At 70.1% G+C, this 53,502-nt stretch carries 62 protein-coding genes (2 of these 62 cut by a window edge); 27 read left to right on the top strand and 35 right to left on the bottom strand.

Annotation, left to right across the window (positions count from 1 at the left end; translation table 11 throughout):
* Together Aco03nite_RS39620 and Aco03nite_RS39615 are read right to left on the bottom strand one after the other, a co-directional pair.
* Positions 1-215, bottom strand: the 5' portion of a protein-coding gene (locus tag Aco03nite_RS39620) for a peptidase inhibitor family I36 protein (protein WP_203805787.1). Its footprint begins 142 nt before the window's first position; the window shows 215 of its 357 coding nt (coding positions 1-215); its start codon is at positions 213-215; its stop codon lies beyond the left edge, outside the window.
* Positions 216-343: 128 nt separating this feature from the next.
* Positions 344-538, bottom strand: a complete 195-nt coding sequence (locus Aco03nite_RS39615) for a CbtB domain-containing protein (protein ID WP_203805785.1) — start codon at positions 536-538, stop codon at positions 344-346.
* Between the two features lie 236 nt (positions 539-774).
* On the opposite strand from Aco03nite_RS39615, the gene Aco03nite_RS39610 reads away from it, so the two are divergent.
* The 5 genes from Aco03nite_RS39610 to Aco03nite_RS39590 are packed head-to-tail and all read left to right on the top strand — an operon-like array spanning position 775 to position 3,870.
* Positions 775-1,956, top strand: a complete 1,182-nt coding sequence (locus Aco03nite_RS39610; RefSeq protein WP_373872669.1) for a S8 family serine peptidase — start codon at positions 775-777, stop codon at positions 1,954-1,956.
* A complete protein-coding gene (locus Aco03nite_RS39605) occupies positions 1,953-2,438 on the top strand; it encodes a suppressor of fused domain protein (protein WP_203805783.1) in 486 nt (161 codons plus the stop codon). The genes Aco03nite_RS39610 and Aco03nite_RS39605 overlap by 4 nt, the downstream gene beginning before the upstream one ends.
* A 50-nt stretch (positions 2,439-2,488) precedes the next feature.
* Complete coding sequence (locus Aco03nite_RS39600) at positions 2,489-2,905, top strand: TetR/AcrR family transcriptional regulator (RefSeq protein WP_203805781.1); 417 nt, start codon at positions 2,489-2,491, stop codon at positions 2,903-2,905.
* Positions 2,898-3,260, top strand: coding sequence for a hypothetical protein (locus Aco03nite_RS39595; protein ID WP_203805779.1), 363 nt, complete (start codon positions 2,898-2,900; stop codon positions 3,258-3,260). The genes Aco03nite_RS39600 and Aco03nite_RS39595 overlap by 8 nt, the downstream gene beginning before the upstream one ends.
* Positions 3,261-3,291: 31 nt before the next feature.
* A complete protein-coding gene (locus Aco03nite_RS39590) occupies positions 3,292-3,870 on the top strand; it encodes a TIGR03086 family metal-binding protein (RefSeq protein ID WP_203805777.1) in 579 nt (192 codons plus the stop codon).
* Here the strand turns inward: Aco03nite_RS39590 and Aco03nite_RS39585 are convergent.
* Positions 3,827-4,693, bottom strand: coding sequence for an AraC family transcriptional regulator (locus Aco03nite_RS39585; protein WP_239145811.1), 867 nt, complete (start codon positions 4,691-4,693; stop codon positions 3,827-3,829). The genes Aco03nite_RS39590 and Aco03nite_RS39585 overlap by 44 nt on opposite strands.
* A gap of 54 nt (positions 4,694-4,747) precedes the next feature.
* On the opposite strand from Aco03nite_RS39585, the gene Aco03nite_RS39580 reads away from it, so the two are divergent.
* Positions 4,748-5,311, top strand: a complete 564-nt coding sequence (locus tag Aco03nite_RS39580; RefSeq protein WP_203805773.1) for a class I SAM-dependent methyltransferase — start codon at positions 4,748-4,750, stop codon at positions 5,309-5,311.
* A gap of 14 nt (positions 5,312-5,325) precedes the next feature.
* On the opposite strand, the gene Aco03nite_RS39575 is transcribed toward Aco03nite_RS39580, so the two are convergent.
* From Aco03nite_RS39575 to Aco03nite_RS39565, 3 genes are read right to left on the bottom strand one after another with little or no spacing between them, the layout of a single operon-like run.
* The gene (locus Aco03nite_RS39575) at positions 5,326-6,618 is read right to left on the bottom strand and encodes an NtaA/DmoA family FMN-dependent monooxygenase (protein WP_203805771.1); all 1,293 of its coding nucleotides are present in this window, start codon (positions 6,616-6,618) and stop codon (positions 5,326-5,328) included.
* Positions 6,615-7,853: an LLM class flavin-dependent oxidoreductase gene (locus tag Aco03nite_RS39570; RefSeq protein WP_203805769.1), complete on the bottom strand. Its 1,239-nt coding sequence runs from the start codon at positions 7,851-7,853 to the stop codon at positions 6,615-6,617. Before Aco03nite_RS39570 ends, Aco03nite_RS39575 begins: the two co-directional genes overlap by 4 nt.
* 36 nt (positions 7,854-7,889) lie before the next feature.
* The gene (locus Aco03nite_RS39565) at positions 7,890-8,810 is read right to left on the bottom strand and encodes an LLM class flavin-dependent oxidoreductase (RefSeq protein ID WP_203805767.1); all 921 of its coding nucleotides are present in this window, start codon (positions 8,808-8,810) and stop codon (positions 7,890-7,892) included.
* 228 nt (positions 8,811-9,038) lie between these two features.
* On the opposite strand from Aco03nite_RS39565, the gene Aco03nite_RS39560 reads away from it, so the two are divergent.
* Entirely contained in the window at positions 9,039-10,322 is a 1,284-nt protein-coding gene (locus Aco03nite_RS39560; RefSeq protein ID WP_203805765.1) for a hypothetical protein, read from the top strand.
* A 496-nt stretch (positions 10,323-10,818) separates the two neighbouring features.
* Here Aco03nite_RS39560 and Aco03nite_RS54350 read toward each other — a convergent pair whose 3' ends face one another.
* The 5 genes from Aco03nite_RS54350 to Aco03nite_RS39540 form a co-directional block, all read right to left on the bottom strand.
* The gene (locus tag Aco03nite_RS54350) at positions 10,819-10,953 is read right to left on the bottom strand and encodes a hypothetical protein (protein WP_275415948.1); all 135 of its coding nucleotides are present in this window, start codon (positions 10,951-10,953) and stop codon (positions 10,819-10,821) included.
* 106 nt (positions 10,954-11,059) lie between these two features.
* Positions 11,060-11,275, bottom strand: a complete 216-nt coding sequence (locus tag Aco03nite_RS39555) for a hypothetical protein (RefSeq protein ID WP_203805763.1) — start codon at positions 11,273-11,275, stop codon at positions 11,060-11,062.
* Positions 11,276-11,417: 142 nt separating this feature from the next.
* Positions 11,418-11,843, bottom strand: a complete 426-nt coding sequence (locus Aco03nite_RS39550; protein ID WP_203805761.1) for a DoxX family protein — start codon at positions 11,841-11,843, stop codon at positions 11,418-11,420.
* A gap of 110 nt (positions 11,844-11,953) precedes the next feature.
* On the bottom strand, positions 11,954-12,583 hold the full coding sequence (locus Aco03nite_RS39545) for a maleylpyruvate isomerase family mycothiol-dependent enzyme (RefSeq protein ID WP_203805759.1): 630 nt from the start codon (positions 12,581-12,583) through the stop codon (positions 11,954-11,956).
* On the bottom strand, positions 12,580-13,074 hold the full coding sequence (locus Aco03nite_RS39540) for a DUF6624 domain-containing protein (RefSeq protein WP_203805757.1): 495 nt from the start codon (positions 13,072-13,074) through the stop codon (positions 12,580-12,582). Before Aco03nite_RS39540 ends, Aco03nite_RS39545 begins: the two co-directional genes overlap by 4 nt.
* 83 nt (positions 13,075-13,157) lie before the next feature.
* Between Aco03nite_RS39540 and Aco03nite_RS39535 the strand changes: the two genes are divergently transcribed.
* Positions 13,158-14,018: a Vgb family protein gene (locus Aco03nite_RS39535; RefSeq protein WP_203805755.1), complete on the top strand. Its 861-nt coding sequence runs from the start codon at positions 13,158-13,160 to the stop codon at positions 14,016-14,018.
* Positions 14,019-14,553: 535 nt separating this feature from the next.
* Here the strand turns inward: Aco03nite_RS39535 and Aco03nite_RS39530 are convergent.
* A complete protein-coding gene (locus tag Aco03nite_RS39530) occupies positions 14,554-14,841 on the bottom strand; it encodes a hypothetical protein (RefSeq protein ID WP_203805753.1) in 288 nt (95 codons plus the stop codon).
* Between the two features lie 201 nt (positions 14,842-15,042).
* Between Aco03nite_RS39530 and Aco03nite_RS39525 the strand changes: the two genes are divergently transcribed.
* The 7 genes from Aco03nite_RS39525 (at position 15,043) to Aco03nite_RS39495 (ending at position 21,540) form a co-directional block, all read left to right on the top strand.
* A complete protein-coding gene (locus tag Aco03nite_RS39525; protein ID WP_203805751.1) occupies positions 15,043-15,195 on the top strand; it encodes a hypothetical protein in 153 nt (50 codons plus the stop codon).
* A 385-nt stretch (positions 15,196-15,580) separates the two neighbouring features.
* Complete coding sequence (locus tag Aco03nite_RS39520; protein ID WP_203805749.1) at positions 15,581-17,362, top strand: HEAT repeat domain-containing protein; 1,782 nt, start codon at positions 15,581-15,583, stop codon at positions 17,360-17,362.
* A 32-nt stretch (positions 17,363-17,394) separates the two neighbouring features.
* Entirely contained in the window at positions 17,395-17,985 is a 591-nt protein-coding gene (locus Aco03nite_RS39515; RefSeq protein ID WP_203805747.1) for an ArsR/SmtB family transcription factor, read from the top strand.
* Between the two features lies 1 nt (position 17,986).
* A complete protein-coding gene (locus Aco03nite_RS39510; RefSeq protein ID WP_203805745.1) occupies positions 17,987-19,225 on the top strand; it encodes an MFS transporter in 1,239 nt (412 codons plus the stop codon).
* Between the two features lie 17 nt (positions 19,226-19,242).
* A complete protein-coding gene (locus tag Aco03nite_RS39505) occupies positions 19,243-20,202 on the top strand; it encodes a helix-turn-helix domain-containing protein (protein ID WP_203805743.1) in 960 nt (319 codons plus the stop codon).
* A 7-nt stretch (positions 20,203-20,209) separates the two neighbouring features.
* Positions 20,210-20,569 (top strand): PadR family transcriptional regulator, encoded by a 360-nt coding sequence (locus Aco03nite_RS39500; RefSeq protein ID WP_203805741.1) that lies wholly within the window; start codon positions 20,210-20,212, stop codon positions 20,567-20,569.
* Positions 20,566-21,540: a hypothetical protein gene (locus Aco03nite_RS39495; protein WP_203805739.1), complete on the top strand. Its 975-nt coding sequence runs from the start codon at positions 20,566-20,568 to the stop codon at positions 21,538-21,540. The genes Aco03nite_RS39500 and Aco03nite_RS39495 overlap by 4 nt, the downstream gene beginning before the upstream one ends.
* Before the next feature lie 12 nt (positions 21,541-21,552).
* Here Aco03nite_RS39495 and Aco03nite_RS39490 read toward each other — a convergent pair whose 3' ends face one another.
* The 3 genes from Aco03nite_RS39490 to Aco03nite_RS39475 are packed head-to-tail and all read right to left on the bottom strand — an operon-like array spanning position 21,553 to position 23,005.
* Entirely contained in the window at positions 21,553-21,951 is a 399-nt protein-coding gene (locus Aco03nite_RS39490; protein ID WP_203805737.1) for a hypothetical protein, read from the bottom strand.
* The gene (locus Aco03nite_RS53570; RefSeq protein ID WP_239145810.1) at positions 21,948-22,709 is read right to left on the bottom strand and encodes an SRPBCC domain-containing protein; all 762 of its coding nucleotides are present in this window, start codon (positions 22,707-22,709) and stop codon (positions 21,948-21,950) included. The genes Aco03nite_RS39490 and Aco03nite_RS53570 overlap by 4 nt, the downstream gene beginning before the upstream one ends.
* Positions 22,706-23,005: an ArsR/SmtB family transcription factor gene (locus Aco03nite_RS39475; protein ID WP_203805735.1), complete on the bottom strand. Its 300-nt coding sequence runs from the start codon at positions 23,003-23,005 to the stop codon at positions 22,706-22,708. Before Aco03nite_RS39475 ends, Aco03nite_RS53570 begins: the two co-directional genes overlap by 4 nt.
* 129 nt (positions 23,006-23,134) lie before the next feature.
* Here Aco03nite_RS39475 and Aco03nite_RS54345 point away from each other — a divergent pair, with 129 nt between their 5' ends.
* From Aco03nite_RS54345 to Aco03nite_RS39455, 5 genes are all read left to right on the top strand, one after another.
* Complete coding sequence (locus Aco03nite_RS54345; RefSeq protein WP_275415947.1) at positions 23,135-23,260, top strand: hypothetical protein; 126 nt, start codon at positions 23,135-23,137, stop codon at positions 23,258-23,260.
* Between the two features lie 462 nt (positions 23,261-23,722).
* Positions 23,723-26,038, top strand: a complete 2,316-nt coding sequence (locus tag Aco03nite_RS39470; protein ID WP_203805733.1) for a glycoside hydrolase family 84 protein — start codon at positions 23,723-23,725, stop codon at positions 26,036-26,038.
* Positions 26,039-26,073: 35 nt separating this feature from the next.
* A complete protein-coding gene (locus tag Aco03nite_RS39465; RefSeq protein WP_239145809.1) occupies positions 26,074-26,565 on the top strand; it encodes a 2'-5' RNA ligase family protein in 492 nt (163 codons plus the stop codon).
* Entirely contained in the window at positions 26,559-27,272 is a 714-nt protein-coding gene (locus Aco03nite_RS39460; RefSeq protein WP_203805729.1) for a carbon-nitrogen hydrolase family protein, read from the top strand. The genes Aco03nite_RS39465 and Aco03nite_RS39460 overlap by 7 nt, the downstream gene beginning before the upstream one ends.
* Positions 27,273-27,293: 21 nt before the next feature.
* Complete coding sequence (locus Aco03nite_RS39455; protein ID WP_203805727.1) at positions 27,294-28,100, top strand: alpha/beta fold hydrolase; 807 nt, start codon at positions 27,294-27,296, stop codon at positions 28,098-28,100.
* A gap of 66 nt (positions 28,101-28,166) precedes the next feature.
* Here Aco03nite_RS39455 and Aco03nite_RS55085 read toward each other — a convergent pair whose 3' ends face one another.
* From Aco03nite_RS55085 to Aco03nite_RS39420, 7 genes are all read right to left on the bottom strand, one after another.
* Complete coding sequence (locus Aco03nite_RS55085; RefSeq protein WP_310380934.1) at positions 28,167-28,526, bottom strand: MMPL family transporter; 360 nt, start codon at positions 28,524-28,526, stop codon at positions 28,167-28,169.
* A gap of 87 nt (positions 28,527-28,613) precedes the next feature.
* Positions 28,614-30,092 carry an MFS transporter gene (locus Aco03nite_RS39445; protein WP_203805725.1) on the bottom strand — a complete coding sequence of 493 codons (1,479 nt, stop codon included), beginning with the start codon at positions 30,090-30,092 and terminating at the stop codon, positions 28,614-28,616.
* A 164-nt stretch (positions 30,093-30,256) separates the two neighbouring features.
* Positions 30,257-31,279, bottom strand: coding sequence for an aldo/keto reductase (locus tag Aco03nite_RS39440; RefSeq protein WP_203805723.1), 1,023 nt, complete (start codon positions 31,277-31,279; stop codon positions 30,257-30,259).
* Positions 31,280-31,295: 16 nt separating this feature from the next.
* Entirely contained in the window at positions 31,296-31,670 is a 375-nt protein-coding gene (locus Aco03nite_RS39435) for a DUF2255 family protein (protein WP_203805722.1), read from the bottom strand.
* Between the two features lie 17 nt (positions 31,671-31,687).
* Positions 31,688-32,233 carry a flavodoxin gene (locus Aco03nite_RS39430; RefSeq protein ID WP_203805720.1) on the bottom strand — a complete coding sequence of 182 codons (546 nt, stop codon included), beginning with the start codon at positions 32,231-32,233 and terminating at the stop codon, positions 31,688-31,690.
* Positions 32,234-32,334: 101 nt separating this feature from the next.
* Positions 32,335-33,198 carry a helix-turn-helix transcriptional regulator gene (locus Aco03nite_RS39425; RefSeq protein ID WP_203805718.1) on the bottom strand — a complete coding sequence of 288 codons (864 nt, stop codon included), beginning with the start codon at positions 33,196-33,198 and terminating at the stop codon, positions 32,335-32,337.
* Between the two features lie 60 nt (positions 33,199-33,258).
* Positions 33,259-34,293 carry an alcohol dehydrogenase catalytic domain-containing protein gene (locus Aco03nite_RS39420; protein WP_203805716.1) on the bottom strand — a complete coding sequence of 345 codons (1,035 nt, stop codon included), beginning with the start codon at positions 34,291-34,293 and terminating at the stop codon, positions 33,259-33,261.
* A 134-nt stretch (positions 34,294-34,427) separates the two neighbouring features.
* Here Aco03nite_RS39420 and Aco03nite_RS39415 point away from each other — a divergent pair, with 134 nt between their 5' ends.
* Both Aco03nite_RS39415 and Aco03nite_RS39410 read left to right on the top strand, forming a co-directional pair.
* A complete protein-coding gene (locus Aco03nite_RS39415; RefSeq protein WP_203805714.1) occupies positions 34,428-35,297 on the top strand; it encodes a helix-turn-helix transcriptional regulator in 870 nt (289 codons plus the stop codon).
* Positions 35,298-36,138: 841 nt separating this feature from the next.
* The gene (locus Aco03nite_RS39410) at positions 36,139-36,843 is read left to right on the top strand and encodes an SDR family NAD(P)-dependent oxidoreductase (protein ID WP_203805712.1); all 705 of its coding nucleotides are present in this window, start codon (positions 36,139-36,141) and stop codon (positions 36,841-36,843) included.
* Between the two features lie 24 nt (positions 36,844-36,867).
* On the opposite strand, the gene Aco03nite_RS39405 is transcribed toward Aco03nite_RS39410, so the two are convergent.
* Positions 36,868-37,341, bottom strand: a complete 474-nt coding sequence (locus Aco03nite_RS39405; RefSeq protein ID WP_203805710.1) for a DUF1453 domain-containing protein — start codon at positions 37,339-37,341, stop codon at positions 36,868-36,870.
* A gap of 65 nt (positions 37,342-37,406) precedes the next feature.
* Between Aco03nite_RS39405 and Aco03nite_RS39400 the strand changes: the two genes are divergently transcribed.
* Positions 37,407-38,051, top strand: a complete 645-nt coding sequence (locus tag Aco03nite_RS39400; RefSeq protein ID WP_203805707.1) for a TetR/AcrR family transcriptional regulator — start codon at positions 37,407-37,409, stop codon at positions 38,049-38,051.
* A 127-nt stretch (positions 38,052-38,178) separates the two neighbouring features.
* On the opposite strand, the gene Aco03nite_RS39395 is transcribed toward Aco03nite_RS39400, so the two are convergent.
* From Aco03nite_RS39395 to Aco03nite_RS54340, 3 genes are read right to left on the bottom strand one after another with little or no spacing between them, the layout of a single operon-like run.
* Positions 38,179-39,300, bottom strand: a complete 1,122-nt coding sequence (locus Aco03nite_RS39395) for a tetratricopeptide repeat protein (RefSeq protein WP_203805705.1) — start codon at positions 39,298-39,300, stop codon at positions 38,179-38,181.
* 39 nt (positions 39,301-39,339) lie between these two features.
* Positions 39,340-40,257: a CHAT domain-containing protein gene (locus Aco03nite_RS39390; protein ID WP_203805703.1), complete on the bottom strand. Its 918-nt coding sequence runs from the start codon at positions 40,255-40,257 to the stop codon at positions 39,340-39,342.
* Positions 40,258-40,288: 31 nt separating this feature from the next.
* The gene (locus tag Aco03nite_RS54340; RefSeq protein ID WP_203805700.1) at positions 40,289-42,181 is read right to left on the bottom strand and encodes a hypothetical protein; all 1,893 of its coding nucleotides are present in this window, start codon (positions 42,179-42,181) and stop codon (positions 40,289-40,291) included.
* A gap of 160 nt (positions 42,182-42,341) precedes the next feature.
* Here Aco03nite_RS54340 and Aco03nite_RS39380 point away from each other — a divergent pair, with 160 nt between their 5' ends.
* A complete protein-coding gene (locus Aco03nite_RS39380; RefSeq protein WP_203805698.1) occupies positions 42,342-43,451 on the top strand; it encodes a chitinase in 1,110 nt (369 codons plus the stop codon).
* A complete protein-coding gene (locus Aco03nite_RS39375) occupies positions 43,451-44,266 on the top strand; it encodes a cysteine/serine endopeptidase inhibitor (protein WP_203805696.1) in 816 nt (271 codons plus the stop codon). The genes Aco03nite_RS39380 and Aco03nite_RS39375 overlap by 1 nt, the downstream gene beginning before the upstream one ends.
* 52 nt (positions 44,267-44,318) lie before the next feature.
* Here Aco03nite_RS39375 and Aco03nite_RS39370 read toward each other — a convergent pair whose 3' ends face one another.
* From Aco03nite_RS39370 to Aco03nite_RS39355, 4 genes are read right to left on the bottom strand one after another with little or no spacing between them, the layout of a single operon-like run.
* Complete coding sequence (locus Aco03nite_RS39370; protein WP_203805694.1) at positions 44,319-46,076, bottom strand: DUF262 domain-containing protein; 1,758 nt, start codon at positions 46,074-46,076, stop codon at positions 44,319-44,321.
* A gap of 47 nt (positions 46,077-46,123) precedes the next feature.
* A complete protein-coding gene (locus Aco03nite_RS39365; RefSeq protein WP_203805692.1) occupies positions 46,124-47,023 on the bottom strand; it encodes an SPFH domain-containing protein in 900 nt (299 codons plus the stop codon).
* A 45-nt stretch (positions 47,024-47,068) separates the two neighbouring features.
* Positions 47,069-47,563, bottom strand: coding sequence for a tetratricopeptide repeat protein (locus Aco03nite_RS39360; protein WP_203805690.1), 495 nt, complete (start codon positions 47,561-47,563; stop codon positions 47,069-47,071).
* Positions 47,560-48,054 carry a TetR/AcrR family transcriptional regulator gene (locus tag Aco03nite_RS39355; RefSeq protein WP_203805688.1) on the bottom strand — a complete coding sequence of 165 codons (495 nt, stop codon included), beginning with the start codon at positions 48,052-48,054 and terminating at the stop codon, positions 47,560-47,562. The genes Aco03nite_RS39360 and Aco03nite_RS39355 overlap by 4 nt, the downstream gene beginning before the upstream one ends.
* Before the next feature lie 112 nt (positions 48,055-48,166).
* On the opposite strand from Aco03nite_RS39355, the gene Aco03nite_RS39350 reads away from it, so the two are divergent.
* On the top strand, positions 48,167-48,982 hold the full coding sequence (locus Aco03nite_RS39350; protein WP_203805686.1) for an SDR family NAD(P)-dependent oxidoreductase: 816 nt from the start codon (positions 48,167-48,169) through the stop codon (positions 48,980-48,982).
* Here Aco03nite_RS39350 and Aco03nite_RS39345 read toward each other — a convergent pair.
* Positions 48,975-49,721, bottom strand: coding sequence for a sulfite exporter TauE/SafE family protein (locus tag Aco03nite_RS39345; protein WP_203805683.1), 747 nt, complete (start codon positions 49,719-49,721; stop codon positions 48,975-48,977). The two genes, Aco03nite_RS39350 and Aco03nite_RS39345, sit on opposite strands and share 8 nt — an antisense overlap.
* A gap of 104 nt (positions 49,722-49,825) precedes the next feature.
* Here Aco03nite_RS39345 and Aco03nite_RS39340 point away from each other — a divergent pair, with 104 nt between their 5' ends.
* Complete coding sequence (locus Aco03nite_RS39340; protein ID WP_203805681.1) at positions 49,826-50,941, top strand: DUF808 domain-containing protein; 1,116 nt, start codon at positions 49,826-49,828, stop codon at positions 50,939-50,941.
* 80 nt (positions 50,942-51,021) lie between these two features.
* On the opposite strand, the gene Aco03nite_RS39335 is transcribed toward Aco03nite_RS39340, so the two are convergent.
* The 4 genes from Aco03nite_RS39335 to Aco03nite_RS39320 all read right to left on the bottom strand — a co-directional run.
* Positions 51,022-51,696 (bottom strand): dienelactone hydrolase family protein, encoded by a 675-nt coding sequence (locus tag Aco03nite_RS39335; RefSeq protein WP_203805679.1) that lies wholly within the window; start codon positions 51,694-51,696, stop codon positions 51,022-51,024.
* A 200-nt stretch (positions 51,697-51,896) separates the two neighbouring features.
* Positions 51,897-52,274, bottom strand: coding sequence for a hypothetical protein (locus Aco03nite_RS39330; RefSeq protein WP_239145808.1), 378 nt, complete (start codon positions 52,272-52,274; stop codon positions 51,897-51,899).
* 41 nt (positions 52,275-52,315) lie between these two features.
* On the bottom strand, positions 52,316-52,495 hold the full coding sequence (locus Aco03nite_RS39325) for a hypothetical protein (protein WP_203805675.1): 180 nt from the start codon (positions 52,493-52,495) through the stop codon (positions 52,316-52,318).
* 96 nt (positions 52,496-52,591) lie between these two features.
* Positions 52,592-53,502: the 3' portion of a hypothetical protein gene (locus Aco03nite_RS39320; protein ID WP_203805673.1), read on the bottom strand. It continues 64 nt past the right edge of the window; 911 of the gene's 975 nt are visible here — the last part of the coding sequence; the start codon falls outside the window, past its right edge; it ends in the stop codon at positions 52,592-52,594.

Here is a 53,502-nt window from a genome sequence, read left to right as displayed (position 1 = left end):
GAGTAGATGTTGTCTTTGAACGGCTCGTTCAGGTAGTGGGTTCCGCAGGTGGGGGCGACCCAGCGCTGGCCGGTGCCGTTGAGGCCGGTCCAGTAGCAGGAGTAGCCGGACGGGCAGTCACAGGCGGCGAGTGCTGCTTGCGCGGGTGTGGCGGCGAGGGCGGTGGGCAGGAGTGCGGCGGCAGCGAGGGCTGCGGCGGCTTTGATGCGTGTCATGGCTTGAGCGAACAGGGTTGTGGGGTTGTTCAGTAGCCGTCATCTGTGGTGAACAACGGAGGGCCGGCCACGAGGGCCGGCGAGGAGGCCGCGGAGCAGGAGCTGGATGTAGCCGGGTGTGGGGTTGGTCAGTGGCACGGGACGCCGAGCAGGTGGCGGCCGTCGTGCATGAGTTCGTGCAGGTACATGCCGCTTTGGGAGATGGTGCCCTGGTCGAAGGCGACGAGGTAGGCCAGGAGCAGCATGATGGTGGTGAAGCCGGCGGCGGTGGCCAGTAGGCGGGGGGAGGCCGCGGGGATGGCGAGTGGTTGTGCCTTGGGCATGGCGGGGTGTTCCTCCTTCGGGATGACGCGTCCCGATCGATGGGGTCTGCGGCGCGTGAGCGTTCTGGCTTGCCGGCGGGGCTGGCTCACAGTGGCGCGACCGCACCGGAGTTTCACCGGTTTTCCTCATTCGCCGCAGATTGGCCGGCTTCAACTTATCGGCCGGGGTGGTGGTGGGGCAACCGGTGGCCGGTAGCATCCACGCCGGTCGTTGGGGGTTTGCGGGGGTGGGTTTGTTGCGTTTTGTGGCGGCGGTGGTGGTGGGTCTGGTCGCGGGTGTGGTGGTGCCTGTGTCGGGTCCGGCGGTGGCGGCGACGTGTACGGGGGCGGGTGTGACGTCGCCGGGGGTGCCGGCGGAGTTGAAGGCGTATGCGCCGTCGCGGTTGGCGGGGTTGGCGACCGGTGCGGGGGTGCGGGTGGCGGTGATCGATTCGGGGGTGGATCCGCGTAATCCGCAGTTGGCCGGGAAGGTCCTGAAGGGCCGGGATTTTCTGCACAAGGCGGCGAACGCGTTGTCGGACTGTCCGGGGCACGGTACCGCGGTGGCGGGGATCATCGCTGGTCAGCCGGATGCGAACACCGGGGTGCAGGGTTTGGCGCCGGGGGCGACGATCGTGCCGGTGCGGGTGAGCGAGGACGAGGACGTGGAGGGTTCCGGGTCGGGGGCGTCGAGTGCGGCGTCGTTCGCGCAGGCGATCCGGTGGTCGGTGAATCAGGCGAAGGCGTCGGTGTTGAACATTTCGCTGGTGATGCCGGCGCAGGATCCGGCGGTGCGGGCGGCGATCGCGGAGGCGGTGGCGGCTGATGTGGTGGTGGTCGCGGCGTCGGGTAACGACGGTGCGGATGGTGGGGTGGCGTTCCCGGCGGGTTATCCGGGGGTGATCGGTGTGGGTGCGGTGGCGCCGGATGGTTCGCTGGCGTCGTTCTCGCAGACCGGGGAGCACGTGGACATCGTGGCGTTCGGTCAGGCGGTGACGGCGTTGGCGCCGATCAGTGGTCATCGGGGGGTGCAGGGGACGAGTTTTGCGGCGCCGTTCGTGGCGGCGACGGCGGCGTTGTTGCGGGAGCGTTTTCCGGCGGAGAGTGCGGAGCAGATCGGGCGGCGGTTGTTGCGGTCGGCGGATCCGGCTCCGGGTGGTGCGCGGAGTGACGGGTTCGGGGTGGGGTTGCTGAATCCGTATCGGGCGTTGACGGAGCAGGCGGGGCCGAAGTTGGCGGCGGTGGAGCCGGCGTCGCCGGTGCCGGTGGCGCGGCGGGGTGGTCCGGAGTGGGATCGGGCGGGTCTTTTCGCTGCTGGTGGTGCTGGTTTGGTGGTGTTGGCGGGGTTGGTGGTGGCGGTGGTGGTGCGAGGTCGTCGGCGTGGGTGGCACCCCGCTACTGCCGGGGAGTCCACCGATCATGATCGAATGCCGGGATGATGTGGGAGTTCGTCACCGAGTCGTTGAACCGGTTGTATCCGCGGGCGGCGCCGTGGCATGTGTCGTATGTGCCTGGGGAGCATGATCTGCAGGCGGGTTCGGTGTATCCGGCGGATGGTCATTGGCATTATGTGACGTACGGGCTGGGTCAACGGTGGGGTCTGGAGTTGACGTTCCGGTTGCGCGGTGCGGGGGAGCAGGAGCCGCCGCAGTGGCCGTTCGTGTTGTTGAACCGGGTGGCGGCGTATGCGAACAGTCTGCCGGAGCCGCTTGAGGACGGTTTGTGGTTGGACATGCGGGGGCCGATCACGGGGTTTCCGCATTCGGGTGGGCCGGACAGTCGGTTGACGATGCTGATCCTGGCGGAGGATCCGGAGTTGGGTGGGCGTTTTCTGCAGTTGGTGGGGGTGACGGCTGCGGAGATCAACGGTGAGGTGGAGATAGTGGATGAGCCGTTGATGATGACGGACCCCCTGAGATAAGGAACGCTCGTTCTTGACTGGTCGTTCCTGAACACTTTAGGGTGATCGTCATGGGACGACCCCGAGCGTTCGACGAGACCGACGTGGTGCGCGCCGCCGCCGACCTGTTCACCCGCCGGGCGTACGACGGCATCTCCGTCGACGACCTGGTCACCGGCCTCGGCGTGCACCGCAACAGCCTCTACCAGGTGTTCGGCAGCAAACGCGGCCTCTACCTGCGGGCGCTGCGCTGGGCGGTGGCCGAACGGATCCGCCCGGCCCTGCCCGCCGTGGAGTCGGAGCCGGCGCTGGACCTGCTGATCCTCGCCGCCGCCGACCGGGCCGGCGAGGACCCGGAGGTCGCCGCCGAGGTGGCCGCCGCCCTGGCCGAGATCGACGCCGCTACCGGGTCGTCCGCGACCACCGACGCGCTGCTGGGCCGACGCCTGCGCGCGCGTGCCACCACCGAAGGAGACCAGCATGGCTGATGTTCGTATCGACGGTTCCACCCTGGTCGTGGAGGTCCGCGGGCTGGACAAACTGTGGGCGCTCAAGAGCCGTCTGGAGATTCCCCTGGTCAACGTGTCCGGGGCGACCGCCGATCCGGGCATCGACCGGGAACCCAAGGGGCTGCGTGCGCCCGGCGCCCACATTCCCGGGGTGATCACGGCGGGCACGTTCCACCGCGACGGGGAGAAGGTGTTCTGGGACGTGAAGAATCCGCAGAACGCGGTGGTGATCGCGTTGCGGGACGAGACGTACGCCCGGCTGGTGGTGGAGGTCGCCGATCCGCGGGCGACGGTGGCCCTGATCGAAGGCGCCATCACCCGGCCGGGTGCCTGATTCGGCCCGCCGCTTTTTCTATGCTGGGCCGATGTCTACTGAGATCAGTGATCTGCTGGGCAGGGCGGTCCCGGCGACGGCGGCCCTGGTCGCCGGGGTGCGTGACGAGCAGCTGGGGCAGGCGACGCCGTGTGCCGAGTTCACCGTCCGGGACCTGCTGAACCACCTGTTCCAGGTGGCCCGTAACTTCCAGCTCCTGGCCGCCCGTCAGGACGTCGACTGGACGGACACCCCGGACAGCCTGACCGGGGACTGGCGGGCCGATTTCCGGTCGCACGCCCACGACATGATCATCGCGTGGGCGGATCCGGCGGCCCTGGACGGGGTGTCGCCGGGGATGGGGCTGCCGCAGCGCACGCTCGGGCTGATGATGGTCGTCGACCTGGTGGTGCACGGCTGGGACCTGGCCCGCGCGACCGGTCAGCCCTACACCGTCGATGCGGGCCTGCTGGCGCCGACGGCGGAGTTCCTGGACATCATGGGGGACATGGGCCGCAAGATGGGCGCGTTCGGTCCCGCCGTGCCCGCCCCGGACGGCACCGACCGTCTCGGTGAGCTGCTCGCGGTCACCGGCCGGGATCCGCGGTGGCACGCCACTGTGCCGGAGTGATGGTGAATTCGGCGCGGAACCGTTTGATGAAGTACGAGACGTCCGGGTAGCCCACCCGGCGGGCGACTGCCGCGACCGGCAGTGTCGTGCCGGTGAGCAGGCGGCGGGCCTCCTGCAACCGCCGATGGGTGATCCACTGCTGGACGGTACGGCCGGTCTTGCGGCGTACGACAGTGGTGAGATGCCCCGGGGTGAGCGCGACCGCGGCGGCGACGTCGGCCAGGGACAACGTCGTCGCGAACCGGGTCTCGACGACGTCGAACACGGCGGCCAGCAGTGGTTCGTGCGCCGACCGCAGCTGCCCGGCCAGATCCGGTGTCAGCCGGGCGGCGGCGACCAGCAGCAGGCTCAGCAGGGCGTGCGCGGCCTCCGGATAGCCGTCGCGGCGTTCGCGCAGTTCGGTGTCCAGGTCGGTGAACCGGCCGGTCCACGTGTCGCGGTCGGGGGCGGGCACGTGCAGGCGCTGGGCCCGGTCGGCGCCGCGGGCGAACGGGAACAGCAGCGGATGCGACCGCCACGACGGGTGTGTTTCGTCGCGGACGGCGTCGGCGGGGAACCACACCACCCAGCCGTCCACCGGCGGCCGGTCGAACGCGACGACCTGCCCCGGCGCCAGGACGAACAGGTCGCCGTCGTGCAGCTCCCACGCCTGGTCGTCGATCAGCACGGTTCCGCTCGCGTGGCGGGCGTAGAAGAGGATCAGGAAGTCGTGGGAGTGGGCGGTGGCGTGCAGGCTCCGGCCGGGCAGCCGGGCCGTCACGGTCGGCGGGACACCCGGCCGGTGCGGGAAACCGACCACCGGTGGATCGCAAGAACGTCGCATCGTCGCCGATGATCGGCCATTGGCGCTGTCTGCCATGACGCTGATGCTAGAGACATGCCCAAACTTCGTCATACCCCTGACGGTGACTACCTGCCCGGGCTCGGCCGGGCGTGGCTGATGCCGCTCTACGACCCGCTGTCGCGGCTGCTCGGCGCCGGGCGCCTGCACCGCCGCCTGCTCGACGCCGCCGGCGTGGAGCCGGGAGCGCGGGTGCTGGAGATCGGCTGCGGCACCGGGAACCTGAGCGCCGCCCTGGTCCGGCGTACGCCCGCGGTGAAGGTTGTCGGTATCGACCCGGACCGGGCCGCTCTCGCCCGGGCCCGCCGCAAAGTGCCGGACGGCGAGTTCCGGCACGCCTGGGCCGCGGATCTGCCGCTGCCGGACGGTGCCGTGGACGTGGTGCTGTCGTCGCTGATGCTGCATCACCTCGACGACCCGGTGGCCGGGCTGCGGGAGGTGGCGCGGGTGCTGGCGCCCGGCGGCCGGTTGCACATCGTCGACTTCCACCTCGACCCCGCCCTGCTCACCGCCGCCGGCCTGACCGCGGTGACCGAAACCGGACAGGGCCGGCTGTACGGGCGGCTGCCCTACCGTCTGCTGTCGGCCACCCGGCCCTAGAGCGCCACCCGGCCCTAGAGCGCCACCCGGCCCTGGAGTCGCGGCAGGCCCAGGTTCTCCCGCAGCGTGCGCCCCGGGTACGGCTCGTGCAGCAGACCCCGGCGCCGTAGTTCGGGCAGCAGCCCGTTGACGGCGAAGTCGTGTTCCCGGTCGTCGGCCAGGTTGTTGAGGGAGATCACGTCCAGGACTCCGGCCCGGAACCGTTGCTCCACCGCGTCGGCGATCTGCGACGGGGTGCCGGCCACCGCCCAGTGGCCGGTGTCCTGCGCGGCCAGGATCAGCTCCCGCAGCGTGTGACCCCGGCGGATCAGGCGGGAGAAGATCTCGGCCCGGCCGCGGCGGCGGTTCAGGGCGGCCAGGTCCGGCAGCAGCGACTCCGGCAGCGGCTCGTCGAGTTTCTCCGCCGACAGGTCCACCCCACCGCCGAGCATGTCGGCCAGCAGCAGCCGCCCGGCGTCGAAGTCGACGGCCTCCTGCCGCTGCCGCACCAAAGCGTGGGCCTCGGCCTCGGTGGCGCCGTAGGTCGCGTGCAACGACGAGAAGATCAACGGCAGGGCGGGGTCGCGGCCGTACGCGGCGGCCCGCGCCCGGATGTCCGCGGTGAACCGGGTCGCGTCCGGCAACGTCGCCAGGGCGGTGAACACGACCTCGGCGTACTTCGCGCCCACTGCGATCCCGGCCGGTGACTGCCCCGCCTGGATGATCACCGGCCGGTGTTGCGGCAACGGCGGCAGGTTCAGCGGCCCGGCCACCGTGAAGAACTCCCCGGCATGATCGATCGCGGTCACCCGGGACGGGTCCAGAACCGCCCGGCCGTCCGCACCGGGCCGCAGCGCGCCCGGCTGCCAGGAATCCCACAGGGCGAACGCCACGTCCAGGGACTCCGCCGCCCGCGCATACCGCGACGCCGGGGACGGCAGCGCGCCCGGCCCGAAGTTCTGCTCCCCGATCGAGGACGTGACCACGTTCCACCCGGCCCGGCCGTTGCTGACATGGTCCAGGGTGCCGAACTGGCGGGCCAGGTTGAACGGGTGATGGAACGTCGTCGACACCGTCGCGATCAACCCGATCCGGCTGGTGACCGCCGCCAGCGCGGCCACGAACACCAGCGGCTCCTGCGCGCCGATCGTGCCCTGCGCCCCGAACACCAGCAGGTCCGGCACGAACAGGGCGTCGATCCCGGCGGCCTCGGCCCGTACCGCGACCCGCTGCGCGGTCTGCAGGGTCGACACCGCGGGATCCAGGGCCAGCTCGTACGGGCCGGGGAAACCACCCGCCGCGGTGACCGTGCCCAGGGTGCGGGTCACGACGGCAGTTCCAGGTGTTCGCGCAGTGTGCTGCCGGTGTACGCGGTCCGGTACAGGCCCCGGTCCTGCAATGCCGGGACCAGTTTGTCGACGACGTCCTCGACGGTGCCGGGCAGCAGCTGCGGCACGATGTTGAACCCGTCGACCGCCCCCGACCGCAGATAACGGGCCCATTCGTCGGCGATCTGCCCCGGCGTGCCGACGAACACGTTGTGGCGTGGCTGCACGTCGACCACCAGTTCCCGGATCGACAGGCCCCGGGCGCGCCACGCGGCGATGCGTTCGAGTTTGCCGGTGCGGTGCTCGATGGACAGGGTGCCGCGGGACGGGTCGAGTTCCCCGTCGGCGGGTTCGATGTCGGGCAGCGGGCCGTCCGGGTCGTACCCGGACGGGTCCTTGCCCCAGTATTGTTCCAGGAACGCGATCGCCCGCGGCCCGGTGATCTGTTCCCGCAGAATCCAGTCGGCCTTCTCCCGCGCGGCGGCCGGGGTGTCGCCGAGGACGACCTGCGCGCCGGGCAGGATCCGCAGCTCATCGCGGGTGCGGCCGTGCCGGGCGAGGCGTTCGGTGAGGTCGGCGGCGTAGGCGACGGCCTTGTCGAAGGCGGTGTTGGCGGAGAACACCACGTCGGCGTGCCGGGCGGCCAGTTCCCGGCCGCCGTCGGAGTCCCCGGCCTGGAACAGCACCGGCCGGGCCGTGACGTCCAGGCGGGCGGTGACGTCGATCAGGTCGTCGTGGCGGTCCACCGTCTCGCCCGCCCACAGCGCCTTCGCGGTCTCGACGAACGCGGCCGCCCGCTGGTAGCGGCGCTCGTGGGCAAGCCAGCCGCCGTGCCGGAAGTTCTCGCCGGTCCACGCGTTGTCGGTGGTCACGATGTTCCAGCCGGCCCGCCCACCCGACAAGACGTCGAGGGAGGCCAGGCGGTGGGCGAGGTCGGCGGGATAGTTGTAGGTGGTGTTCTGCGTCGCCACCAGGCCGATCTTCGAGGTGACGGCGGCCAGCGCGGCGAGCTGGGTGATCGCATCCGGACGCCCGGCAACATCAAGATCAAAAACTCGGCCGCGGTTTTCCCGTACGCGTAATCCCTCGCCCAGGAAGAACGCGTCGAACAGGCCCCGTTCCAGGGTGCGGGCGGTCGCGACGAACGTGTCGATGTGGGTGTGGTCGGCGAAATCCGGAGCGGTCCAGATCAACTGGGGCCCGACACCGGTGAAGAACACGCCCAGATGCAACATGGCTCCCCTTCTCACGAGTCTGCTCACGAGCCTTCTCTACAAGCCGGCAGTGGCGTGACGGTTGGCCGGCCGGGCCAGGCCGAGGACCTCGCGCAGCGTGCCGCGAACCGGGTTCCCTTCCTGGCCGCCACGGTCCGGCGTTTCCCGCGGGGTGGCCCGGGCCGGTGTCCCGCGCGGGATGGTGCGGGCCGGCGGGAGTGGTCCGATCGCGGCCACCGCAGCGGGCAGGTCCGCGCCGGTGACGGCATGCAGCAGCACCCCGTCGACCACCCCCGCCAGCCGGTCCAGCAGATCGGGCGGCGGCCCGGTCACCTCGGCGAACACCAGCGCCGCCCCGTTCCGCCGGGCGCGCACCGCCCGGCCGGTGATCTCGTCCACGGTCGTCGCGTCGATCAGTGCCACGTCCAGGCGGGCGGTGACGCCGAGGGTGTCCGCGCCGACCACCGGCAGCTGCCCCTGCGGCGGCCGTGGTGTGATCAAAGGTCCGGCGATCGTGAACCGGGCACCGGTGAAGTTCACGTGATGCACCCGGTCGGCGTCCAGGAACCGGCCGGTGGTGGTGTCCCGGACGATCGCGTCGTCCTCCCACGAGTCCCACAACAGCCGCGCCACGTCGATCACGTCCCCGACCTCGGCGGACAGATCGTTTCCGGTCAGCGCCGGTTGGCCGACGGCGGCGAACCGGCCCGGATCGTCGTCGGCGCCGACCAGCCAGCCGCCGCGCCCACCGGACGCGTGATCCAGCGAGGCGAGCTGGGTGGCCAGGTGAAACGGTTCGGTCACCGCCGCCTGCAATTGGGGGACAAGGCCGATTCCTGCGGTACGCCGGGACAGGAACGCCGCCCGCACCCCCGCATCGATGCCGCTCTGCCCGCTGATCGTGACGAATGCGACCCCGGCCTGCTCGGCGGCCTCGACCAGTCCCGGATCCCCGTCCGTCCCCAACGCCACATGCATACCGCAAAACCTACAAGCCAAATATGAATTGGGGCGGTCGCATGTGTCACGCCCCGGTCCACGGCCGCCGGGCCTCGGGGTGCGGCGCGGCGGAACCCCGCTCCGGTCCCGCCGCCCCCGGCGACTGCCCGGGCCCGCCTGTCCTGCGGTTCGGCGCCGGTGATGTCGAGGTTGAAGATCTGAGCACGCACGGTTGTGCCAATATCACAGCCTTGATAAATATCTGCCATGACCAATGTCAAAAGTTGGCGTTTGACCTCGTCGGTCCTGGCCGGCGTCCTTGTTGCCACGATGACCGCGGCCCCGTCCGCGGCGGCCGCCCCGGTGCGCGGTCACCTCCTGCCGATCCCGGCGGCCGGACCGGGCGGGCAGCTGACCGTCACCGGTGTGGACGTCTCCCCGCTCGGTGTGGTCGGCGGCACCGCCCGCGTCACCACCACCGGCCCGGACGGCAACACCTCCATCGTCGAGACCCCGTACCGGTGGGCGGCCGTGCCCCGCCTCGGTTGGCAGAAGCAGCGCCTGACCCTGCCGGCCGGCGCCACCTCCGGCGCGGTCACCGCCGTCACCGACCTCGGCGAGGCAGCCGGCGAGGTCACCGTCGGCGGCGTCACCAGGGCCACCCGCTGGTCGGTCAGCGGCCGCACCGCGACACTGATCGGCCCCGACCGCAGCCGGGCCGCCGCGGTGAACCCGGCCGGTGACACCTGGGGTGTGCAGACCAACGGCACCGACGCGATCTCCGGCACCTCCGAACTGGTCCGCCGCGACGGCACCCGCACACCGCTGAGCGGAACCCCCGAACTCGACGCCGGTTACCGCCGCAACGTGATCTCGGTCGGCGCCGACGGCAGCGCCCTGGTCGCCGTGATCAACGGCGCCGGTCAGGGCACCACGGCCCGCCCGGTGCTGTGGAAGAACGGCGCGTCGGTGCTGCTCCCGGTGTTCGGCACCCCCTACCTGGGCGTCGCCTGCGTCTCCCGGATCCAGACCGACGGCAGTGTGATCGCCAGCGGGTACGTGGTCACCAACGGCCTGCCCCGCTACCTGCTGCTGCGCCACACCGGCGGTGTCCCCGGGACCACGACGATCCTGTCCGAGGCGACCGTCCCCGCCGGGCCGGTCAGCGGCCTGGTCTGCCCGTCGGGCCAGACCGTCAACAACCTGGCCGCCGACGGCGGCATAGCCGGCTGGGTCAGCGACTCCTCCGGCGTCCGGACGGCGGCCTACTGGGACGCGGCCGGCACCCGCACCGTGGTCCCCCTGGCCGCTGGCGAACGCAGCGCCCAGGGCGTGGTGGCAGCAACCGGCGCCCGCATGGTGATCCTCGCCGACGGCGCCGACGGCACCCCGCAGATGTCGCTGTGGCACAACGGCGCCCGCACCCCACTGCCGTCCCCGCCCGGCTGGACCATCCGCTCGGTGGTCGAACTGACCGACACCGGCCTGATCATCGCCAACGTCCAGAACCCCGACGGCACCATCCGCCCCGCCGCGTGGAAACTGCGCTGACCAGCCCCATCCGATTTCCCGGCCCCGCTGTCGTCGTTGTCGAGTAGCCCTCCGATCCGTAGCCCCGCCGTCTGGCTGAGCGCGCCACACAAGTCGCTGCCGGTGATGCCGCCGGCCGGGCTGTTGCCGCTCAGCGCAGACGGCGGTGGCGTCCTGCGCATCGTGGGCGGAGCCGTCACCCGATGCCGGTGACAGATTCGGCCGGCTTCTCCAGCAACACGTTGCGGGGCACCGGCTTCGCGGCTCGAGGCCAAGAGTGCCGAGGCCAAGAGTGCCGAAGCCGACGTGCGCCGCACGATCGAAGAAGCCGCCGAGCGCGGGAAGCGCCGGATCCGGGACAAGGGCGCAGCACGAGATCGACCGGATGTCCTCGACCGCTGCCCACGCCGTCACCCGACGATCAACCAGGCGGACGATTGTCGTCGGGCCGGCTCCGGAACCGGTCCCTCTCCTCGTCGTGGTCGAGCAGGCCGGCACTCACCAGAGCCAGCAGGGCCTAACGGAGCCCGTCACCGAACGGATTGGCCGCCCAGAAGACCCACTTGTGTTCGGCAAAGGCATCCGGTGGGAGTACACCCAGTGCCACCGCCAACTCGTAGGCCGCCCCGTCGCCGTCGTGCCACGCAGACATCCTTGCGAGAAGGCCCTCTGTGCCGTCGTCGTTCACCATGCCGCCCTCAGGGTGCTCTGGTCGGTGTGGACGACCCCGGGCCGTCCGGGCGCGAGAAGTGGGGTGATCAGTGGATCACCTCCTGGCACCATCGGGAGCGGGGCTCGGTGTACGGGGCCGCGCGCAGAGCGGGCTGGTCGGTGCAGTCGGCGGTGATCACGCCGGGGCCGGGGGTGCGGGCGATCAGGGCGACGGGGAGACCCTCGCGACCGAAGCGGGCGCGGCGGGCGGCGACGGAGCGCCCGATGCCGGGGCCCGCGCCGATGAGTACCAGTCCTGCCATGTCGTCGACGTTAGGGGTTGTCACCGTGTGAAGGTCAAGGCCCGGCCTTCGGGGACAACCGTGTGAGGGTCAAGGCCCGGATCCGCGAGAAGGGCCGGGCCCCGGCCCTCGTGACGGTGGGCCGGGGCGGTGATGGTCCTGGTCAGACGGTGACCGGGGCGGCAGGCTCGCGGCGCCGGTCGATCACGGCGTCCAGGGAGTAGTGGCCGGCGCCGAACGCGGCGATGACCAGGAACGTCCAGGCGTACAGGGCGGCGTTGACACCGCCGTTCTCGATCGGGAGCAGGCCGTCGGGCTGGTGGACCATGAAGTAGGCGTACGCCATCGAGCCGGAGGCCAGGATCGCCGCCGGGCGGGTCAGCAGGCCGAGCAGGACGAGGATGCCGCAGACGAGCTGGATGACGGCCGCGTACCAGCCGGGCCAGGTGCCGGTGGGGATCGGTTCGCCGGTGCCCCGGCTGCCGCCGAAGAGGCCGAACAGGCTGGCCAGGCCGTGGCAGGCGAACAGCAGCCCGACGACGACGCGGAACAGTGGCCAGGTGATCTGGGCGATACGCGGGGAGGACAATAGAGGCTCCTAGGTCGAGAAACGGTCCACCTGCCCATCGAAGCTAGTCACTGAATGTTTCGACGTTCATAGATGAACATAAATTTTTTCTAAGAGCGTGCGTACAACCTTCAGCAGCGGGTACGCAACACCTCCACCCCGTCACCGGCCAGCTCGCCGAGGACCACGGCCCGCCCGCACAGCGCCATCATCAGGGCTTCGCTCGCCCCCCGTACCAACAAGCCGTCGCCTTTGACCCAATCCTGGTCCGTGGCCTCCAGGCGCAACTCGGCCGGCCGCGAGCGCGGGGTGAAACCCACCGCCCGGCCGCCGGTCAGGAAGTCCAGGGAGATCCGCAGGCCGTCCGGGATCAGGTCGTGCGGCAGGCCCAGCGGCCGCCGGATGTCCTGAAGGTGCACCTGCAGGTCGGTCAGCGCACCCGGATGGCCGACGATCGGCGGCCGGAACGGGTTGCCGGCGTGCTTGCGCAGCAGTGCGGACAGTTCCCCGGTGGGGCGCCGCGCGACGTCGACGGCGAGCCGGGCATTGGCCCGGTGCAGCCGGAACCCACTGGTGACCATCAGCTTCAGCAGGGCGCTCGCGGGCGCGTCGACGGCGGCGACCAGGTGGGCGGCCACCTGTTTCACCGTCCATCCGGCGCACAGGCTCGGGGTGGCCAGCTGCTGCCCGGTCAGGGTGTCGAGCAGGTCGGCGAGGCGGTGGCGTTCGCCGGCGATCAGCTCACGGACGTCCACGGTCACGGTTGCGCCGGCGCGTGTCTGGCGACGTGGACATCGAACGGGTCCAGCCCGACCGTGGCGCGCCGCTGGTCCATGGTGTCCGGGTCCTCGCACGGCCACGGCACGGGACGGCCGTCGGCGACCCCGGCGATCTGGGTGCCGTAGGTCTGCGGGCGTCCCTCGTTGACCCGAACCCGGTCGTGCAGCATCGCGACCTGGGTGGAGTCGGCGCCGGCTGCGGTCATCAGGGTCAGGGCGCGGCGCTGGACGTCGAGCTGCCGGTCGGCGTGCTGGGCGATCAACCACGCCCGGCGGGCGCCCTCGTCGCCGACCAGGGCGGGGGTGGGCCAGCCGTGTTCGTCGAGGATCGCGGTGAGCCGGTCGGCGTTGCGGACGGTGACCCGCCGGTGGGCCAGCTGGGCGGCGGGGTCGTCGCCGAGGGCGCCGGGCTGCAGCCGGAGGTCCTCGGCGGTCAGGTCGATGAGTTCACGGGCGAGCGCTTCGTTGAGCATGACGTCACGGTAGGCACCGGGTCGAACGCAGCATGTAACCCCCGCCGGCTTATCGAGCATCATCGATCGACAATAATTGGACTATGCCGATGCGCAAGTACCCGGTGGGCGACGGTGGGCCGTACGCGATCACGACCGGCCCGGACGGGGCCCTGTGGTTCACGCTCGTGCACGGCGGGCGGGTCGGGCGGCTCGTTCCCGGCGGTGAGCCGGTGTTCCATCCGGTCGGCGACGGCCCCACGGTCATCACGGCGGGGCCGGACGGGGCACTGTGGTTCACCGAGTTCAAAGGCCACCGGATCGGCCGGATCACCACGTCCGGGCAGGTCACCGGGTTCGAGGTGCCGGGCGCCGCACCGTTCGGGATCACCGCGGGCCCGGACGGGGCGCTGTGGTTCACCGCCACCGCCACCGACCGGATCGGGCGGATCACCACAGCCGGCGAGATCACCGAGATCCCCCTGCCCGCTGCCGGGATGTTCCCGTCGGCGATCGCAGCCGGACCGGACGGAGCCCTGTGGTTCACCCTCAACCAGGCCAACGCGATCGGCCGGGTCGGCACCGACCACACGATCACCGTTTTCGAACTGCCGACTGAGCAGGCCGGACCGGTCGGGATCACCGCCGGACCGGACGGGGCGATGTGGTTCGTGGAGATCCTCGCCGGTCAGGCCGGGCGGATCACCACATCCGGCGAGATCACCGAATTCCCGCTACCGGACCGGGCCGGCCGCCCGCACGCCATCACCACCGGCCCCGACGGCCGCCTGTGGATCACCGAGTGGGCCGGCAACCGCATCTCCTCCATCACCACCGACGGCACCGTGACCAGCGAAGACCTCCCCACCCCGGCCAGCGAGCCACACGGCATCACCACCGGCCCGGACGGCGCGTTGTGGACCGCCCTGGAGATCGGGGCGCTCGCCCGCATCAGCCCGGCATGACAAACCTCTAAAACGATTCGCTGGTACGGCCGGGGCCGCGCCCGTCCGCAACGACAACCCCACGATCGTTTGCCGGTACGGCCGGGAGCCGCCCGCCCGCCTTGCGCCCGATCCCGGGTGTGCCGAAGTCCCTGACATGCAGTGGAGATCGCCTTCGGCGCTGACCGATCCGGCCCGCCCTTCGGCTCGGTGTCTTACTGGCGCCGGGCTGGCTGCTCAGCCTCCCGGCCGCTACGACTGTCCTGCCGCTGGCGTGCGGCCGTCGGCGGCTTCTCGATCTCCCGCGCAGACTTCGCCACGTTCAGGTCGGCCCGGCGGGCGTTGAGTCCCATGGTGGTGAGTAGGACCGGTTGGATGATCGTGCTGCCTTGTCACCGCAGAATGGCCACGAGGTCCCCGGTGCATGGTCGTAGTAGCACCCACCGGAGACCTCGTCTGCTGTCGAGCACCCCCACGCGGCAACCTTCGCCCCCGGCGGGACTGACAAAACATCAGGTACAGCAGCGCGGATGATTGATGAACAGTGCTGGTGCGCTCAGTCTTCGAGGTCGTAGGTGCGCAGCATACGGCGCACCTGATGGCGATCGCGGCGGTTGGCCTCCTGCCGCCAGACCTGACGTTCGCGGCTGCAGCTGCCGCCGTCGCATTTGACAACGTGATAACCGGCGCGGCCCCAGTAGCAGTTCCCCGAGGGCATGTCGGCGGTGATGCGCTCGGGCAGAGTGCAGGGCCCGAAGCGGTGATCGTGCACCGGGATGCACGTGACACCCGGTTTCTCGGCCATGCGGACCCAGAGAGGGCGGGTCTGGTCGGTCCTGCTCATTACGGTCACCTTTCGGCTCCGTGCAGCCCCGGGATGGGGCCGTCACTAGACCGGGTGCACCGCGATCACCTCCGAGAACGGGTAGGACATCTGCCTGCCATCATAGATTGACCAGTCCACGGCCGATTGACAGCTCCGGTCCCCTCTGGCCTGCCGGCCCAGGACCGGTAGTGGCGAGGATGCTATTGCGACGGCGGCGCGGTGCAGGCCACCGACGAGATCGACTTCGCCGTCCAGGCCGACGGCACGTCGACGTGGGTCAGTCAGGGCTACACCCGGCCGAAGGCCGACGGCAGCTACACACGACGGCAGGCCCAGAACCGTTCCAGCACGTGGAAGGCCGTGCAGTGGTAAGGCGAAACACTCCGGGCGCATCCCTCACCGACCGGGTGACCGTCGACCGTGGCAACAACAACTGGCTCGACCTGTTCGACTGATTCACGCACCGTGCGGATGGTGTGCCGCGGACCACCGGTCGTGCTGCCCGGGTTCCTCTCCGGTGCCGCGTCATCCGTAGATCATCCGATCCGGGCCAGCGATAGCCGGGTGCCCCGGGCGACGGTGGCGTCGCGGTTGTCCGGCGAGTCGGGCGGTTGCCGGCGGCCGGACCGAAGGAGGTTGCCTGCCTGTGAGACTCCGTCTGGGGCCGCATCCGCCCGGCGGTCGCGGGTCGGTCCGGGGTGGGTAGCGCCTTGCGGTGTGGCCACGGGGCTTTGCCCTGGCGTACAAAATGGATCTTGTGTGGGAATCTTTGGACGGGATCGCCTGGAGCGGGCTGCGGCATCATCGTGGGAAGGCCTCGGATGTTCCCGGGCTGTTCCCGGGCTGTGCCGGTGACGACGAGCCGCGGCAGGCGCTGACCGACCTTGATCTTGTGCTGTTCTACAGCGGGGGCTGGATCAGCCCGGCGGCGGTCGCGGCGCTGCCGTTCCTGATCGACCTCGCTGTCGGTGAGCAGCCGTGCCGGTGCCGCGCCGACGTCGTGGACCTGGTCGAGACGCTGATCGTGGAAGGTGCCGATCTCGACACGAACGTGGATCCGGGCTGGCGGCCCGCCCTGCTGCGGGAGACCCCGCGGCTGCTGGGGCTGCTCGACGACCCGGACCCGGTGATCCGGCGGCACGCGATCGAGATCCTCGCCGCCGGGCTGCTGCCCGCTGATCAGACACGGACACACCTGACACGCCGCTGGGAGACCGAAACCGACCCGGCCAACCGTCTCGGCCTCGTCGCCCATCTCGGCCCGGCCGTGCAACACGCCCTCCTGGACGGCGACGACCTCCAGGCCGGACTCGCCGCCCTGCACGCCCTGTCCGAAACTGATCCCGGTCTGCCGCTGACCCGGGTGCCGCAGATGATCGCCGCCGTGCACGACGAGCACATCGGCGCGTGGCGGGACACCGCCCGGTTCGCCGGAACACCGTCGGGCATCACCGCCGCCACCGGCCGGCTGCTGGCCGCCGACCCGGACGCCCGCACCCGGTTCGCCCTGGCCGTCGGCGCCACCGCCGGGCGCCACGAACGCTTCGCCGCCCTCGGCCACGCCGGTGACCTGATCACCCGGAACCGGGCGGTCGACCCGGCCCTGCACGACCTGCTCGCCGACCGGCTCGGCGACGACGACCCCGACGTCCGGCACCGGGCCGCCTGGCTGCTCGGCGGCGTCCCCACCCGGCAGGCCGCCGACCGGCTCGCCGCGCTGACCGAAACCGACGATGCCGCCGTGTGGGCTCTGGCCCGGCTGCACGACCCGCGCTGTGTGCCGGCGTTGCAACGGCCGCGTGCCGGGTTCACCACCAGCCCGGTCATGGCTTCCCGGGATCTGCTGACGTTCGCGCTGCCCAGCATCGGTGAGGTCCTGACCCCGCTGCGGGAGTTCGCGCCGGGCCTGGTCGACGGGGTGGCTCTGCTGCCGGGCCGGGTACGGTGCGAGGTTCTCGGCGCATGGCAGACCGGCATCGAGCACCTGATCCCGCTGCTGACCGACAATGATCTGGCCGGGAACGCGGCGCACGCGCTCGGGGAGATCGGGCCGGCCGCGTCCGGTGCCGCCGGGCTGCTGACCGGGTTCCCGTGGGCGTACTGGCGGGTCACCGGGGATCCGGCGCGGCTGCTGCACACCGTGGCGCAGGGCTGGGACCGGCAGACGATGCGGTACCTCGGCGACCTCGGCCCGCTCGCGGCCGGTTTCACCGACCGCCTGGCCGAGGCCACGACATCCGACGACGAGTGGGTACGCCTGGACGCCGCCCGGGCGCACCATCGGATCACCGGCGACCCGGCCGTGGCCGCCCCCGTGCTGACCGCTCTGGCCCGGCCGCTGCGGTTCGGTGAGTGCCCGCCGGTCGCGGTGCCGGCCCTGGAGCACCTGGCCGACATCGGTCACGCCGGGGCGGCGCCGATCGCGCAGGCGGTGGCTGACAGCCCGGTACGGCTGTCGTACTTCGGGGACTGGCACGTCTTCGCCACCGACGAACGGCTCCTGGCCGCCGCCCACCGGATAATCCAAGCGAACGCTTGACATCGACAGCGGTCGTATCGAAAACTCCAAACATGTCTTTGGAATCCGGTCGCCGGAAGATCGGCGACCCCACCGCCCTGCGCGCCCTCACCCACCCGCTGCGGATCAAACTGCACGCCCTCGTCGGCCGCGAGGGCACCGTCACCGCCGCCGAAGCCGCCCGCCAGCTCGGCGTCAGCCAGGCCCTGGCCTCGCACCACCTGCGGCAACTCGCCAAGTACGGATTCGTCGAACCCGCCGACGCCGGCGACAACCGCGAACGCCCCTGGCGGGTCACCGCCACCTCCTACCAGTGGGATCCCGGCGACTCCGGCGAAGCCTGGGAACAGGTCGACCTGCTCGAACGGTTCATGGTCGAACGCGCCGCCGCCCAACTCGCCGACTGGCAACAACGCCGCGCCGAAGGCGGTTCCCCCTGGGCCCAGCACACCGGCATCTCCCAGAACCTGGTCTACCTCACCCCCGACGAGATGGCCGACCTCGCCCGGGCCTGGGACGAGCTGATCACCCCGCTCGTGCGGCGCCGGCCACTCGGTGACGCCGCAGCCCGCCCGGCCGGGGCGCTGCCGGTCGACGTCACCCTGATCGCCGTGCCCGTCGAACCCACCGCCACCGGAGGCTGACATGCGGCTGCCCGCCCGCGACGTCCGGTACCTGGCCGGGGCCAACCTGGTGTCGTCCACCGGCGACTGGCTCCTGCGCACCGGCCTGGCCTACCAGGTGTACGCCCTCACCGGCTCCACCGCCGCGTCCGCGACCGCCGTGCTGGCCGCGCTGATCCCGCGCACCCTGCTCGGCCCGATCGCCGGGGTGTACGCCGACCGCTGGGACCGCCGCCGCACCGTCATCGTCACCAACCTGCTGCTCGGCGCGTGCCTGCTGCCCCTGGCCGCGGTCCACGGGCCCGGCCAGGTGTGGATCCTCTACCTGGTCCTGGCCGCACAGAGCGGGCTGGCGCTGCTGTTCAGCACCGCCGAAGCCGCGCTGGTTCCGGCCCTGGTCGGCGACGGCGACCTGGTCACCGCGAACTCGCTCAACGGCCAGGCCCGCGACGTGGCCCGGCTGGCCGGCGCCGCCCTGGGCGGGCTGGTCGCCGGATTCGGTGGGGTCGGGCTGCTCGCCGCGGTGTCCGCCGGGGCGTATGCGGTGGCGGCCGCGCTGCTGAGCCTGATCCGGGTCACCCGGACCGGCACGCCGGCCGCCGAACGGCGGCACCTGATCCGGGAAGGCCTCGACGGGCTGCGGATCGCGATGTCCACCCGCACCCTGCGCACGATCATGGTGTTCACCGTCGTCACCGGGATCGGCGAAGCGGTGATGAGCACGCTGATGGCACCGTTCGTACACGACGTGCTGCACGGCAGCGCCCGCACGTACGGCACGATCATGGCCGCGCAGGCCGTCGGCGGGATCACCGGCGGGCTGATCACCACGATGTTCGGGCACCGTTTCCCGCCCCGGTTGCTGCTCGGTGGCGGCACCGTCGCGTTCGGGCTGGTGGACCTGGCGCTGTTCCTGTACCCGCTGGTCAGCCCGTCGCCGTGGCCGGCGGTGGTGCTGATGGTGGTGGCCGGACTGCCCGGAGCGCTCATGATCGCCGGGCTGATGACGGTGTTCCAGACCGCCACCGACGACAGCCACCGCGGCCGGGTCTTCGGCACCCTGCTCACCCTCGACTCCCTGGCGATGCTGGCCGGAACCGCCGTGGCCGGCACTCTCGGCGACCGTCTCGGCATCGTCCCCGTCATCACGATCCAGGGCATCGGTCTGTGTACGGCCGGGCTGATGGTCCTGCTGCTCCTGCCCCGAACCACAGCCCCGTCGACACGGCCGGGAATCCGGGTTGACTCTCCACCTGCTTGAGGGTCGATGCTGTGGCCATGAGCGGCGGTAGGACTGAGACGGGTGCGGGCCGGGAGCTGCGCAGCATCGGGCAACTCGCGCGGCGGGTCGGGCTTCCGGTGGGGACCGTGCGGTTCTGGTCGGATACCGGGATCCTGCCGCCCACGCAACGCTCGAGCGGCGGCTTCCGGCTGTATGACGACGCGGCGGTGCTGCGGTGCGAGCTGGTGCTGACCCTGCGGGAGCTGGGGCTCGGGCTGGAGAGCATTCAGGAGATCCTGGCCGGGCAGACGACCCTGGCACGGGTGGCCGAGGTGCACGTCGCAGCCCTGGACGCCGAGATGCGCACGTTGCGGCTGCGGCGCGCGGTGCTCAGCACCGTCGCCCGGCGAGGCAGCACCCCTGAGGAGGCCCTGCACCTGCGAAAGCTCGTCCACCTGTCGGTCGTGGAACGACAGCGGATCCTGGAGGATTCTGTCGACCGGACATTCGCCGGGACCGAATCGGACGGCGACGGTTCGACCGTGCGGGACTGGATGCGCGAGATCTGCGGCACGCTTCCCAGCGAACCCACCGTGGAGCAGGTCGACGCCTGGGTCGAGCTGGCCGACCTGGTGACCGATCCGGAGTTCGAGCAGCGACTGCGGCAGATGCTCACCGACGACACCGATGCCGACCTGGGGTACGACCTGCGCCCGGCCGTGATGCAGCGGGCCGGCCACGCCCTGGCCGAGGGCATCACACCCGGATCGGCGCAGGGCCGCGAGATCGTCGACCGCATCGTCGGACCGGCCCCGCCGAGCGTGCGCCACGCCCTGGGACTGCGGCTCGAGCTGCTGGCCGACGAGTCCCTGGAACGGTTCTGGGCACTGGCCGGCGTGCTGCAGGGCCACCGGCCGGGCCCCAGCGCGATCCCTGCCTTCCAGTGGCTCATCGCCGGACTGCACACCGAAACAGCATCACCTCGGACCCGTCATATCTTCGCAGCCGATATATAGTGCCGCTGTGGAGACACCGTTACGCGAACCCACGTTCCTGATCCTCACCGCGCTGGCCGGGGATCCCCTGCACGGCTACGGGCTGATCACCGAAGTGACCCGGCTCTCCGGCGGCCGGGTGTCGCTGCGGCCCGGCACGCTCTACGGGGCACTCGACCGGCTGGCCGACGCCGGACTGGTCGCCGTCGTGCGCGAGGAGGTGGTGGACGGGCGGTTGCGCCGCTACTACCAGCTCACCGACCACGGCGGCGAGCTGCTCGCCGGTGAGACCGAGCGGATGCGCCGCAACGTCGAGGCCGCGACCGCACGACTGCACGCCCGACCCGGCCGACCGGCCACGCCCCGCCTCAGTGGAGGACCCGCATGAGTGACCTGGAACGCCGCTACCAGCGACTGGTCCGGGCCTTCTACCCGCCCGGCTACCGCGACGAGCGCGGCACCGAGATCGTCGGCACCTATCTGGCCCTGTCCGCGCCCGGCCGGCAGTGGCCGTCGATCGCCGACGCAGCCGACCTGGCCGGCGGCGGGCTGCGCCAGCGCCTACGGGCGGTCGGCGCCGGCGGGATCGGGCCAGGCCTGCAGCTGGCCGCGATCCTGGCGCTGACCGCCGCCACCACCCTCGCCGGAGGCTTCCTGCTGCTGGAGCTCAACCCGTGGGCGGCGGCGTGGTTCGGCCCGTCGCCCGTCGCCACACCGTCGGTGTCGCACGGGGTCTGGGTGTGGGCGGCCTGGCTGCTCGCGGCCGGGGTCCACGTGGCGGCGCCCGGCCGGTGGACCCGCCGGGTGATCGGCCTGACTCTGGTCCTGACCGTGGCATTGCCGCTCGCGGATGTTCTGTACCCGTACCGGCCACCGCTGTTCGTCCTGGTCGCCCAGGCCTGTCTCGGGCTGGTGGCGCTCGGCGTCCCTGCCGGGCTGTCGCTGCGGGTGCGGCTGTTGCCGCTGGCAGGCGCCGTTGCGGCGCTGCCCGTCGCGGTGGCCCTGGCCCGGGGCGGGAACACGATGACGCCGGACGCCTACCACGGCTACTACGGCTGGCCGGCCGGGCAGGTCCTGCCCGCCGCCGGAGTGCTGCTCCTACTGGCGGCCCTGGTCGTGACCATGGTTCTGGCGGCCCGCGACGACCTGCGCGGGGTCTGGGCGCTGCTGGTGCTGCTCGGCCCGATCGGCATGATGTGGCTGCACCCGCTGGCCGAGGAGTTGGCCGTGGTCATGTACGGCGGCGGCCCCAACGTGGACATCAGGACACTGGTCACCGCCGCCAGCATCGTGACGGCCACGGCGGTGACCGTCACGATGCTCGCCCTGACGATCCAGCGCCGGGTCAGGCCAACCTGACCACGCGGCGGGTCAGGCCAGCGTGACCTGCCATCGGGCGTCGATCTGCCAGGCCTCGGGGTCGGGTGGGAAGCCGAACTGCTGGGCGGCCCAGCCGGCGATCGCCGGGGCCAGGCCGCCCGGGGAGTAGTCGACCTCGACGGTCAGCAGTTCCCGGACGACGACGGTGACGTCAGTGTCGCCCGAGGCGTGCCGGATGCCGGCGGCCACCCGGGTCAGGCCCGCGTGCAGGAAACCGGTCTCCTCCGGGGACAGCTGCAGCGGGCCGCCCCGGAAACCGTCGACCAGCGGTGACGTGTCCAGCCACAGGCGGTCGGTGACCTGCTCGCCGCGGGCCGTGTGTTCGGGTTCGGCGACGATCCCGACGAACAGGCCCCAACCGGCGGTCTGCCGTTTCAGCAGGTACTTCACGGGAGCGGGACGACGTACGAGTCGACCCGGGCGATCAGGCCGTCGCGGAACGTGAACAGGTCGTTGAACGCGAACCGGAACGGCCCGTGTTCCACCGTCGCGCCCCGGCCGGTGCCGGTGAACACCACGACCGGGCCGTCCTCGACGATGCGTTCCACGTCCAGGACCGGGCTGCCGGTGAACGCCGGGTTCTCGATCTCGCTGTCGAACTCGGCCTTGCCCTTGGTGGTGCGGTGCCCGTAGATGATCCATTCGACGTCGTCGGTGAGGGTGGCCAGGATCTTCGGGTGGTCACTGGTGCGGAAGCCGTCGAAGTAGTCCTCGACGATGGCGCGCTGGGCCGACACGGGGTCCTCTTTCTGCACTGGATCGACATGTAGGTGGTTGACAAGGGCGTCCAGGATCGCGGCGAGACCCCGGGCGGCTTGGGCGGTGCGCAGCTCGCGGGGGAGCCGCCGCTGGTGGACGGTCAGGTGTGAGCCGTTCGCCTCGGCGCGGATCGTGACGGTGGTCCGGATCCCGGTCTTCGGCTCGTCGAAGACCAGTTCGTGCGGGGCGCTCAGGCTGACGTACCGGAAAACCAGGGTGTTGACCGTGAATTGCCCGCCCGGGCGCAGATCGAGGCTGACCTGGTCCGCGGTGACGATCGTGTGGGAGCCGCCCCAGAACGCCGCGACCCCGGCCGGGGTGGTGAACGCGGTCCACACCCGCTGCGGCGCGGCGGCCAGCCGGCGCTCGGCGATCAACTCGCCGGTCAACGCAGGTGCTCGTCGAGGGCGTCGAGACGGTCGTCCCAGATGCGGCGCTGTTCGCCGATCCAGGACTGCAGCTCGGCGAGCTGGTCGGCGCGCAACCGGCACGGGCGGCGGGTGCCCTCACGGCGCTGCTCGACCAGCCCGCAGCGGCGCAACACCGCGACGTGGTGGGAGACGGCCTGCTGGGTCAGGTCGAACGGCTCGGCCAGCTCCCCGACGGTGGCGTCGGACCGGGCGAGACGGCTCACGATCGCCCGGCGCACCGGATCCCCGAGAGCCGCGAAAGCAGCATCAAGCATGCGCCCACTCTAATACAAACAATCTTTTGTGGACGCCCGGAGAGGTCAGGTCGGATCAGGGACACGGCAACACCGATCTTCCGGTACGCGCCATAGAGTCCCGTGCACGTCCGACACCATGGGGGAGACATGAAAGCACTAGCCGTCCTGGTCGCACTGGCACTCGTGGCAGCCGGCGCCGTCGCGGCCACCTCAGCGAACGCCAAACCGCTGCGCGCCGAGAAGGTCCTGGCCAAGCCGTTGCGTGCGGAGTAGCCGCCGCCTCTACTGTGCACGGCACGCTCGCCGCCCGCACCGGGATCCGCCGCATCGACGACCTGCTCACCGCCTACCCGCACACCGCTGACCTACCCGTCCTGATCGGCGCACCCCTGGCCGTGGCCCCGCACACCCGACTGCCACGCCACGTCCACCATCGCCGGCGACACGGTTGGAAGATGTGGCCGTGCGCACCGCCCTCGGCGACCGGGTGCTGCTGACCGCCCCGGAGAGCAGCCTCGGCCAACTCCTGGGCGCCGCCGGGCCGTGGAGGACGTCATCACCGTGCTGTCCCTGGTCAATAGAGTCGTCCCACCCACCCGCAACCTGACCGGCAAGGACCCCGCGGTCACCCTCGACGTGGTCACCGGATGACCGCGGCCCTGAGCAACTCCTTCGGCTTCGGCGGCCAGAACATCGCCCTGCTCTTCACCCACGACCAAACAAAGACCAATTTCGATGTACGTTGATCGTATGGTCCCGTTCCTCGCCGTAGCCGTCGTCCTCGGCGCCCTCGCGGCAGCACCCGCCTCGGCCGCGCCGGCCTCGCCTGTTGTTTCGCCGCCGCCTGTTGTTTCGCCGACGCCTCAGCAGAGTGCCCGCGTCGGGCCGGATGTTGCCCTACACGGGCGGGTTCGGCTCGTCACCGCGGACGACACTGATCCGGAAGCTGCGAAACTGCTGGTCAGCGTTCTGCAGAAACACGGTGTCCGTGTCGAAGACAGTGCGTCGGTGGCCATCCTTCTCGGGCCCGCTGACCGGCCCGACATCGCCCGGCTGTTGACCGGCACCACGGTTCCGGAGCAGGCCGAAGGTTATGCGCTTCGTGTTGCGGGGCGGCAGGTTGTGCTCGGGGGCACCGATGCCGCGGGGCAGTACTACGCCGTACAGACGCTGCGGCAGTTGATCCTTCCCGGGGCCCGCATCGCGGGGCTGTCCGTCAGTGATCACCCCGCCATGCCGGTCCGGGGCGCCATCGAAGGGTTCTACGGCTCGCCGTGGACCCACGCCGAACGCCTCGACCAGCTCGCCTTCTACGGCCGGATCAAGAGCAACACCTATGTGTACGCCCCCAAGGACGACCCGTACCACCGCGACCGCTGGCGTGAGGCGTACCCGGCCGCGAAACTGTCCGAGCTGCGGGAACTCGTCGACGTCGCCACCGCGAACCACGTCCGGTTCACGTTCGCGCTCTCACCGGGCACCACGATCTGCTACTCCAGCAGCACCGACCGGCAGGCCCTGACCACGAAACTGCAGGCCATGTACGACGCCGGGGTCCGGGACTTCTCCATCCCGCTCGACGACATCAGCTACGGACGATGGAACTGCGCCGGCGACCAGACCCTCTACGGCACACCGGGACCGGCGGCCGCCGCCCGCGCCCAGGTCGACCTGCTCAACGACGTCCAGCGTGGCTTCGTCGCCACCCATCCCGGCACCCGGGCGCTGCAGATGGTGCCGACCGAGTACGGCGACCTCACCGACACCGCCTACAAACAGACCATCCGCGCCACCCTGGACGGGTCCGTGCTGGTCATGTGGACCGGCACCGACGTCGTGCCGACCAGCATCACCGTCGACCAGGCGACCCGGGCGTCGGCATTGTTCGGCCGGGACGTGCTCGTCTGGGACAACTACCCGGTCAACGACTACGCCCAGGCCGCCGGACGGCTGCTGCTCGGACCGTACGCGCACCGCGAACCGGGACTGTCGGAACATCTGGCGGGGATCGTCGCGAACCCGATGAACCAGGCCGCCGCCAGCAAGGTCGCCCTGTTCACGATCGCCGACTTCGCCTGGAACGACCGGGCGTACGACAGCGCCACCAGCCTGCGGCAGGCGGCCACCCTGCTCACCGGCGGCGACCGGTCCGGCGTACCGGCGCTGCTGTCCTTTTTTGATCTGAACCATCTCGCGCCGACCTTCGGCTCCGACCCGTGGCAACCGCAGGCCCCGGTCCTCGCCGCGAAGATCGCCGACGGCGACCTGACTTCCCTGCGATCGTACGTCCGGGAGATCGTGGCCGCCCCGGCGGTCATCCGGGCCACCGTCACCGACACCGGTTTCCTCGACGACGCCGCGAACTGGCTGGACGCCACCGCACTGTGGGCCTCGGCGATGGACAGCGGACTGGACGTGCTCGCCGCGATCCGGGCCGACGACGCGCCCGCGGCCGCCGCCGCCCGAACCCGGATGAACGATCTGGAGCAGCGGGCCCGGCAGATCCGGTCGGTGCCGGGGGAGAACCGCATCGAAGGCCCCGTGCAGATCGGCGACGGCGTCATCGACGTGTTCCTCACCCGGGTCCGCACCGACCACGACCGGTACCTCGGCCTCGAACCCCTGGAGAACATCGCTCTGGGCAGGACGGCCACCCAGATCTCCGACTACTCGGCCGACTACCCAGCGGGTAACGCGGTCGACGGTGACCTGTTCGACTTCTCCACCACGTCGGGCGCCGAGCCGCAGCCGTGGTGGCAGGTCGACCTCGGCACCGTCAGCGACGTCGAGACGATCGCCGTGCACAACCGGGTCGACTGCTGCGCCGAGCGGGTGGCCGACTATCACGTGCTGGTGTCGGAGCAGCCGTTCCCGGCGACTCTGGCCGAAGCGTTGACCGCACCCGGGGTGACCAGCGTCCACGAGGTGGAGCAGGCGGCCCGCCCGACGGTGATCACCCTCCCCGCTCGTGGGCGGTATGTCCGCATCTGGTTGGCCACGACGGCCTCGCAGGAACTCAACATCGCCGAGATCCAAGTTTTCGGGCGCTGATGGAGTCCCAGGAGAATCGTTCTGACAGAACCGCGTTGCTCGTTGCGGTGCCCGCGGCCGAGCCTGTGGTGGGCGGGTTGCGGGCGCGGTTCGACCGGAGCGCCTCCCGGGGCATGCCGGCGCACATCACCGTGGTCTTCCCGTTCCTGCCGGCCACCGCCGCGGTGGTCACCGAGCTGCGGTCGATCATCGCGGCGGTGCCCCGGTTCACGGTGACGTTGGCGTCGGTCGGCTGGTTCGGGCAGCGGGTGGTGTGGCTGGCGCCCGAACCGGCCGGGCCGTTGCGGGAACTGACCCGGCTGGTGGTCGACCGTTTCCCGGGGGTGCGGCCGTACGACGGAAGGTTCACCGAAGTTGTTCCGCATCTGACCGTCGGGCATGATCAGCCGCATCGGGTGCTGCTGGACGCGGCCGCCGAAGTGGAACCACAGCTGCCGATCGACGTGCCGGTCTCGTCGGTGCATCTGATGGCCTCGGTGGCGGGCGGGAACTGGAACACCGTGGCCACTTTCGAGCTCGGATGCTGATCGGGGTCGGTCAGACGCCGGAGATCCTCGGTGACGTGGACGCGGCCGTCGACATGATCCTCGGATTCGTACATCAGGCGGATGTCGACCTGCTCGTACTGCCGGAATGTTTTCTGCAGGGTTATCTCGTCACCGCGGACCATGTCCGGGAGCAGGCGCTCGAGATCGGGTCGCCGGAGTTCGGCGCGGTGCTGCGGCGGCTGTCCCAGGTCCGGCCGATGCTGGTCGTCGGCATGATCGAACGCTCGGGCGGCGCCTTCCACAACACGGCGGTGGTGATCGCGGGCGGGGAGGTGCTGGGCCGGTACCGCAAGAACCGGCTGACAGCGGGGGAGTCGCCGGTGTTCGCCCCGGGCGACGACTACCCGGTGTTCGACTGCAAGGGTGTCCGCTTCGGGATCAACATCTGCTACGACGCCCAGTTCCCCGAACCCGCAGCCCGCATCGCGGCCGCCGGCGCCACCCTGCTGGTCCACCCGTCACAGAACATGATGCCCGCCGACCGGGCCGTCCACTGGCAACACCAACACAACAAAATCAGGGCCCGCCGCGTACGCGAAACCGGCCTGTGGCTGGCCGCAGCCGACATCACCGGCACCCGCGACGGGCGTCTCGCCCTCGGCCCCACCTGCGTGCTGAACCCCGACGGCGAGGTCGTCGCCCAGGTACCCACCGGCACCACCGGCATGGCCACCTTCCGGCTCTGATCACGGCGTATCGTTTCGTCGATGGATGTACTGAGGAGACATCGCGTCCGGCTCGGCGGGAACGCAGACGCGCCGCCCATGGTCTTCGTCCACGGCTACGGCGAGTACCAGCACATGTGGCGGTTCATCACCCCGGAGTTCGAGAAAGACCACCGGACCGTGCTGTTCGACATCATCGGCGAGGACCAGGGCACCGTCGACGGCTACCCGTCCGAGCGCTACGGCACGCTGCACGGCCACGCCGACGATCTGCTGCGCATCCTGCGGGCCCTGGACCTGCACCAGGTGATGCTGGTCGGTCACTCGGTCGGCGGCATGATCGGCGCCCTCGCCGCGATCGAGGAACCGGAACGCTTCGCCGGCCTGGTCATGATCACCGCATCGGCGCGTTACGTCGACGACGACGGTTATACCGGCGGTTTCTCCCGCGCCGACATCGAGGGCCTGCTGGACGCCATCGACAGCAACTACCTGGGCTGGTCACGGGCCACCGCACCGACCGTGATGGCCGACGGCACCAGGCCCGAACTGACCGAAGAACTGGTACAGAGCTTCGCCCGTACGAACCCGCGGATCGCCCTGCAGTTCGCCCGCGCCACCTTCCTGTCCGACCACCGCGACGACCTGCCCCGGATCACCCTGCCGACGCTGGTCCTGCAGTGCACCGCCGACGCGATGGTGCCGGCCTCGGTCGGCGATCACCTGCACGAACACATCCCCGGCAGCCGCCTGGAGATCCTCAGCGCCACCGGCCACTTCCCGCACCTGAGCGCTCCGGGCCCCACCGTCCAGGCAGTCCGGGCCTTCGTCGACACCGTCGAGGTATGACCCGGCCGCCCAGTTCACCGGCGATCGCCAGTCGCGTACGGGCCGTTCGGCGAGTCGTACTACTACTCACAGACCGAACCCGCTGCCTCCGGAACCCTGGTCGACAACGGCGGCACCCGTCAAAGTCGTCGGCACCGCTGACGCGGTCCCACAGGGCTCGATGTCGTCCTGGAGGGTGATGTCGCCGACCACCGGTATCACCGTGGTGTTCGGCAGGCTCGCGGTCAGCTGTCGCAGGCCCTTGCGCTCGCGGCTGGGCATGATCCGTTCGCCGGCGACACGGATGACCGCGGGTAGCAGGGTCAGGGACATGAGCACGGCGACCGCGACGGTGGAGGCGGCGGCCAGGCCCATCTCGGTGAGGAAGCCGATGCCGACGATCGACAGGCCGGCCAGCGCGATGATGACGGTGACGCCGGCGAACACGACCGCGGTTTCGTCGGTGGCTGCGCCGGCGCTGGTCCACCGGTGTGCGGTGTCGTGTCGGGTAGTAGGAACAGTTGGGTGGTGCAGTCAGCGGTTGGCGAGAGCCTGCTGGGGGGCTGCAGCGGATTCGGCATTGCCCGGTCCACGCTGGGCGCGAGAGGTGCGGGCGATGAGGGCGACGACCAGCACGAGGGCGAGGGTCAGCATGGCGGTGCTGCCGGTGAGGGCGGCGCCGACGCGGTCGGCCAGGGCGGTTCGTTCGCTGCTGCTGACAGGGACGGCTGCGACGGCGACGGTGGTCAGGATGCCGAGGCCGAGCGCGCTGCCGATCTGGTGAAAGGTGTTGATCAGGCCGGACGCGGCTCCCGCGTCGTTGCCGTTGACGCCGTTGAGGCCGGCGGAGGTCATGGGAGCGAAGGCCAGGCCTTGGCCGACCCCGATGACGACCATCGGCAGGGCGACGGCGAGCAGGTAGCTGCTGTCGAGGCCGGCACGGCTGAGCCAGGCCATTCCGGCCAGCGTGAGGGCTACGCCGGTGATCAGGGTCGGGGTGGCGCCGAAGCGGGTCACGAGGCGGGTGACGATCAGGGCGACGACGAAGTTGACCGCTGACATGGGCAGGAACGCGATGCCGGCCTGCAGTGCGGTGAAGCCCAGGACGCCTTGCAGGTATTGGGTGGTGAAGAAGAAGAACCCGATCATCGCGCCCATGTACAGCATGCGGACCAGGTAGGAGCCGGTACGCTGCCGGTTGGCGAACAGGCGCAGCGGCATGATCGGCTGCTCGGCGCGGGCTTCGTTGAGCACCAACGCGGTCAGCAACAGGACGCCCAGGACGAAGGCGCCGATGGTGGTCGGGGCTGCCCAGCCGGCTTCGGCGGCGTCGACGATCCCGAACACCAGCGCGGTCATACCCAGGGTCGCGCAGAGCGCCCCGATGAGATCGAAACGGCCGCGGCGACGCTCGGTCTCACCGATGACCCGCACCGCGAGGACGATCATGGCGGCGGCGATCGGCACGTTGAGGAAGAACCCGGCCCGCCAGGACACCAGGTCGGCCAGGACACCGCCGACGACGAGGCCGGCGCTGGCGCCGATGCCGGCGACAGCGCTGTAGGCGGCGACGGCCTTGGCACGCTGAGGGCCTTCGGAGAAGCTGGCGGTCAGCAGCGACAGCGACGACGGGGCGAGGATCGCGGCGCCGATGCCCTGCAGGGCGCGGGCGGCGATCATCCACCAGGCGGCCGGGGCGACGCCGACCAGGAACGAGGCGAGGCCGAACAGGATCAGGCCGATGATGAACATGCGGCGGCGCCCGACGATGTCGCCGGAGCGGGCGCCGAGAAGGAGCAGGCCGCCGAAGACCAGGGTGTAGGCGTCCTGGACCCAGGTGAGGCTGGTCGGGGTGAACGCCATCGCCTCTTCGATCTTGGGCAGGCCGGTGAAGATGATCGAGTTGTCGAGGATGACCATGAAGTAGCTCAGGCAGATGATCGCCAGGATCATCGTGGGGTGACCGGTCGCGGCCCGGGTCGCGGGCTCGGTCGTGGGGCGCGGTGTCGGCACCGGGCACTTCCCTTCGAGAGGATGTCTGCTGACTCAAGACAACCGCGAAAGCCCCGGGCCAGGGAGTAACGGCCTTGCCCGGTACTGGCAGTACCCCCTTCACACGGATACACCCGCCGTCCGAGCCGGCAAGCTCGGACGGCGGGTGCTGCGCAGGGGCCGGTCTACCGGCGGCGGGCGGCCGGTTGCAGGGACGGGCTGACCCAGCCGTTCTCCGCGGGGTTGATCGTCAGGCCGGGCGGGACGATCTCGTCGATCCGGTTGAGGACGTCGTCGGAGAGCACCACATCAGCTGCGGCCAGTTGGGACTCCAGGTGGTCCATGGTGCGCGGGCCGATGATCGGGGCGGTGATCGCCGGGTGGCGCAGCACGAACGCGATCGCCAGCTGGATCAGCGTGAGACCGGCGTCGTCGGCCAGCTGCGCGAGCTGCTCGGCGGCCTCCAGCTTGCGCTGGTTCTCCGGCAGCGACAGGTCGAAGCGGGCGGCCAGCCGCTTACGGGCCTCGGACGTCGGGCCTTCCTGTGCGTCCTTGCGGTAGCGGCCGGAGAGCCAGCCGCCCGCGAGCGGGCTGTAGGGGATGACGCCCATGCCGTAGCGCTGGGTGACCGGCAGCACCTCGTTCTCGATGTTGCGCACGAGAATGTTGTAGGGCGGCTGTTCGGTGACGAACCGTTCCCGGCCGCGTTTCTCGGCGACCCACTGGGCTTCGACGATGGTGGAGGCGGGGAAGGTCGAGTGCCCGAGGTAGCGGACCTTGCCCGCACGTACGAGGTCGGTCAGTGCGCCGAGGGTTTCGTCGAGGTCGACGGCGGGATCCCACCGGTGGATCTGGTAGAGGTCGAGGTGGTCGGTGCCGAGGCGGCGCAGGGAGTCCTCGACGGACTTCATGATCCAGTGGCGGGAGCCGCCGCGGTGGTTCGGGTTGTCGCCCATCGGCATGAAGAACTTGGTGGCCAGGACGATGTCGTCGCGGCGGCCCTTGAGCGCTTTGCCGACGATGACCTCGGACTCGCCGGCGGAGTAGACGTCGGCGGTGTCGACGAAGGTGATCCCGGCGTCCAGCGCCCGATGGATGATCTTGATGCTCTCGTCGTGGTCCTTGGTGCCCCAGTCACCGAACATCATGGTGCCCAGGCACAGCTTGCTGACCTGGACACCGGTACGTCCCAGCGGTCGCAGTTCCATAGTGCTTCCCTTCGGATCAGGTGGTGGGCAGCAGGCGCAGGGTGACGGCGGGCACCTGCGGGCCGGTGACGGAGCCGACGATCGCCGGCCCGTAGCGGTCGTACTTGCGGTGGTAGGCCTCGTCGATGCCAGGCTGCGCGCCGGGATCGACGGTGGTGAAGGTGACGTCGCGTTCGACACCACCGGCCTGGATACGGCCGGTCCCGGACGCCGTGGCGCGGCGGAACCAGCCGTTGCCGGCGCCGTAGGCGCTGCGCACGTACAGGTCGTCGCCGGCGCGGACGGCCCAGATCGTCACGTACGGCCGCAGTGTGCCATCGGTGCGGTAGGAGGCGACGCGCAGTTCCTCGGCATTGCCGACCTTGGCGAGTTCGTCGCTGGTCCAGGTCATCACAATCGTCCTTTTCTCTAGCCGGGGAGCAGGCTGATGCGGCGCAGCCACGCCTCGACATCGGGCCCGCTGTCCGCAGCCTGTTCGCCGCGAATGGCGAGGGCTTCGCCGAGCGTGGCGCCGCGGCAGGAGGCCGTGTAGTCCTCCACGGCCCGGCCGAGTCCGCTCATCGCGTGGGTGGTCAGCGGGAACACTGTCGTGCCGGTGAAGTCGAACGCTTCGGTGAACGTGGTCATGATCATCGGCGGGCGGACGTTCCAGATCGGGCTGCCCAGAATCACGGTGTCGTATGCGGCGAGTGACGGCAGCGCAGCGGCGATCGCCGGCCGGGCGCCGGCGTCCTGTTCGCGGACGTTGCGGGCCACCGTCGGGTCGTACTCGCGCGGGTAGGGTTGCGCGGCCTCGATCCGGAACACGTCGCAGCCCAGCGCCTCGCGGATCATCTCCGCGACCACCTCGGTGTTACCGACCTCGAGCATGCGCCGGCCACCGTTGTGGTAGTTCTCTCCCGCCCGGGAGAAGTAGGCCAGCAGTACCCGACGGCCCGCGGCAGACGCTGTCATGGAAGATCGCGGCCCTTCGACACGTGGTGGTGGCTGCGGTGTGCCGCAGGCGGACAGGGCGATCCCGGCCGTACCGAGTTGAAGAAGCGTTCGCCGGCTGGTCATCGGGCCTCGACCGCGGCAGTGGTCTCGGTGAGGGCGAGCAGCCGCAGCGCCGCCGCGCTGGCCGACCCGGGCTCGGCGACGTACGCCACCAACGTCAGGCCCTGGTCGGTGGCCAGAGCCATGGCCTCGAAGGTGAGGTCGATGTCGCCGGCGAGCGGGTGGCGCAGGCGTTTGATGCCGTTGTGATGCGAGCGCACGTCGTGTGCCGCCCACCGGGTGCGGAACTCGAGACTGCGGGTGGACAGCTCTCCGATCAGGCCGGTGAGGTCCTTGTCGTAGGGGTGGCGGCCGGCTTCGGCGCGCAGGATCGCCACGATGTCGTCGGCGACGCGCGTCCAGTCGCGGTAGAAGTCCCGCGCGCACGGGTCGAGGAACGTGAATCGGGCGTTGTTGGCCGGCCGGACCGTGGTGGCCATCAGCGGCGCGTAGAGGGCGCGGCCGAGCGGGTTGGCGGCGAGCACGTCCAGGCGGGCGTTGTGCACCCGGGCCGGGGTGCCGATCATGCTGTCCAGGATCTGCTGCACGGCGGGTCGCAGCCAGCGAGGACTGGCCGTGCGGCGGCGGGCGGCGGGGGCGGCGTTCGCGGTGCGGGCCAGGTTGAACAGGTGCTCGCGTTCGGCGTCGTCGAGGCGCAGGCCGCGCGCCAAAGCGTCCAGGACACCGTCGGAGGCTCCGGCCAGATTGCCGCGTTCGAGGCGGGTGTAGTAGTCGACGCTCACCCCGGCCAGCATCGCCGCCTCTTCCCGGCGCAGGCCGGCCACGCGTCGGCTGGTCCCGGCGGTCGGCAGCCCGACTTGAGCGGGGGTGAGCTTGGCGCGGCGGGTGGTCAGGAAGTCACGGATCTGCTCGCGGTGATTCATCACGGGCCTCCCTCGTCGCCGGAACCGCGGTGCGGTTCCGGCGGCCGGTCACGTCAGAAGTCAGGGGCGGACGAGGACCTTGAGGGCCTCGCGGGCGTCCATCGCCCGGTAGGCGTCCGGGGTCTGCTCCAGGCTCACGGTGCGGTCGAACACCCTGCCCGGGTCGACGGCGCCGCTGAGCACGTCGGGCAGCAGCTCGTCGATGTAGTGGCGGACCGGGGCGGGACCGCCGGTCAGCGTGAGGTTGCGGCCGAACAGGTTCCAGCCGATGTCACCGTCGGTGTACTGCGGCACGCCGACGCGGCTGATCACCCCACCGACCCGGGCCACGCCGAGGGCCTGCTCGTAGGCGGGTGTGTGCCCGACGCACTCCAGGACGGTGTGGGTGCCGTCGCCGCTGGTCAGCTCCAGGACCTTGGCGATGCCCTCCTGGCCGCGTTCGGCGACGACGTCGGTCGCCCCGAACTCGCACCCCAGATCGGTACGGGCCCGGTGCCGGCCCATCAGAATGATCCGCTCGGCACCGAGGCGCTTCGCCGACAGCACCGCCAGCAGACCCACGGCGCCGTCCCCGATCACCGTCACGGTGGTCCGCGCGTTGACGCCGGCGCGCACAGCCGCGTGATGGCCGGTGGCGAACACGTCCGACAGCGTCAGCAGCGACGGCAGCAGCGCCGAGCCGGTCTCGACCGGTGCCTTGACGAGGGTGCCGTCAGCCTGCGGGACGCGGACCGCTTCGGCCTGGCCACCGCCGATACCGCCGGCCGCCCAGAACCCGCCGTGCCGGCACGAGGTCTGGAAGCCCTCGCGGCAGAAGTCGCAGGCGTTGTCCTGCCACGCGAACGGCGCGATGACCAGGTCACCGGCCTTCACGGTACGAACCTCGGCGCCGGTCTCCTCGACCACGCCGACGAACTCGTGCCCCATCGGCTTGCCGTTCTCATCGGCCGCCATCGAGTGGTACGGGTGCAGGTCGCTGCCGCAGACACAGGCCGCCACGATCCGCACGATCGCGTCGGTGGGCTGCTCGAGCTTCGGATCCGGCACGTCGATCACACGCACGTCGCCGGCGCCGAACATGTAGGTCGCACGCATTCTCAAAATGCCCTTCGTGGAAGCACTGGTTCGCCATCCAGGAAACCGCCATGTCAGCCGACGTGGGAGTCACTGCTGATCCAGGTAACGGCAGAACCCCCCACCGGCACATTCACGGACGTACCGTCGAAGGCATGGACCATCGCAGCGAGACCCGCGACTTCCTCACCACCCGCCGCAACCGGATCACCCCGGAGCAGGCCGGGCTGCCCGCCTACGGCAGCAACCGGCGGGTGCCCGGGCTACGCCGCGAGGAAGCCGCGATGCTCGCCGGGGTCAGCGTCGACTACTACACCCGCCTCGAACGCGGCAACCTCACCGGCGTCTCCGACAGTGTCCTGGAGGCCCTGGCCCGGGCACTGCACCTGGACGACGCCGAACGCGAGCACCTGTTCGACCTGGCCCGGCAGGCCAACAGCGGACCGGCCAGGACCGCGCAGGCCAGCCGGCGACGCCCCGCGCAGCAGATCCGGCCCGGTGTGCAGCACATCCTCGACGCGATGACCGGCGCGCCCGCCTACATCCGTAACGGCCGGCTCGACATCCTGGCCAGCAACGCCCTCGGCCGGGCGGTGTTCGCCCCCATCTTCGACGGCGCCGCCCGTACCCCGAACCTGGCCCGGTTCCTGTTCCTGGACCCCGGCGCCCAGGACTTCTACCACCACTGGGAACAACTCGCCGAGGACGTGGTCGCCCTGCTGCGCGGCGAAGCCGGCCGAGACCCGTACGACCGGGCGCTGACCGACCTGATCGGTGAGCTGACCACCCGCAGCGAGGTGTTCCGGACCTGGTGGGCGGCGCACAACGTCCGCCTGCACCGCTCCGGGATCAAGCACCTGCACCACCCCGTGGTCGGTGAGCTGAACCTGGGCTACGAGTCGATGGAACTCACCGACGGCCAAGGGCTGCGGATCAACGCCTACAGCGCCGAGCCCGGCTCCACCGACCGCGACAAGCTCGACCTGCTCGCCAGCTGGAGCGCCACCACCGCCGACCGCGCCTGATCCACCGGCGTCAGAACGTCTTGGCGACGGTCCGCACCGCGATTCATACGCCGTCGCGCCGCCCGTACGTCGTGGTCAACTGAAGGTCCATTGCTGGTCCTGCCCATAACCGGCGGCCGCCGAGCCGGCGTCCCGACGCTGCCGCAGTCTCTGCAGTTGACTGTCCGACAGGCGGGGATCCGGTCCCGGAGCCCCTCGCGAGGCCAGAGCCGCGGTCCCACCGGCCGTCCACGCCCGCAGCCACTGTGGTAGGCCGACACCTCCAGGATCCGCGCGACCCGCGGAGCGGGAACACCCGCTGCGAACAGGTGCGCCGCCTGCCGGCGCACCTGCGGGGGCCGATCCAGCAGCGGTGCCGACGGCAGATGGTGCGGTCGTCGGCACTCGGGATCACGACCGCGGGTTGCATGGTCTCCGTTGGCACCGAGTTACGTCGTCCGGGCACCCGCGGCCAGCACCGGAGCCGTGTGCGCGGTCCCATCGCTTGAGCAGCGGATCTTGATCCGGTTCCACCAGAACGATCCTCCTGAGGTTTCACTCGTCTCGGTCAGGCACGTTTCGGATGACGGTGCGGAGGCTGCGAGCGATGGATTGACTCACGACTACGGCAACCATTCTCGTTTTCGGTGGCATCTCCGTGTCGTTCAACAACGTAGGCGGAGCCAGGACAGCGCCTCCTCAGCCAGAAATCCTACAGGCATATAGGAATGCAACAGAACTGACATTATGATGTACGTCCGATTTGCCCGTTTCTCGACTCTGGGTCGATTACTGGATTGCCAGTAACAGTAATCCAATAATTATTGAGCTTGGCGGCCCGCGGTTAGGGATCTGGCTTGCTGTGGTGTCGGGTGGCGGAACCGGCATCGGTAAGCAGATCGCCCGCATGTTCGCCGGGCAGGGCGGCCACGTGGTGATCATCGGCCGGCGGGAGGAGTTGCTGGATCGGGCGCGTGCCGAGATCAACGAAGCCACCGGAACGGACCACGTGATTCCGATCGGCGCGGACCTGACCGATCCGGCGCAGGTTCGTGGCGCCGCCGCGACCATCGGCCGGCTGGGTTCTGTCAACGTGCTGGTCAACGACGCGGGTGCGATCATCACCCCGCCGGCGGACGACAGCCTCGAAGCGCTCGCCCGGTCGTGGCAGCGGGACCTCGACACCAATCTGCTCACCGCGGTGCTGCCGCTGTTGAGCCGGCCCGGCGGCCGGCTCATCATGATCAGCTCCGCTGCGGCGCAACGGGGCGGTGCCGGGAAGCATTCCGCCGGCTCCTACGCCGCGGCGAAAGCGGCCGTGCACGGCTGGGCTCTGGGCCTGGCCCGCCAGTTGGGCGGGGACGGCATCACCGTCAATGTCCCTGCCCCCGGCTACGTGCAGGACACCACGGACTTCGTCGCCACGAAGGTGGCCGACACCCTGGTCGGCCGGGCCGGAACACCTGCCGACGTGGCAGCAGCCGTCCGCTGCATCGCCTCACCCGACGCCGGCTACCTGACCGGACAGATCATCGGCCTCGACGACGGCGCCGTGCTCGGCCGTTGAGGAAGGTGCGTGGCCCCACCACGGTCATCTGCGTGTCGGTGCGAACGGCGTTCCGAGAGACAGGCCCCGTCGGGTGACGGCCATCGCTTCGCCGATGAAGCTGATTCCTATCGAGAGTTGGACGGGGCGCGCCGTCGGCTGCATGCCGAACCTGTCGGCCAGCAGTGCGTAGCCGAACATTGCCAGCAACGTGCCGACGACGGCCGCGAAGGTTCGGCCACGGTAGCGCTGCCAGAGATATCCGCGCTTCTCGTAGACCTCGACGAACGAACCACGAAGGTATCCGAGGGTGAGGCCCAGTGCGGAGCCGCCCGTCAGCCAGGCGTAGTCGCTGGCATGCAGGCCGGCGGTCCGGTGCAGCGTGTACAGGCCGATGCCGGTCAGGATGACCGGCGCCGCCCACAGATCTCGCCAGTTGAGGGGCTCGCCGATCAGCCGCTTGAGCACGACGGCGATCAGGACGATCGTGACGACCGCCGCCAGGGTCCAACCGTTCACTGTCACACTCCCTATTTCGCATGGGTGTGCTAAATATTATGGCATGTACGTGCTATAAAAGTCGCATGCCAAAAATCGTCGACCCGCAGGAGCGGCGCCGCATGGTGGCCGATGCCGTCCACGTCGTCGTCACCCGTAACGGCCTGGAGGCGGCCTCGCTGCGCAACGTCGCCGAGGAAGCGGGCCTGGCGATCGGGTCGATCCGGCACTACTTCACCGGGCACGACGAACTCTTGATCTTCGCGTTGCAGGAACTGGGGCGGCGCGTCAGCGAGCGGGTCTGGGCACACGCCGAGACGATTCTCGGCGAGGCCCGGGCCGACCGGCGCCGGCACACCGAGGATCTGCTCGCGGAGTTCCTGCCGCTGGACGCGGCACGTCACGACGAGCTGGTGCTCTGGCACGAGTTCGCCATGGCAGCCCGCACGCGACCCGCGCTGCTGGCTCAGGCGAACGAGACCCACCAGATCCTGCAGGATCTGGTGATCCGCACGGTGCGGGGCGCCCAGGCGGCCGGCGGTCTACCGGCGGACCTCGACGTGGAGGTGGAGGGCATCCGGTTACGGGCCCTGCTCGACGGTCTGGGCATGCAGGCCGTGTTGTTCCCGCAGCGGTTCCCGCCGGAGCTTCAGCGCGAGGTGATCCGCCGCCATCTGGACTCACTGGTCCGTACGGGCGCAGGGGATGTGCGGGAGGAACGGCAGCAATGATGGCGGTCGCCGCAGCGCCGAACGCGGTGCCGAGAATCGGTCCGGTCAGGAACGACGCGGCGGACGCCAGCCACAGCAGGTCAACCCACCGACCAGATCAGCCGATCTCTCCACCCATCCCGGCCGCCTAGCCGCCGCGGCGGAGTTGGGCTCGGATCTGCTCGAGTTCGCGGACCGTCGGGTGTTGTGGGCCGTGGGTGGCGCGCATGCCGGTGATGGCGTCGTCGAGCAGCGGCAGGGCCTCGGCGACGCGGCCCTGGTTGGCTTTGATGGCGGCCAGGTTGACCTGGCTGTCCAGGGTTTCCGGGTGGTGCCTGCCGAGGACCCGGCGGCGGACCTGTAGTACCTCGGCGGTCTGTTGTTCGGCTTCGGCGACCTTGCCGCGGGCGCTGAGGACGGCAGCGATGTTGTTGCGGGTGGTCAGCACGTCGGGATGGTCGGCGCCCAGGGTGCGCAGGCGTTCGGCGAGCAGTTCCCGGAACGCCTTCTCGGCCGGGCCGAGTCTGCCCTGGTGGAACAGGACGCCGGCGAGGTTGTGCCGGGCGGCGTGGCCCAGCTCGGGCGGGCCGCCGTGGGTGGTGAGGTCGGCGATGATCGCGCGGTACATGCCTTCCGCCTCGGCCAGCTGGGCGGGGCCGTCGCGCAGTGCGCCGGCCAGAGTGTTGCGGCTGCTGACCGTGTCGGGGTGGGCGGGGTCGAGGGTGCGGGCGCGGCGCGCGACGGTGTCCCGCAGCAGGCCTTCGGCCTCGGCGTGCCGGTCCAGGCCGATCAGGACGATGGCCAGGTTGTTCGCGGCGCTCAGGGTGTTCTCGTCGTCCTGGCCGCGCTGGTTCTCCCATTGCGACAGGGCCCGGCGGTACACGTCCTCGGCCCGGGCCAGGTAGCCGGCTTCCTGCAGGACCCGGCTGAGGTCGTTGAGCACGAGCGGGTTGTCGCCGGTGGCGTCGGCCAGCCATTCCAGGAGCTCGATGCCCTGTTCGCGGTCGGCGGGCTCGGCGGCGAGGATCACCGCGTACCGATGGGCGAGTTCGAGGGTCTCGGGGTGGTTCTGGCCTTTTTCTTCCATGGTGGTGCCGAGCAGGGCGCCGACGGCGATCTTCGGCGACAGGGTGACGGTGACACGGGGGACGTGGCCGCTGTCGTCGACGGTGACGCCGATGCCTTCGGGGTGGTCGGCGATCTCCAGAGTGGGTTCGGGTGGGGCGGGCTGTGGAGGGTCGGGTTCGGGTCGGCGCCGGAAGAACCTCATGACCCACCATGGCAGACATTCACCAAGATCAGGGGGCTGTCATCGACCGCTGTGCACGTATGCCGCCCAGAGGGTGGGGGTGTCCGGATAGGTGGCGCGGCATCGTTCGGTGGCGGCGTGCAGTGCTTCGGCCGCTCCCGAGCCCGCTTGCAGGCCGCGGTACAGGTCGACGGCGACGGCCCGGGCGATCCGGTCGTTGACCGGCCACAGCGTGCCGACCACCTCGGGATAGCCGGCCAGCTGGAACGACGACGCCAGGTGCAGCGCCTCGTCCGGCAGGTGCGCGGTGGTGCGCGACGTCTCACAGGCGGAGAGCACGGCGAGACGGGCCAGATCAAGATCAAGATCGGCGATTTCCCGTACGGTCAACGCCTGCTCCCGGTGGTCGTGCAACAGCAACCGCCCTGCCGACGGGTCCGCCGGGTCCGCGACCGCGTGGCAGGCGAAGTGCACACCCGGATGCCGCGGCAGCGCCGCACGGACGGCCCCGGCCGTGGCTCCGGCCTCGCGCAGCACGGTCGCCCCGGTCAGGTCGGCGACGGCCGCGGCCTCCCGCCCGGCCTGCGGCAGCGGCGTCGCACCGGGTGTCTCGGCCATCGCCACCACCAGGGTGGGCCCCGGCGCCGCCGGCCGGGCCCGGGCACGGCGCAGCGCCCGCAGTGTCGGGGTGTACGACGAGACGACCCGCCCGGCGGCCGCCGCGTGTACCGGCAGCAGAGCCAGGGCCCCGACCGGTGACCACCAGACGCGCGGCGGGGACGGATGCCCGGCGGGCACGCCGAGGTGGTCCAGGACCGGGTCGACGACGGTGGCGCCCAGCCAGCGGAGGACTCCGGCCACCGCCTGCTGGGCGTCGCGGTCGCCCGCGCCGCGGTCGGCGGCCCGGTCGACCGCGGCGGCCAGCGCCACCGACTGGTCCTCGACGGCCTGCCGGGTCAGGCCGGGCAGCGGTACCACCGCGACACCGCCGGGCTGCACGATCAGGGCGTCACTGCGGTGCTCGGTGGCGTTGATCAGGACGATCGGGCCGTCGGCAGCGCACGCGTACAGGTCTGCCGGGTCTGGTGGGCCGAGCAGCCCGGCCCAGCCGGGCAGGGCCCGCGCGGCGTCCAGGCATCCGCGTAACCGCAGGTCCAGGTCGTGACGGTCGTCGGTGGCGGGGCCGGTGAGCGGGCCTTCGGAGCGGAGCCGGTCGAGCAGCCCGGCGATCTCGGCGGCCGGCCCGGGCCAGGTCGTCGTGGCCCTGGGTGGCGTGGCTCAGCAGCACCCCGCGGGTCATCTCGAGTGCCTGCAGGGCGGCTTCCGGGTGGCCGGCCTGCAGCGCGCACGCGGCGGCGTCGGCGCCGAGGCCGTCGAGCCGGCCGAGGCCGTATTCCTGGTCGCCGCGGGTCAGCCGGCGGGACACGGCCAGGGGCAGCAGCCGTACGGCGAGGGTGTATCCCTCGTGGGCGCCGGCCCACTGCCCGGTGTCGGCGGCGGCGCGCCCCCAGGCCCGGGCGGCCAGGACCCGGGTCATCGGGCGCAGCCCCGGCGTGCCGGCGGCCTCACGGTAGGCGCGGGCGGCGGAGCGCAGCACGGCCGGGTCGCCGGTGGCGCGGGCCTGCAGGGTGAGGGCGTCGGCGTACGCGTTCAGGCAGTCGGCGCGCATCGGCTCACCGGGCCGGCTCGCGCGGACCGCGGATCCCAGGGCCACCACTGCCTGGCGCAGGTCGCCCTGGTCACCGGCGGCCTCGTACCGGGCAAGCCGTAGTTGACCCTGATTGCCGAGCAGGGCGACGTGGTCGGTGTCGCCGTAGGGCACGCGGCCGGCGGCTCGGTCCAGGACGGTCAGGGCCTCGGTGAGGTCGCCGAGCCGCCCGGTGAGGACGAACCGGCGCCGCAGCAGCCCGGCGAGCAGCAGGTCGACGGTGGTCGCCCAGGCACCTGTGGTGCGGGCCCGGTCGCCGAAGGTGATCGCCTCGTCGAGGACGGCGGTCTCGCCGGTGCGCTCGACCAGGGTCAGAGCGACGTTCATGAAGTTCTGCGCGCGGTTGCCCCACGAACCGTCGTCCGGTGGTGTCTCGTCCAGGGCGGCCCGTAGCAGGGCGACGCCGTCGCGCAGGGCGGTCAGGTCGTCGGTGTGCCGGCCCCGGTCGCACAGCGCGGTCCCCAGGTCGGTCATCCGGAACGCCCGGCCCTGCATCGGCTCCGGGGTCAGTTCCAGGGCGTGGCGCAGGTACCGGATCGCGGTCTCCCGGGTCGGTTCGTCGCCGGTGTGCAACGCGGTCAGCTGCAGGGTGTTGCCGAGCGCCGCGAGCCGGTCGGCGTACCGCGGATGGTCGGTGGGTGTGTCCTGCACGCATCGCCGCAGCAGTTCGCCGGCCTCGGTGAGTGCGGCCGGGTCGCCGGTGAGGTGGTAGCGCAGGCGCAGCAGCTCGCCGAGGCTCTCCCGCACGTCGGTGCCGTCCGGTATCCGGGTCAGGGCGGTCCGCTGCAGCGCCTCGGCTTCGGCCAGGGCTGCCGGATCACGGTCGCGTTCGGCGATCAGGCGCAGAGTCTCCGACCGGTTCAGCGCGTACTGGTACGGATCCCCGGGCCCGGGCGGCGGGCTGCACGACAGGGCGCCGCGCAGGAACCCGGGATCGCCGGTCAGCTGGTAGCGGTCGCGCAGGATCGGCGCCAGGTTGTTGAGCACCACGGCCCGCGCCGGGTGCTCGCGGGGCAGCCGGTCGGCGGCGCCGGCCAGGATGCCGTGCGCGTCCACGAGGTCGGCGGCGGTTCCCGTGTGCAGGAACCGTTCGCGCAGCAGGGCGGCCAGGTCGAGCATCGCGTTGACACTGCCCCGCGCGGCGGGGCCGCGAAGGTCCGCGATGTCACGGTCGTAGCGTGTCCGTGCGGTCACCGCCCGAGATTATCCATCCTCGATGAGCGGCGACCAGGTGGATCTCGCCCACCTAAAAACAAGAAACCTTACATATCTTTACACGTCGATGTACGGCGGTGTTGCATAGATGTAGCGCGCGCGGCCCCTGGCAGATTTCGACAAGGACGGACTTCCTTGTATGAGCACTCGTAGACCCCTGCTCGCCGTTCTCCTCAGCCTGGTCACCGCCGTCGGCATCCTCGGTTTCGGCGGCGCGCCCGCGTCCGCGGCCACCGGGCAGATCACCGGCCTGGCCGGCAAGTGCATCGGCGCGGCCGGGGGCAACACCGGCAACGGCACCGCGATCGACCTGTACTCGTGTGTCGGCGACGCCACCCAGCAGTGGAGCCGCCCCGGTGACGGCACGATCCGTACCGCCGGAAGATGCCTCGACGTCTCCAACGCCGGCACCGCCGACGGCACGAAGATCCAGCTGTGGGACTGCAACGGCAGCGTCGCCCAGCAATGGGTGTTCAGCGCCGCCCGCGACCTGGTGAACCCGAACGCCAACAAGTGCCTCGACCTGACCGGCGGCTCGTCGGCGGACTTCACCGTCGTGCAGCTGTGGACCTGCAACGGCACCGGGGCGCAGAAGTGGACCGCGCCGGCCGCCGGCGGCGGCACCCCGTCCGGGTTCGTGGTCACCGAGGCCCAGTTCAACCAGATGTTCCCGGGCCGCAACGGCTTCTACACCTACAGTGGCCTGGTCACCGCGCTCGGCGCGTACCCGGCGTTCGCCGGCGCGGGCAGTGACACGGTGCGCCGGCAGGAGGCGGCGGCGTTCCTGGCCAACGTCGGCCACGAAACCGGCGGTCTCGTCCACATCGTCGAGCAGAACACCGCCAACTACCCGCACTACTGCGACTGGAACCAGCCGTTCGGGTGCCCGGCCGGGCAGGCCGCCTACTACGGGCGCGGCCCGATCCAGCTGTCCTGGAACTACAACTACAAGGCCGCCGGTGACGCGCTCGGCATCGACCTGCTGAACAACCCGTGGGCGGTGCAGAACGACGCCGCGGTGGCGTGGAAGACCGGCCTCTGGTTCTGGATGACCTCGACCGGCGCGGGCACCATGACCGGCCACAACGCGATGGTCAACAGCGCCGGGTTCGGGCAGACCATCCGGACCATCAACGGCAGCATCGAATGCAACGGGGGCAACCCGGGCCAGGTGCAGAGCCGGGTCGACGCGTACCTGCGATTCACCCAGATCCTGGGTGTCGCGGCCGGCAGCAACCTCTACTGCTGATGGGCACCCGCATCCTGGCCGTCGTGGCGATGCTGGTCGCGGTACTGCTGCCGTCGAGTCCCGCGTCGGCAGCCGTCCCGATCGGCCAGATCCAGAACGGCAAGACCACCTTCTACAACGACGCCGGGTACGGGTCCTGCGGCACCCCGATCAACGCCGCCACCGAGATGCTCGTCGCGGTCTCGTACACCTGGTGGACCACGGCGAACCCGAACCTCGACCCGATCTGCCAGGGCATCAGCGTCGAGGTCACCTACAACGGCCGGACGATCACGGTGCCGGTGAAGGACAAGTGCCCGTCCTGCGCCGCCACCCACATCGACCTGAGCCAGGCGGCGTTCGCACAGTTCGCCTCCACCGATCCGTCGAACACTCCCGGCGTACTCCCGGTGACCTGGAAGTTCGTCAACACCGGCAGCGGTAGCGGTGGCGGGCGCACCGGCCCGATCACCGGCCTGGCCGGCAAGTGCATCGGCGCAGCCGGCGGCAACACCGGCGACGGCACCGCCATCGACCTGTACTCGTGTGCCGGCGATGCCACCCAGCAGTGGACGCTGCCGGGCGACGGCACGATCCGCACCGCCGGCAAGTGCATGGACGTCGCCAACTCGGGCACGGCCGACGGCACGAGGATCCAGCTGTGGACGTGCAACGGCACCGGCGCCCAGCAGTGGGTGGCCAGCGGCGCCCGCGACCTGGTGAACCCGAACGCCAACAAGTGCCTGGACCTGACCGGCGGCTCCTCGGCCGACTTCACCGTCGTCCAACTGTGGACCTGCAACGGCACCGGCGCGCAGAAATGGACCGTCCCCTAACGCAGGAACAGACGGTGACCCCGGCATGCGCCGGGGCCACCGTCTGGTAACGCTATGCGCCGACGCCGAGGATCACACTCAGTCTTTCGCGCATGCGAGTCTTACGTGTCTCGAAGAACTCGACGAAGCCCTCGATGCCCAGGGGTAGATCCTGCAAATCGTTGTCGCTGACGTAGGTTGTCTTTTCCGCTTCGGAGGCGAACGCGGATGTCAGCCAGTCTCCGGGTAGCTTGGCCTGCTTCTCGACGTTCGCCACGCCGCCGAGAAGTTGAAGATTCGGCAGAAGGTCGATACGGGCGGTGTAGTCGTCGATCGCGTCGGGGGAGATACCCGCATCGCGCAGCTTTTTCGCAGTGAACCGGGCTCGCGGAAAGATGTGGTCCTCGTGGAACTGCTTGGCGAAGTCCAAACCCGGGTAGAGCAGCGCCAGCGCGGCGAAGGTCCGCTGGCCGCCGTACTTGAGTTCAAGCAGATCGTCGATCTCGGTGGCCTCGAAGGAGAGGGTCTTACCGAGAGCGCCCATCTCCTTCTCGATGCGCGCGCCGGGAAAGCCGGGCGTGTCTTCCTCATCGATGGCGTCGCGGATCCTACTCAGAAGGGTGTCGAGGCCCGATCCCCAGATGCCGCGTTTCATCAGCGAACGGGTGATCCATTGGCGTAGCACGAGGCGGTCTTTAGCGTCGGCACCAGAGGTCAGGTAGTTGTCGGTGAGGCCGCGCCGTGCGAGGTAGTAGGCGATCGGGACCACGACGCTGGCTGCGGTGAGAGTTCGCTCGTTGAAACCGAAGCCGTTGAGTATGGCGGTTGCCCGCAGAAGGGCGCCTCGGGTGTCGGGCCAGGCGCTCTCGACCTTGCGCATGTTGGTCTGGGTAAAGTTGGAAACCTGGAAGCGGAGATCGACACCGGCGACCATCAGCGCTGTCTTGAGGACCACGTCCTTGGAGAAGGAGAAGATGCGCGAACCGCCGCTGTTCAGCTCCTGAACAAGTTTGCGAACCTCCTCACGGGCGTCCAGATGCTGCCACTGGTTGGTGGCCATCGACAGCAGCAGGTCCGAGTAGGAAAGCGTGGTTCCGCCGCTGTTGACCCGGACGAAGATGTCCAGAACCTTGTCCGCGTCCTGGGTGCCTTCGAGGTAGTAGTTGACGGGCTTCTGTTCTCGGACAGATCGGAAGAGGTCGTACAGGCGTTGATAGGGTTCGGCGTTCTCCATGCCGATCTTGCGTCGTAGAAGTTCCGCGTACATGGCCGGGCCCGAGTTCTCGAGCGTGAGGACATCACCTACCCGGTACCAGCGATCCGTACTGTCCGCTTCGGGCGCTGCTTCCTTCTCGGTGAGGAACCGGAGATCATAGCGGAGTCCGAGGTCGTTGTTCTCCACAGCGTCCTGGGTGAGGTTCAGGTAGAGCCGCTTTCTGGGGAACGCGTCCGGGTTGTTCCACCAGGCGTGCTTACGTTTTTCGGCGTGGCTGCCATAGATTGCGATGTTCAGCGCCGTCAGCCGTTGCTGGCCGTCAAGAACTGCGGTGATGCCGCTGCCCGTCGGCACCGTCGCCTTGTTGGCGTAGGGATTGTCACGCTCGTGGTAGTCGGTGAGAAAGTCGTAGAAGGTGTAGGCCGTGGCGCTTGCGGCGTCCACCTTCCACAGCAGGAACGAGCCGATGGGGTAGCCACGCATGAGACTGTCGAACAGGCGACGGATCTGATCAGGGCTCCAGACGAACTCTCGCTGGATGGCCGGCAACAGATACTGCTTCTGATGGATCGCTCGAAGGATGTCCTCGGCAGTGACCGGTGTCTGAAACGCCATCCTCGTATCCTGCCCGAAACCTGCCGCCCGTTCGGACCTCCTTCATCTCAGGTCGAGGCGGGAGCCGGGGCCGGGAGGTTCACGTTGCCGCCGTTGGGGACCGGCAGGAAGGTGGGGCAACCCGCTCGGGCCTCGCCGGTCAGGCACTGCTGCATCACCTCGTAGATGACGTAGCCGTCCGGGCCCAGCACGTCGACCAGCTTCTTGATCTGCTTCAGCTTCTCGTCGACGGTGGCGTTCTGCTGGATCACCGCCTGGCGCTGGGTGATCGCCACCTGCGCGGCGGCCAGGCCGTCCACCAGTTCCTTGCGCGGCTGCGGCTTCTGCAACGTCAGGTTGAAGTCCAGGAAGTACGCCTTCCCACCCGTCGTGGCGACCACCGCGGCGCTCAGGTTGGCGTTGATGTCGGCCTCGAACCGGGTCCGGGTCTCCGGGTCGTTGTACAGCGCCATCCAGTCGTACTTCTGCGCCTCGGCGGCCAAGGCCCGGCTCAGCGGATGCCCGATGTAGAACCGCAGCATCTCCAGCCACGTGCCGGTGGTCTTGCCGTCGCCGTCGATGACCGGCTGGAATTTCAGGCCGATGTCCTCGTGGAACCGGCGCAGCATGCCGCCGTCGGGTTCGCACCCGGTGTCCAGGTGGAAGGTGAGTCCGCCGGACACCGTCATCTCCTGGTTGTCCTTGGACACCACGGTGTACGGGGGACTCTCCGAGTCGTCACCACCGGTGAAGTCGAAGTTCCGTTGCCCGGCCGGGTACGTGTAGTACTTCTCGCCGAGCCCGTCCCACGTGCGGTTGTTCTGGGTCACGCACTCCTGGAAGGTGGTGCTGGAGAACGCGCCGGCGTCGTAGTGCAACGCCACCTGGTCCGATTCGGTGCTCACCGTCGTACACCCGGCGGTCAGAAGAAGTGCCGCCACCATCGCTGTCGAGATCCACCGGCGCATGTCGCCTCCCGAGAACGTCCCCGGAGTCCAGCATAGAAAGCCCCATCAATGCCCCGGAAGTGGTCGACGACCCACATCGTCGGCGTACGCGGTGACCGCGCGCCCGTACAGCGGCAACGTGGCCGCCAGAGCACGCAAGGCGACCCGTAGCGCCTCGTCGGGACGGCCCGCGTCGTGCAGCGCCAGGGCCAGGAACGCCCGCGCGGCATCACCGGTCACCGGATCCGGTTCCAGCCCGGCCAGCATCTCGACGGCCTCGGCCGCCCGGCCCACGTTACGCAGCGAACTGCCGAGCTGGATGATCGCTTGCGGTCGGCGCGGCGGTTGCAGCCCGGCGGCCAGAGCCTGCTCGTACAGCGGGATCGCCTCGGCCTCACGCCCCAGGAAGTCGTGCACCGACGCCCACTCGTAGAGGCCGTCCGCGTCGTCACGCTCGGCGGCGAGCGCACGCATCCGTTCCAGCGCATCCTCGGGAGCAGCGGGGGAGGCGGTGGCCCAGAACTGCGCGACGCGCTGCTCCCATGAAGGCGAGCCGGTCACGGGCGGATGCCGTTCAGGGCCAGGGTCGTCAGGCGGATCGCCTCGGGGCCGTCCTGGGTGGCCAGTGACACCGCGTTGACCAGGGTCAACAGGTCGATGATGGCGACGTCGGCGCGGATCTCGCCGGCCTGCTGGGCCCGGCGCAGCAGGGCGCCGCCAGCGTCGGACAGCATCGTCTCGCAGCCGCTGGGGGCCGGCGGGGCGAGCAGGGACGCGGCCAGCCCGCGGGTGGTCGCGCCGTACTCGGCGACCGCGCGCAGCCAGTCGGCCAGCGACAACTCGGCGGCCTGCGCACACAGGACCTCGACGCGGTCGTGGAAGACCGCTTCCAGTAGCGCCTGGCGGGTGGGGAAGTGCCGGTGCAGGGTCGCCGAGCCGACGCCGGCGTCCCGGGCGATCTTCTCCAGGGACGCGTCGGCGCCGGTGACCGCGACCTCGGCGGACGCGGCGGCCAGGATCCGCTCGTAGTTGCGGCGTGCGTCCGATCGCATGGCCGGAATCGTAGCCGGTTGACAAACGGGGTGCCACTCCGGTTAGTGTTCCGGCATGAAACGGGGGACCACCCCGATTCAGGGAAGAGCAGGAAAAATGGGAGGTAGAACCATGAGCGTGGTGCTGATCACCGGAGCGAGCACCGGGTTCGGCCGGGCGACCGCCGAGGCCCTCGCGAGCCGCGGCCACCAGGTCTTCGCCGGCATCCGTGACATCCACGGCCGCAACGAAAAGGCCAAAACCGATCTCACTGCTCTGGGCGTACGGGTGATCGAACTCGACGTCACCGACCAGCAGTCGGCCGATCGCGCGATCACCGAACTGCTCGCCGAGGCGGGGCGTCTCGACATCGTCGTCAACAACGCCGGCGGGATCTTCGTCGGCCCGGTCGAGGCGTTCACCGCCGAGCAGGTCCAGCAGCAGTTCGACGTCAACACCCTCGGCGCGGTACGGGTCAACCGCGCCGCCCTGCCCCACCTGCGCGCCCAGGGCAGCGGCGCTCTGATCCAGATCGGGTCGATCGCCGCCCGGGTGACCACCCCGTTCGCCGGGCTGTACGCGGCGAGCAAAGCCGCCCTGGCCGCGCTGACCGAGGCGTGGCACGACGAGCTGGCGCCGTTCGGGGTGGAGTCGGTGATCCTGGACGCCGCGTCGTACCCGACCAACATCGGCAACAACGCCACCTTCGCGCAGGCCGAACCCTATGCGGAGGCGTTCGGCGCTTACGTGGCCGGAGTCTCCGCGCAGACCCCCGGCGACCCGGCCGAGGTCACCGACGCCCTGGTCGCACTGGTGGAGACGCCGGCCGGGCAGCGTCCGCGGCGCACCGTGGTCGCCCCGGCCCCGCAGTTCGAGGCGATCACCGTGCTCAACCGTACGGCCGCGGAAGTCGCAGTGGCCTTCAAAACCGCCACCGGGATCAAGTGAGGAACAGGACCACCGCCACCACCAGGGCGAACGCCACGATCGTCCAGCGCAGCACCTCCGACGGCAGCCGCCGCGCCAGTCGCGCCCCGAGATAGCCGCCGACGATCGTCGCCGGGGCCAGCACCGCCACGACCGCCCAGTTCACCGGCCCGAACACGCTGTACAGCAGCACCGTCGTCGCGCCGACCAGGGCGGAGAAGACGTTCTTCAGCGCGCTGATCCGCCGCAACGGCTCATCCAGAACCAGAGCAAGAGCGGCCATCAGCAGTACGCCCATCGCGGCGTTGAAGTAGCCGCCGTACAGCCCGCAGCAGAAGACCGCGACCTGCAGCAGGATCCCGTCCTTTCCGGGCCTCGGGTTTCCGGCCAGGGCTTTCAGTTTGTTCTGGAACGCCATCATCGCCGCCGCGAGCAGTAGCAGAAACGGCACGACCAGGTCGAAAACCGACTTGGGCAGCAACAGCAGCAGACTGCTTCCGCACAGGGTGCCGGCGACCGCGGCCGGGATCATGCGGATCAGCCGTTTGCCCTGTCCGACCAGGTCAGGGCGGCTGCCGAGGGCCCCGGCAGCGTAGCCGGGCGCCACCGACAGGGCGTTGCTGACGTTGGCGGCGACTCCCGGCAGACCGATCCCGACCAGCAGTGGAAAGGTGATCAGGGAGCCGCCGCCGGCGATCGAATTGACGGTGCCGGCGATCAGGCCACCGCCCAGTAACAGGACGGCCTCGGTGGGTGTCATCGGTGATTCGCGCCCTTTCGGCGGAGGGGGGTCATGCGGATCGGGTAAGGCTGCATGAGAATGAGTCGCAACAAACGCTTCATCGAATCTGAGAGGACTTCTCCTTGAGCGCTGGACTCGCAGCCTTGCTGGACGACGTGGCGGTTCTGGCGCGGGCCGCTGCGGCGTCGCTCGACGACGTCGGGATGGCAGCAGCCAAAGCCGGTTCCAAGGCAGCCGGTGTGGTCATCGACGATGCGGCCGTCACCCCGCAGTACGTGCGAGGGCTCGCGGCCGAACGTGAACTGCCGATCGTCAAACGCATCGCCCTGGGCTCGTTGCGGAACAAGTTCCTGATCATTCTGCCGATCATTCTGCTGCTCAGCCAGTTCCTGCCCTGGGCGCTGACACCGCTGCTGATGCTCGGCGGCGCGTACCTGTGTTACGAGGGCGCGGAGAAGGTGTGGGCCAAGGTCTCCGGCCACGGCGCGCACGAGGAGAAACAGGCCCAGCCGGACGAGAAGACCCTGGTGTCCGGCGCGATCCGGACCGACCTGATCCTGTCCGCCGAGATCATGGTGATCTCGCTGAACGACGTCACCGACCAGCCCTTCCTGAACCGGCTGATCATCCTGTGCATCGTGGCGGTGGCGATGACCGTGCTGGTGTACGGGGCGGTCGGCCTGATCGTGAAGATGGACGACGTCGGCCTGCGCCTGGCCGAAGGCGACAACAAGGGGGTCGCGAGTTTCGGGCGTGGCCTGGTCAAGGCGATGCCCAAGGTGCTGACCGTGCTGACCGTCGTGGGGACCGCGGCGATGCTGTGGGTCGGCGGTCACATCCTGCTCGTCGGGGTGGATGAGCTCGGATGGCACACCCTGTACGGGGCGGTGCACCACCTGGAAGAGGCGGCACACGACGCCACCGGGCCGTTGGGTGGTCTGGTGGGGTGGCTGGTCAACACGGTGCTCAGCGCTATCGCCGGGTTGATCGTCGGGGCGCTGATCGTGGTGTTCATGACGTTCACCTTCCACCGCAAGTCACACGCCGCATCGTCGTCTGCGTCGGATTCGCCCGCCGGGACTGCCGCTCCCGCTTCGTCGGCGCCTTCCGAGTCGCCGGCGTCTCCTGCTTCACCCGCGGCGTCTTCGTCGCCGGCGTCTGCTTCGCCGTCCGCACCCTCCTCGACCTCTTCGACGTCCCCGACGTCCTCGTCGGCCGAGGAGCCGGAGACCAAGTAGTTCCGCGGGAACGGCCCCGGAACCGACGTCGTCGGTTCCGGGGCCGTTTTCTTTCCGGAAGGGGTCTTCCGGTTGTTCTGTCAGCGGGATTCTGCGGGGATCAGATGCCGGGTGAAAAAACGTACCTGGCTGTCCAGTTCGTGCTCCGGGATCCGATCGGCGTGCTTCCCCGGGTTCGCGTGCAACGTCTTGTCCGCCGAACCCAGCGCCTCGAACAGGGCCAGGCTCTGCTCCCGCGGAATCCACTCGTCGTCCCACTGGATCAGGAACTCGACAGGCACGGTGATCCGCGCCGCGACCTCGGCGTTGGCCACGGCCCCGGCGAGCCCGAACACCGCGGCGCGGACCCGGGAGTCGGCGGCCACGAACGGAATCCCGAGCCCACAGCCCAGCGACACACCCCAGTAGCCGACCGGCCCGGCACCGATCCGCGCCTGCACGTCGTCGACGACGGCCTGCCACTCGGGAACGGTCTGCTCAGCGGCGAGAGCCTGGAACCGGGCAAGATCCTCAACGGTACGAACCGTCTCGGCGATCTGATTCAGCCGCTCGTCAGGAGTCCGGTCCCCGTGGTTCGGAACATCCGCCGACACGACGGCGAAGCCCGCGGCCACGAACCGCTCAGCCCGGTGAAGAACGGCGGGATGCTGCTTGTGCTGCCCACCACCATGACCGACAAAGATCAGCGGAGGCGTAGCGGAGACGTCGGGAGTCCACAGAACAGCGGAAACGTCACCGACCGAGAAATTCTGCATGGAGAGGCCTTTCGAGGGTGCCTTTGCGGGCGCTCCCTCAGGCCATGCGGGGGAGGAAGTCGTCCCGACCGATAACAGCGTTGATCGGACTCACCTCCTCAGGCAGCAGGCCATGCACGGCAGCTAGAAGTTATCACAGCAACCAGAGACCGGGCCGCCCGTGATCGGCCCGGGACACGTGTCATTTCAGTCGTGCGGAATCACTGGATCAGCTGGACCGCGACGTCGTCGTGGCTGCCGTAGGCTTCCGGCACCCGCGTGACGATCAGAGCCTTCATCGTCCTTGCCTCATGCAGCACCTGTGCTGTCATCAACGGCCCGATCAGGGCCTTGTGGACCGGATGATTCTGGATCCGGGGCGCCGCGATCTCACCGACGTCGAGCGCATCCTCATCGGTGAGAGGAAGGGCGCGGAGGCCGGGAAAGCCCAGAACGTGACGCCAGAGACGCCGATCGAGGCACATGGCGGCCTGCGCTTCGGCTATTGCCAGCGCCGGCGCCACACACAACGATTTCTCCTCCTCGCTGGCGTCCAGCAGTCTCATCATCATCGGATGGCCGGAGAAGATCTCGACCATGGCGGAGGCGTCGAGGATCCGTGGGCCGGGTGGTGCTGGTCTCATGCCGCGTGCCGCTCCTGCAGCCGGGCGTTGGTCTCTCTGAGTGTTGTCTCGCCGCGTTCCATCCAGTCCTGGAAAGCGCGCTCCTGATCCTCGGTGAATTCGGGCTCGGGGAGTCCGAGCAGGGCGGCCAGCTGCTGACTGGGCCGGAGTTGCGGCTTCTCAGCCTCATCGGTCATGGGACTAGGGTAGTGATAATCGCCCGGAACAAAAGGCGGCGACCACGTCGATCGAGTGATGTCATGGGTCAGGACCTGCGGATTGATTTTCGTGGTTCAGTCTGACGGGTGATCTCGATCGATGGCCGGGGCGGGAGCCGGGCGCCAGGATCGGCGCAGCAGGTGAATGTAGGCGGCCGGCAGGCCCAGGATCGCGAATACCAGGATGCCGGCGCCCGGCACGTAACGGGCCGACTGGGCCACCACGACCGTGACCAGGATCAGGGCGGCGGCACCGACAACCAGGCGGGCCGGGGTGACCGCATCCCAGAGCATGCTGGTCCAGCGCGCCCGGGAACAGGCGGCCGCCACCAGCGACGGCACGGCCAAGGCCACACCGACCGCCACGATCGGCAGACCGTCGGCCGGGATCACCAGCACGTCATGACCGGCGATCATGCCCACGATCGCGGCGGCGGACACCCACCCGACCGCCCACACCAGCGTCATCGTCAGGGCGGCGGTGATCCCGACCGCGTCCTCGCCGTCCGTCCCGGTCCGTAGGAAGAATCCACCGCAGGCGGCGATCAGCGACGGAACGATCAGGACCGCACCGAGCATGATCGGATACATGATGCCGGGGTCCGCCTCGTTACGCCCGGCGTGGATCACCGGCGGCGATATGGCGGCCAGCGGAACCGCGACCACCCCGACCACCGCGTGATGAACGAGCAGCCCACCGGTGACCAGCCAGCCGTCCTTGACGTTCGCGTCGCGCCGCCGTGCTCGCGGGGTGTGCAGCACCGCACCGATCAGCAGCCAGGCGACACTCAACAGCAGAATCAGATAGCCGTCGCCACGCAGCAGGTCACGAAGGGAACTCCACGGTTCCCCACCGTCCGCAAGCCGGACCCCGGCGATCGCCGCAATGATTCCCCCGGCAACAGCAACCAAGGAGATCAGAATGTGCATGGCCGGTTTCCCGGGCGCGTCACTGGTCCGCTGGGGCGGCACGTAGGAATCGTCGA

The organism is Actinoplanes couchii (genome assembly GCF_016862075.1).
Classification (GTDB): Bacteria; Actinomycetota; Actinomycetes; order Mycobacteriales; family Micromonosporaceae; genus Actinoplanes; species Actinoplanes couchii.
This window is presented reverse-complemented; position numbering and strand designations above follow the sequence as displayed.

What these genes read in the sequence shown, in the direction of transcription:
- Aco03nite_RS39615 (WP_203805785.1), bottom strand. Translation starts at nt 538, where the DNA reads ATGCCCAAGGCACAACCACTCGCCATCCCCGCGGCCTCCCCCCGCCTA.
- Aco03nite_RS39605 (WP_203805783.1), top strand. Translation starts at nt 1,953, where the DNA reads ATGATGTGGGAGTTCGTCACCGAGTCGTTGAACCGGTTGTATCCGCGG.
- Aco03nite_RS39600 (WP_203805781.1), top strand. Translation starts at nt 2,489, where the DNA reads ATGGGACGACCCCGAGCGTTCGACGAGACCGACGTGGTGCGCGCCGCC.
- Aco03nite_RS39595 (WP_203805779.1), top strand. Translation starts at nt 2,898, where the DNA reads ATGGCTGATGTTCGTATCGACGGTTCCACCCTGGTCGTGGAGGTCCGC.
- Aco03nite_RS39590 (WP_203805777.1), top strand. Translation starts at nt 3,292, where the DNA reads ATGTCTACTGAGATCAGTGATCTGCTGGGCAGGGCGGTCCCGGCGACG.
- Aco03nite_RS39585 (WP_239145811.1), bottom strand. Translation starts at nt 4,693, where the DNA reads ATGCGACGTTCTTGCGATCCACCGGTGGTCGGTTTCCCGCACCGGCCG.
- Aco03nite_RS39580 (WP_203805773.1), top strand. Translation starts at nt 4,748, where the DNA reads ATGCCCAAACTTCGTCATACCCCTGACGGTGACTACCTGCCCGGGCTC.
- Aco03nite_RS39570 (WP_203805769.1), bottom strand. Translation starts at nt 7,853, where the DNA reads ATGTTGCATCTGGGCGTGTTCTTCACCGGTGTCGGGCCCCAGTTGATC.
- Aco03nite_RS39565 (WP_203805767.1), bottom strand. Translation starts at nt 8,810, where the DNA reads ATGCATGTGGCGTTGGGGACGGACGGGGATCCGGGACTGGTCGAGGCC.
- Aco03nite_RS39560 (WP_203805765.1), top strand. Translation starts at nt 9,039, where the DNA reads ATGACCAATGTCAAAAGTTGGCGTTTGACCTCGTCGGTCCTGGCCGGC.
- Aco03nite_RS54350 (WP_275415948.1), bottom strand. Translation starts at nt 10,953, where the DNA reads ATGTCTGCGTGGCACGACGGCGACGGGGCGGCCTACGAGTTGGCGGTG.
- Aco03nite_RS39555 (WP_203805763.1), bottom strand. Translation starts at nt 11,275, where the DNA reads ATGGCAGGACTGGTACTCATCGGCGCGGGCCCCGGCATCGGGCGCTCC.
- Aco03nite_RS39540 (WP_203805757.1), bottom strand. Translation starts at nt 13,074, where the DNA reads ATGCTCAACGAAGCGCTCGCCCGTGAACTCATCGACCTGACCGCCGAG.
- Aco03nite_RS39535 (WP_203805755.1), top strand. Translation starts at nt 13,158, where the DNA reads ATGCCGATGCGCAAGTACCCGGTGGGCGACGGTGGGCCGTACGCGATC.
- Aco03nite_RS39530 (WP_203805753.1), bottom strand. Translation starts at nt 14,841, where the DNA reads ATGAGCAGGACCGACCAGACCCGCCCTCTCTGGGTCCGCATGGCCGAG.
- Aco03nite_RS39515 (WP_203805747.1), top strand. Translation starts at nt 17,395, where the DNA reads ATGTCTTTGGAATCCGGTCGCCGGAAGATCGGCGACCCCACCGCCCTG.
- Aco03nite_RS39510 (WP_203805745.1), top strand. Translation starts at nt 17,987, where the DNA reads ATGCGGCTGCCCGCCCGCGACGTCCGGTACCTGGCCGGGGCCAACCTG.
- Aco03nite_RS39505 (WP_203805743.1), top strand. Translation starts at nt 19,243, where the DNA reads ATGAGCGGCGGTAGGACTGAGACGGGTGCGGGCCGGGAGCTGCGCAGC.
- Aco03nite_RS39495 (WP_203805739.1), top strand. Translation starts at nt 20,566, where the DNA reads ATGAGTGACCTGGAACGCCGCTACCAGCGACTGGTCCGGGCCTTCTAC.
- Aco03nite_RS39475 (WP_203805735.1), bottom strand. Translation starts at nt 23,005, where the DNA reads ATGCTTGATGCTGCTTTCGCGGCTCTCGGGGATCCGGTGCGCCGGGCG.
- Aco03nite_RS54345 (WP_275415947.1), top strand. Translation starts at nt 23,135, where the DNA reads ATGAAAGCACTAGCCGTCCTGGTCGCACTGGCACTCGTGGCAGCCGGC.
- Aco03nite_RS39470 (WP_203805733.1), top strand. Translation starts at nt 23,723, where the DNA reads ATGTACGTTGATCGTATGGTCCCGTTCCTCGCCGTAGCCGTCGTCCTC.
- Aco03nite_RS39460 (WP_203805729.1), top strand. Translation starts at nt 26,559, where the DNA reads ATGCTGATCGGGGTCGGTCAGACGCCGGAGATCCTCGGTGACGTGGAC.
- Aco03nite_RS39455 (WP_203805727.1), top strand. Translation starts at nt 27,294, where the DNA reads ATGGATGTACTGAGGAGACATCGCGTCCGGCTCGGCGGGAACGCAGAC.
- Aco03nite_RS39440 (WP_203805723.1), bottom strand. Translation starts at nt 31,279, where the DNA reads ATGGAACTGCGACCGCTGGGACGTACCGGTGTCCAGGTCAGCAAGCTG.
- Aco03nite_RS39435 (WP_203805722.1), bottom strand. Translation starts at nt 31,670, where the DNA reads ATGACCTGGACCAGCGACGAACTCGCCAAGGTCGGCAATGCCGAGGAA.
- Aco03nite_RS39430 (WP_203805720.1), bottom strand. Translation starts at nt 32,233, where the DNA reads ATGACAGCGTCTGCCGCGGGCCGTCGGGTACTGCTGGCCTACTTCTCC.
- Aco03nite_RS39425 (WP_203805718.1), bottom strand. Translation starts at nt 33,198, where the DNA reads ATGAATCACCGCGAGCAGATCCGTGACTTCCTGACCACCCGCCGCGCC.
- Aco03nite_RS39420 (WP_203805716.1), bottom strand. Translation starts at nt 34,293, where the DNA reads ATGCGTGCGACCTACATGTTCGGCGCCGGCGACGTGCGTGTGATCGAC.
- Aco03nite_RS39415 (WP_203805714.1), top strand. Translation starts at nt 34,428, where the DNA reads ATGGACCATCGCAGCGAGACCCGCGACTTCCTCACCACCCGCCGCAAC.
- Aco03nite_RS39400 (WP_203805707.1), top strand. Translation starts at nt 37,407, where the DNA reads ATGCCAAAAATCGTCGACCCGCAGGAGCGGCGCCGCATGGTGGCCGAT.
- Aco03nite_RS39395 (WP_203805705.1), bottom strand. Translation starts at nt 39,300, where the DNA reads ATGAGGTTCTTCCGGCGCCGACCCGAACCCGACCCTCCACAGCCCGCC.
- Aco03nite_RS39380 (WP_203805698.1), top strand. Translation starts at nt 42,342, where the DNA reads ATGAGCACTCGTAGACCCCTGCTCGCCGTTCTCCTCAGCCTGGTCACC.
- Aco03nite_RS39375 (WP_203805696.1), top strand. Translation starts at nt 43,451, where the DNA reads ATGGGCACCCGCATCCTGGCCGTCGTGGCGATGCTGGTCGCGGTACTG.
- Aco03nite_RS39370 (WP_203805694.1), bottom strand. Translation starts at nt 46,076, where the DNA reads ATGGCGTTTCAGACACCGGTCACTGCCGAGGACATCCTTCGAGCGATC.
- Aco03nite_RS39365 (WP_203805692.1), bottom strand. Translation starts at nt 47,023, where the DNA reads ATGCGCCGGTGGATCTCGACAGCGATGGTGGCGGCACTTCTTCTGACC.
- Aco03nite_RS39355 (WP_203805688.1), bottom strand. Translation starts at nt 48,054, where the DNA reads ATGCGATCGGACGCACGCCGCAACTACGAGCGGATCCTGGCCGCCGCG.
- Aco03nite_RS39350 (WP_203805686.1), top strand. Translation starts at nt 48,167, where the DNA reads ATGAGCGTGGTGCTGATCACCGGAGCGAGCACCGGGTTCGGCCGGGCG.
- Aco03nite_RS39345 (WP_203805683.1), bottom strand. Translation starts at nt 49,721, where the DNA reads ATGACACCCACCGAGGCCGTCCTGTTACTGGGCGGTGGCCTGATCGCC.
- Aco03nite_RS39335 (WP_203805679.1), bottom strand. Translation starts at nt 51,696, where the DNA reads ATGCAGAATTTCTCGGTCGGTGACGTTTCCGCTGTTCTGTGGACTCCC.
- Aco03nite_RS39330 (WP_239145808.1), bottom strand. Translation starts at nt 52,274, where the DNA reads ATGGTCGAGATCTTCTCCGGCCATCCGATGATGATGAGACTGCTGGAC.
- Aco03nite_RS39325 (WP_203805675.1), bottom strand. Translation starts at nt 52,495, where the DNA reads ATGACCGATGAGGCTGAGAAGCCGCAACTCCGGCCCAGTCAGCAGCTG.